Source organism: Actinomadura montaniterrae (genome assembly GCF_008923365.1).
GTDB lineage: Bacteria > Actinomycetota > Actinomycetes > Streptosporangiales > Streptosporangiaceae > Spirillospora > Spirillospora montaniterrae.
Window position 1 is genome coordinate 1 of the sequence record NZ_WBMR01000045.1, and the last position, 53,934, is coordinate 53,934.

Annotated in this window: 44 protein-coding genes and 3 tRNA genes; 21 read left to right on the forward strand and 26 right to left on the reverse strand. The window is 73.7% G+C overall.

The genetic code is table 11. The features are described 5' to 3' along the window. Positions 1-2,064 (reverse strand): sensor histidine kinase (locus F9B16_RS17785; protein WP_151541203.1); only part of this gene is annotated, 2,064 nt, incomplete at its 3' end. Between the two features lie 282 nt (positions 2,065-2,346). Here F9B16_RS17785 and F9B16_RS17790 point away from each other — a divergent pair. Continuing rightward, positions 2,347-3,858: a M20/M25/M40 family metallo-hydrolase gene (locus F9B16_RS17790; RefSeq protein ID WP_151541204.1), complete on the forward strand. Its 1,512-nt coding sequence runs from the start codon at positions 2,347-2,349 to the stop codon at positions 3,856-3,858. Here the strand turns inward: F9B16_RS17790 and F9B16_RS17795 are convergent. The 3 genes from F9B16_RS17795 to F9B16_RS17805 form a co-directional block, all read right to left on the reverse strand. Beyond that, the gene (locus F9B16_RS17795; protein WP_151541205.1) at positions 3,848-4,768 is read right to left on the reverse strand and encodes an SAM-dependent methyltransferase; all 921 of its coding nucleotides are present in this window, start codon (positions 4,766-4,768) and stop codon (positions 3,848-3,850) included. The genes F9B16_RS17790 and F9B16_RS17795 overlap by 11 nt on opposite strands. A gap of 40 nt (positions 4,769-4,808) precedes the next feature. Continuing rightward, entirely contained in the window at positions 4,809-6,095 is a 1,287-nt protein-coding gene (locus F9B16_RS17800) for a PP2C family protein-serine/threonine phosphatase (protein WP_151541206.1), read from the reverse strand. Between the two features lie 125 nt (positions 6,096-6,220). Beyond that, positions 6,221-7,063, reverse strand: a complete 843-nt coding sequence (locus tag F9B16_RS17805; protein WP_151541207.1) for an LLM class F420-dependent oxidoreductase — start codon at positions 7,061-7,063, stop codon at positions 6,221-6,223. 61 nt (positions 7,064-7,124) lie between these two features. On the opposite strand from F9B16_RS17805, the gene polA reads away from it, so the two are divergent. Further along, positions 7,125-9,755, forward strand: a complete 2,631-nt coding sequence (polA, locus tag F9B16_RS17810) for a DNA polymerase I (RefSeq protein ID WP_151541208.1) — start codon at positions 7,125-7,127, stop codon at positions 9,753-9,755. 19 nt (positions 9,756-9,774) lie between these two features. On the opposite strand, the gene F9B16_RS17815 is transcribed toward polA, so the two are convergent. Beyond that, positions 9,775-10,962: an acyl-CoA dehydrogenase family protein gene (locus tag F9B16_RS17815; protein ID WP_151541209.1), complete on the reverse strand. Its 1,188-nt coding sequence runs from the start codon at positions 10,960-10,962 to the stop codon at positions 9,775-9,777. Between the two features lie 66 nt (positions 10,963-11,028). Between F9B16_RS17815 and F9B16_RS17820 the strand changes: the two genes are divergently transcribed. After that, complete coding sequence (locus tag F9B16_RS17820; RefSeq protein WP_151541210.1) at positions 11,029-11,691, forward strand: GntR family transcriptional regulator; 663 nt, start codon at positions 11,029-11,031, stop codon at positions 11,689-11,691. Positions 11,692-11,708: 17 nt separating this feature from the next. Here F9B16_RS17820 and F9B16_RS17825 read toward each other — a convergent pair whose 3' ends face one another. After that, complete coding sequence (locus tag F9B16_RS17825) at positions 11,709-12,830, reverse strand: 5-methyltetrahydropteroyltriglutamate--homocysteine S-methyltransferase (RefSeq protein ID WP_151541211.1); 1,122 nt, start codon at positions 12,828-12,830, stop codon at positions 11,709-11,711. A 160-nt stretch (positions 12,831-12,990) separates the two neighbouring features. Beyond that, complete coding sequence (locus tag F9B16_RS17830; RefSeq protein WP_225991715.1) at positions 12,991-13,668, reverse strand: GntR family transcriptional regulator; 678 nt, start codon at positions 13,666-13,668, stop codon at positions 12,991-12,993. A gap of 99 nt (positions 13,669-13,767) precedes the next feature. On the opposite strand from F9B16_RS17830, the gene F9B16_RS17835 reads away from it, so the two are divergent. Beyond that, positions 13,768-14,547, forward strand: a complete 780-nt coding sequence (locus tag F9B16_RS17835) for an NAD(P)-dependent oxidoreductase (RefSeq protein ID WP_151541212.1) — start codon at positions 13,768-13,770, stop codon at positions 14,545-14,547. 11 nt (positions 14,548-14,558) lie between these two features. On the opposite strand, the gene F9B16_RS17840 is transcribed toward F9B16_RS17835, so the two are convergent. From F9B16_RS17840 to F9B16_RS17870, 7 genes are all read right to left on the reverse strand, one after another. Beyond that, positions 14,559-15,500: a catechol 2,3-dioxygenase gene (locus F9B16_RS17840; RefSeq protein WP_151541213.1), complete on the reverse strand. Its 942-nt coding sequence runs from the start codon at positions 15,498-15,500 to the stop codon at positions 14,559-14,561. Continuing rightward, the gene (locus F9B16_RS17845; RefSeq protein WP_151541214.1) at positions 15,497-16,549 is read right to left on the reverse strand and encodes a 4-oxalomesaconate tautomerase; all 1,053 of its coding nucleotides are present in this window, start codon (positions 16,547-16,549) and stop codon (positions 15,497-15,499) included. Before F9B16_RS17845 ends, F9B16_RS17840 begins: the two co-directional genes overlap by 4 nt. Beyond that, positions 16,546-17,244, reverse strand: coding sequence for a 4-carboxy-4-hydroxy-2-oxoadipate aldolase/oxaloacetate decarboxylase (locus tag F9B16_RS17850; RefSeq protein WP_151541215.1), 699 nt, complete (start codon positions 17,242-17,244; stop codon positions 16,546-16,548). The genes F9B16_RS17845 and F9B16_RS17850 overlap by 4 nt, the downstream gene beginning before the upstream one ends. Further along, positions 17,241-17,978, reverse strand: a complete 738-nt coding sequence (locus tag F9B16_RS17855; RefSeq protein ID WP_151541216.1) for a PIG-L deacetylase family protein — start codon at positions 17,976-17,978, stop codon at positions 17,241-17,243. Before F9B16_RS17855 ends, F9B16_RS17850 begins: the two co-directional genes overlap by 4 nt. 133 nt (positions 17,979-18,111) lie before the next feature. After that, positions 18,112-19,983: an ABC transporter ATP-binding protein gene (locus F9B16_RS17860; protein WP_225991716.1), complete on the reverse strand. Its 1,872-nt coding sequence runs from the start codon at positions 19,981-19,983 to the stop codon at positions 18,112-18,114. 262 nt (positions 19,984-20,245) lie between these two features. Then, a complete protein-coding gene (locus F9B16_RS17865) occupies positions 20,246-21,199 on the reverse strand; it encodes an ornithine cyclodeaminase family protein (RefSeq protein ID WP_151541218.1) in 954 nt (317 codons plus the stop codon). After that, positions 21,192-21,956, reverse strand: coding sequence for an IclR family transcriptional regulator (locus F9B16_RS17870; RefSeq protein ID WP_151541219.1), 765 nt, complete (start codon positions 21,954-21,956; stop codon positions 21,192-21,194). The genes F9B16_RS17865 and F9B16_RS17870 overlap by 8 nt, the downstream gene beginning before the upstream one ends. Positions 21,957-22,109: 153 nt before the next feature. On the opposite strand from F9B16_RS17870, the gene F9B16_RS17875 reads away from it, so the two are divergent. Then, the gene (locus F9B16_RS17875; RefSeq protein ID WP_151541220.1) at positions 22,110-23,468 is read left to right on the forward strand and encodes an amidohydrolase family protein; all 1,359 of its coding nucleotides are present in this window, start codon (positions 22,110-22,112) and stop codon (positions 23,466-23,468) included. Further along, positions 23,458-24,534, forward strand: coding sequence for a dipeptidase (locus tag F9B16_RS17880; RefSeq protein WP_151541221.1), 1,077 nt, complete (start codon positions 23,458-23,460; stop codon positions 24,532-24,534). The genes F9B16_RS17875 and F9B16_RS17880 overlap by 11 nt, the downstream gene beginning before the upstream one ends. Positions 24,535-24,592: 58 nt before the next feature. On the opposite strand, the gene F9B16_RS17885 is transcribed toward F9B16_RS17880, so the two are convergent. Next, a complete protein-coding gene (locus F9B16_RS17885; RefSeq protein ID WP_151541222.1) occupies positions 24,593-25,210 on the reverse strand; it encodes a TetR/AcrR family transcriptional regulator in 618 nt (205 codons plus the stop codon). A gap of 95 nt (positions 25,211-25,305) precedes the next feature. On the opposite strand from F9B16_RS17885, the gene F9B16_RS17890 reads away from it, so the two are divergent. Next, positions 25,306-26,310: an oxygenase MpaB family protein gene (locus F9B16_RS17890; RefSeq protein ID WP_151541223.1), complete on the forward strand. Its 1,005-nt coding sequence runs from the start codon at positions 25,306-25,308 to the stop codon at positions 26,308-26,310. A gap of 30 nt (positions 26,311-26,340) precedes the next feature. On the opposite strand, the gene F9B16_RS17895 is transcribed toward F9B16_RS17890, so the two are convergent. Further along, on the reverse strand, positions 26,341-27,810 hold the full coding sequence (locus F9B16_RS17895) for an MFS transporter (protein ID WP_225991717.1): 1,470 nt from the start codon (positions 27,808-27,810) through the stop codon (positions 26,341-26,343). A gap of 136 nt (positions 27,811-27,946) precedes the next feature. Here F9B16_RS17895 and F9B16_RS17900 point away from each other — a divergent pair, with 136 nt between their 5' ends. The 3 genes from F9B16_RS17900 to F9B16_RS17910 are packed head-to-tail and all read left to right on the forward strand — an operon-like array spanning position 27,947 to position 30,107. After that, entirely contained in the window at positions 27,947-28,588 is a 642-nt protein-coding gene (locus tag F9B16_RS17900) for a TetR/AcrR family transcriptional regulator (RefSeq protein ID WP_151541224.1), read from the forward strand. Next, positions 28,585-28,791 carry a ferredoxin gene (locus F9B16_RS17905; RefSeq protein ID WP_151541225.1) on the forward strand — a complete coding sequence of 69 codons (207 nt, stop codon included), beginning with the start codon at positions 28,585-28,587 and terminating at the stop codon, positions 28,789-28,791. Before F9B16_RS17900 ends, F9B16_RS17905 begins: the two co-directional genes overlap by 4 nt. Continuing rightward, positions 28,788-30,107 carry a cytochrome P450 gene (locus tag F9B16_RS17910; RefSeq protein ID WP_151541226.1) on the forward strand — a complete coding sequence of 440 codons (1,320 nt, stop codon included), beginning with the start codon at positions 28,788-28,790 and terminating at the stop codon, positions 30,105-30,107. Before F9B16_RS17905 ends, F9B16_RS17910 begins: the two co-directional genes overlap by 4 nt. 81 nt (positions 30,108-30,188) lie before the next feature. Here the strand turns inward: F9B16_RS17910 and F9B16_RS17915 are convergent, their stop codons facing one another. The 4 genes from F9B16_RS17915 to F9B16_RS17930 all read right to left on the reverse strand — a co-directional run bounded on the left by F9B16_RS17915 (position 30,189) and on the right by F9B16_RS17930 (position 35,086). After that, complete coding sequence (locus tag F9B16_RS17915) at positions 30,189-30,548, reverse strand: STAS domain-containing protein (protein WP_151541227.1); 360 nt, start codon at positions 30,546-30,548, stop codon at positions 30,189-30,191. A gap of 41 nt (positions 30,549-30,589) precedes the next feature. After that, a complete protein-coding gene (locus tag F9B16_RS17920; protein ID WP_151541228.1) occupies positions 30,590-31,618 on the reverse strand; it encodes an SDR family oxidoreductase in 1,029 nt (342 codons plus the stop codon). A gap of 144 nt (positions 31,619-31,762) precedes the next feature. Continuing rightward, on the reverse strand, positions 31,763-32,968 hold the full coding sequence (locus tag F9B16_RS17925; protein ID WP_151541229.1) for a sensor histidine kinase: 1,206 nt from the start codon (positions 32,966-32,968) through the stop codon (positions 31,763-31,765). 69 nt (positions 32,969-33,037) lie between these two features. Beyond that, positions 33,038-35,086, reverse strand: coding sequence for a bifunctional phosphatase PAP2/O-acyltransferase family protein (locus F9B16_RS17930; RefSeq protein WP_225991718.1), 2,049 nt, complete (start codon positions 35,084-35,086; stop codon positions 33,038-33,040). Positions 35,087-35,227: 141 nt separating this feature from the next. Between F9B16_RS17930 and hpnC the strand changes: the two genes are divergently transcribed. From hpnC to hpnH, 7 genes are all read left to right on the forward strand, one after another. Then, positions 35,228-36,085 (forward strand): squalene synthase HpnC, encoded by an 858-nt coding sequence (hpnC, locus tag F9B16_RS17935; RefSeq protein WP_151541231.1) that lies wholly within the window; start codon positions 35,228-35,230, stop codon positions 36,083-36,085. A 1-nt stretch (position 36,086) separates the two neighbouring features. After that, entirely contained in the window at positions 36,087-36,947 is an 861-nt protein-coding gene (hpnD, locus tag F9B16_RS17940) for a presqualene diphosphate synthase HpnD (protein WP_151541232.1), read from the forward strand. After that, on the forward strand, positions 36,944-38,275 hold the full coding sequence (gene hpnE, locus F9B16_RS17945) for a hydroxysqualene dehydroxylase HpnE (protein WP_192808843.1): 1,332 nt from the start codon (positions 36,944-36,946) through the stop codon (positions 38,273-38,275). The genes hpnD and hpnE overlap by 4 nt, the downstream gene beginning before the upstream one ends. After that, complete coding sequence (locus tag F9B16_RS17950; RefSeq protein WP_151541233.1) at positions 38,272-39,282, forward strand: polyprenyl synthetase family protein; 1,011 nt, start codon at positions 38,272-38,274, stop codon at positions 39,280-39,282. Before hpnE ends, F9B16_RS17950 begins: the two co-directional genes overlap by 4 nt. A gap of 120 nt (positions 39,283-39,402) precedes the next feature. After that, on the forward strand, positions 39,403-41,268 hold the full coding sequence (shc, locus tag F9B16_RS17955; RefSeq protein ID WP_151541234.1) for a squalene--hopene cyclase: 1,866 nt from the start codon (positions 39,403-39,405) through the stop codon (positions 41,266-41,268). After that, on the forward strand, positions 41,265-42,746 hold the full coding sequence (gene ispH, locus F9B16_RS17960) for a 4-hydroxy-3-methylbut-2-enyl diphosphate reductase (protein WP_192808846.1): 1,482 nt from the start codon (positions 41,265-41,267) through the stop codon (positions 42,744-42,746). The genes shc and ispH overlap by 4 nt, the downstream gene beginning before the upstream one ends. 5 nt (positions 42,747-42,751) lie before the next feature. Continuing rightward, a complete protein-coding gene (gene hpnH, locus F9B16_RS17965; RefSeq protein ID WP_225991719.1) occupies positions 42,752-43,750 on the forward strand; it encodes an adenosyl-hopene transferase HpnH in 999 nt (332 codons plus the stop codon). A 121-nt stretch (positions 43,751-43,871) separates the two neighbouring features. Here the strand turns inward: hpnH and F9B16_RS17970 are convergent, their stop codons facing one another. Together F9B16_RS17970 and F9B16_RS17975 are read right to left on the reverse strand one after the other, a co-directional pair. After that, a complete protein-coding gene (locus tag F9B16_RS17970) occupies positions 43,872-44,711 on the reverse strand; it encodes a SigB/SigF/SigG family RNA polymerase sigma factor (protein WP_151541236.1) in 840 nt (279 codons plus the stop codon). 134 nt (positions 44,712-44,845) lie between these two features. Then, positions 44,846-46,249 carry an MFS transporter gene (locus F9B16_RS17975; RefSeq protein WP_192808844.1) on the reverse strand — a complete coding sequence of 468 codons (1,404 nt, stop codon included), beginning with the start codon at positions 46,247-46,249 and terminating at the stop codon, positions 44,846-44,848. 114 nt (positions 46,250-46,363) lie between these two features. Between F9B16_RS17975 and F9B16_RS17980 the strand changes: the two genes are divergently transcribed. After that, positions 46,364-46,993, forward strand: coding sequence for a TetR/AcrR family transcriptional regulator (locus F9B16_RS17980; protein ID WP_225991720.1), 630 nt, complete (start codon positions 46,364-46,366; stop codon positions 46,991-46,993). 56 nt (positions 46,994-47,049) lie between these two features. Here the strand turns inward: F9B16_RS17980 and F9B16_RS17985 are convergent, their stop codons facing one another. From F9B16_RS17985 to F9B16_RS18000, 4 genes are all read right to left on the reverse strand, one after another. After that, complete coding sequence (locus F9B16_RS17985; protein ID WP_151541238.1) at positions 47,050-49,608, reverse strand: glycosyl hydrolase family 18 protein; 2,559 nt, start codon at positions 49,606-49,608, stop codon at positions 47,050-47,052. Positions 49,609-50,164: 556 nt separating this feature from the next. Beyond that, positions 50,165-50,236, reverse strand: a tRNA-Val gene (locus F9B16_RS17990). Between the two features lie 35 nt (positions 50,237-50,271). Continuing rightward, positions 50,272-50,342 (reverse strand) — tRNA-Cys (locus tag F9B16_RS17995). A 40-nt stretch (positions 50,343-50,382) separates the two neighbouring features. Continuing rightward, positions 50,383-50,454, reverse strand: a tRNA-Gly gene (locus F9B16_RS18000). Between the two features lie 146 nt (positions 50,455-50,600). Between F9B16_RS18000 and F9B16_RS18005 the strand changes: the two genes are divergently transcribed. The 3 genes from F9B16_RS18005 to F9B16_RS18015 all read left to right on the forward strand — a co-directional run bounded on the left by F9B16_RS18005 (position 50,601) and on the right by F9B16_RS18015 (position 53,927). Next, positions 50,601-51,302, forward strand: a complete 702-nt coding sequence (locus F9B16_RS18005) for an ArsR/SmtB family transcription factor (RefSeq protein WP_151541239.1) — start codon at positions 50,601-50,603, stop codon at positions 51,300-51,302. Between the two features lie 316 nt (positions 51,303-51,618). Next, positions 51,619-52,419, forward strand: coding sequence for an aminotransferase class IV (locus tag F9B16_RS18010; RefSeq protein WP_151541245.1), 801 nt, complete (start codon positions 51,619-51,621; stop codon positions 52,417-52,419). Between the two features lie 80 nt (positions 52,420-52,499). Next, complete coding sequence (locus F9B16_RS18015; protein WP_225991721.1) at positions 52,500-53,927, forward strand: extracellular solute-binding protein; 1,428 nt, start codon at positions 52,500-52,502, stop codon at positions 53,925-53,927. The last annotated feature ends 7 nt before the right edge of the window (positions 53,928-53,934 follow it).

The window sequence follows — 53,934 nt, forward strand, 5'->3', positions numbered from 1 at the left end:
GGGCGCCGCGTACGCCGGGCCCGCCAGCGCGGGACGCGCCGGGCGGGCCAGCCCGCGCGGCGCCCCCGTGGCGGACCCGACCGGGTGCGCGACCAGCGGCGGCTCGGCGCCGCTCATCAGCTCGCGCGGCTCGTCCAGCACGACCAGCGAGTGCGGGACCAGCACGATCGCGCTCGTCCCGCCGTACGGGGACGGCTGCAGCGACACGCTGATGCCGTGCCGGTCGGCGAGCCGCGCCACGACGAACAGCCCGAGCCGCTCGGTGTCGACGAGGTCGAACTCCACGGTGCTGGACAGCCGCCGGTTCAGCTCGTCGCGCTCGTCCGGGTCGAGCCCGACGCCGCGGTCGACGATCTCGACGGCCAGCCCGTTGGCGACCGTGTCGAGCTTGACGGTGACCTCGGTGGTCGGCGGGGAGAACGACGCGGCGTTCTCGATCAGCTCGGCGAGCAGGTGGATCACGTCGGCGACGACGGTGCCGGTCACCGCGGCCGACGACGCGCCGGTCACCTCGACCCGGGTGTAGTCCTCGACCTCGGCGATCGCCGCGCGGATGACGTCCTCGGCGGACACGGGGTGGTCCCAGGCGCGGACGGTCGGCGACCCGGACAGGATGACCAGGCCCTCGGCGTGCCGGCGCATGCGGGTGGTGAGGTGGTCCAGCCGGAACAGGTCGTCCAGCTCCTCGGGGCTGGCGGCGCGGCGCTCCATCTGGTCCAGCAGCCGCAGCTGCCGGTGCAGCAGCGACTGGCTCCGCCACGACAGGTTCACGAACACCCGGTTGATGCTCGCGCGCAGGTCGGCCTCGCCGACCGCGGTGCTCACCGCGGTCCGCTGGACGGCGCCGAACGCCTCGCCGACGAGCGCGATCTCCCGGGTGCCGCCGATGACCGGCGGCGGCGCCTCCGCCTCGACGTCGACGGTGTCGCCGCGGCGCAGCCGCGCCACGACCCGCGGCAGCCGCTCGTGCGCGAGCTCCTGCGCGGTCCGCTGCAGGTGCCGCAGCTCCTCGGTGATGCGGTGGGCGAACAGCAGCGACAGCACCACCGAGGCGGCGACGGCCAGCAGCCCGAGCCCGCCGATCAGGTAGAAGCCGAGCATGATGCGGCGGCCGGCGGGCTTGACGTCCTTGTTGCTCACCTGGTCGCCGGCCTTCGCCGCGGCCTGCAGCCACACCGGCGACAGCGCCGCGATCGTGGTGCGCCACTCGCGCTGGGACGGGGCGAACCCGTTGTTCACCACCGCGTTCTCCAGCGCCGTGTAGGCGGTGTACTGCGACGAGTTCGCCAGGTCGTCCATGATCGCGGAGATCTTGCCGTTCCCGGCGGCGCGGCCGAGCTCGAAGAACTGGTTGCGGGTGCTGGCCCACCCGGCGAACGTGGTCCGCTCGTCCGAGCCCAGCGTGCCGCTCCGCAGCCCGGACACGAGGTCGGCCTCGCGCAGCATGAACTCGCGCGCCCAGTAGTTGTCCAGCAGCGCGTTGGTCTGCTGGTACACCGGGACGGCGTTGACGCTGACCAGCGTGGTGAGCACCCGGATCGTGCCGTCGATGATCTTGCTGTAGCCGCCGATCGCGCCGAGCGGGGTGGTGCCGTCGATGCGGATCTGCGCGCGCAGCGACTCCAGCCCGTCGAACGCGCCGCTGAGGGTGTGGACGCGCCGCTCGACGGCGTCGTCCATCGCGCCCGTGGCGTCGGAGGAGAAGGCCGACTTGCGGAACGCGGTCACCATCGCGTCCGTCCGTCCGGCCTGCTCCTTGAACCGCGTCTCGTTCGCGGCCTTCGGGTGGGACAGCGACGCGACGGCGGCGGAACGTTCCTGCTGCATCGCCTCGATGACGGTCGTGGCGGGCAGGCCGACCTTGTCGTAGACGGTCGCGAAGTCGTACCGCTCGAGCGCGTTCGACAGCGTGACACCGGTCGGGACGAGCCACAGGACCAGCAGCGAGGCCAGCGGGACCGCCAGCAGCAGCGCGATCCGGCGCCTGATGCTGCGGGTGCGCGCCCGGCCGGTCCGGATGCGCGGACGCCGCGGCGGCGCGGGCGCCTGGTCGGGTCGCGTCACCGGTTCACTCCCTGTGTGTGTGCGTTGCGGAGCCGGCTCCGTCGCCGAGCTGCAAAGGCCCGCAGCATACTGAGTCGGATTTATCGCTGACCAGGGGTATCAACTGCTATTTATCGGACGCGCACGCGCGGTGACCTCGACATCAGGGCGGAAACGGGGACGTCCGGGCGGCGCTGGCCGCATCCGGCTACCGCCGCGGATTGGCAACTCTAGATCTTGTTGGCGGTAAGCCCACATGTCACGCTTCGTGGAATTTGTCCCCCACGCAACGGAGACACGGTCATGCGCAGAGCCGCGCTCGCCTCCCTCCTGGGGCTGTCGCTCGCCGCCACCGCGGTGGCGGCGGCCGACGCCCAGGCCGCCGGACCGGACCGGTCACGGCTCGCCTCGCTCGTCACGCTCAAGGCCGTCCGCGGGCACCAGCTCGACCTGCAGAGGATCGCGGACGCGAACGGCGGGAACCGGGCCGCCGGCCTCGACGGCAACAAGATCACCATCAAGTACGTCGCCGACCAGCTGAAGCGGTACGGCTACAAGCCGACGGTCCAGAACTTCACCTTCGACTTCTGGCAGGAGAACGCCCCCGCGACGTTCGCCGAGACCGCTCCCACGCCGAAGGCCTACACCCCCGAGACCGACTTCGCGACGCTCCAGTACTCCGGGTCCGGCGACGTCACCGCCGCCGCGACGGCCGTCGACCCCGGCGCGACCGGGACCGGCAGCGGCTGCGAGGCCGGCGACTTCACCGGCTTCCCGAAGGGGAACATCGCGCTGATCCAGCGCGGCGGCTGCTTCTTCTCCGTCAAGGCCGGCAACGCCATCGCCGCGGGCGCGAGCGCCGTCGTCATCTACCAGCTGCCCGGTCAGCCGGGCCCGGTCGCGGGCACGCTCACCACGCCGCACTCGGTCCCCGTCGTCGGCCCGACGAACGCGGTCGGCACCGACCTCGTCAAGCAGGCGCAGAACGGCGGCGTGACGCTGCACGTCAAGACCGACACCACGAACCAGAAGCGCGAGGCGGCCAACGTCATCGCCGACACCCCGCGCGGCCGCGCCGACAACGTCGTGGTGGTCGGCGCGCACAACGACAGCGTCGTCGCCGGGCCCGGCATCAACGACGACGGCTCCGGCACCGCGACGCTGCTGGAGATGGCCAAGCAGATCCACAAGCTCGGCAAGAAGGTCCGCAACCAGGTGCGGTTCGCCTTCTGGGGCGCCGAGGAGGAGGGCCTGCTCGGCTCCCAGTACTACGTCGACAACCTGCCGCAGGCGGAGCGCGACAAGATCGCGCTGATGCTCGACTTCGACATGCTCGCCTCGCCGAACTACGTCCGGTTCGTCTACGACGGGGACAACAGCGAGGGCGGCAACAACGTCGACACTCCGCCCGGCACCGGCGCGATCGAGAAGGCGTTCAACGACTACTTCGGCGGACGCCATCTCGCCACCGACCCGACCGCGTTCGACGGCCGCTCGGACTACAACGCCTTCATCACCGCGGGCATCCCGGCCGGCGGCATCTTCACCGGCGCCGAGAAGATCAAGACCGAGGAGCAGGCGAAGGTGTACGGCGGCACCGCCGGCGTCGCCTACGACCCCTGCTACCACTCCGCCTGCGACCGCTACGACAACGTGAACCTGCAGGGCTTCGACCAGATGATCGACGCCACCGCGGCGGTCACCGAGTTGTTCGCGCACAGCACGCTCACGGTCAACGGCAACGCCCTGGCGCGCAAGAACGCGCTCGCGAAGAAGGTCCCGCCCGCCCGCGTCGGCTCCTACCTCACGCGCTGACGCCACGCCGAGCCGCGGCGCGCCGTCCCCATGGACGTCTCATGGGACGGCGCGCCGCGAGCGATCGGACGCCGCGCCGCGACCCCGGCGGCGCGGGCGGCGGGCAGGGCCGGCGGGCGACGCCGGCCAGGAACCAGAAGCCCGACGGGTCGTCGGGCACCTCGTCCGGCGAGCCGGGACGCCACAGCGGCCCGTGTACCAGGCCGGGGTCGACCAGGTCGAAGCCGGTGAAGAAGGCGCCGATCTCCTCGGCGGTGCGCAGCGTCGGCTCGCCCTGCGCGACGGCCCGCCGGTACACCTTCGCGACCGCCTCGCCGGTCTCCCGCCTGTGCGTGCCGTGGCTGACGGCCAGGTGGCTGCCGGACGCCAGCGGCGCGGTCAGCTCGGCCAGGATGCCGGCCGGGTCCTGCTCGTCGGTGACGAAGTGCAGGACGGCGACCAGCAGCAGCCCCACCGGCTCGTCGAAGTCGATCATCTTGCGGACGGTCGGGTGGCCGAGGACGTCCGCCGGGCGCGTCAGGTCCGCCTGGATGACCGCGGCGTTCGGCTCGCCGCCGAGCAGCGCGGTGCTGTGCGCGACCGCCACCGGGTCGCGGTCGACGTAGACGACGCGCGCCGCCGGGTCCACCCGGTGGACGATCTCGTGCACGTTGCCCTGCGTCGGGATGCCGGAGCCGATGTCGAGGAACTGCCGGATCCCCGCCTCCGCGGCGAGGTACCGGACCGCCCGCACGAGGAACGCCCGGTTCGCCGCCGCGATCGCGCGGGCCCGCGGCTCGATCGCCTCCAGCGTCCGGGCGATGTCGCGGTCGGCGGAGAAGTTGTGCGCGCCGCCGAGCAGGTAGTCGTAGACGCGCGCGACGCTCGCCTGGTTCGGGTCGATGCCGCTCGCCCAGTCCGGGTCGTTCAACGGGTCCCCTCTCGTTGTGCGGTCGGCGCGCCCGCGCCGGTCAGGTGCCGGTGCGGACGAGCATCACGGTGACGTCGTCGTCGTTGGGCGGGGCGGCCAGCTTCGCCACGACGTCGGCGCAGGCGTCCTCCAGCCGGGCCGCGCCGCCCGCGAGCGCGGACCGCAGCGCGGCGATCCCGGCCTCCAGGTCGCGGGCGCGGGTCTCGATCAGCCCGTCGGTGTACAGCGCGAGGGTGGAGCCGTCGGGGACGGCCACCCGGATGTTCTCGTAGTCGGCGCCGTCCAGGCCGAGCGGGAGGCCGGGTGGAAGGTCGAGGACGTCGCAGCCGCCGTCCGGGTGCACCAGGATCGGCGGGGGATGCCCGGCGCGGGAGATCTCGGCGGTGCCGGCTGCGGGGTCCAGGACGGCGCACGCGCAGGTCGCGAACTGGACGGGCCCGATGTCCGGGGCGATGCGGTCCAGCCAGGCGAGGATCTGCGCCGGGTCCTTGCCGAGCATCGCCAGTGTGCGCGCGGCGGCGCGCAACTGCACCATGGCAGCGGCGGCGGCCGACCCGTGCCCCATCGCGTCGCCGATGACGAGCGCGATCCGCCCGGCGGGCAGCGGGATGATGTCGCACCAGTCGCCGCCGACGAGGTTGGCGCGCCCGGCGGGCACGGACCGGTGTGCCACCCGCACGCCCGGGACGGCGCCCGGCGGCAGCGGCAGCAGTCCCGCCTGCAGCGCGCGCGCCGCCGCGTGCTCGCGCTGGTAGCGGCGCGCGCCGTCCAGGCATCGGGCGGTGAGGGCGGCCAGCTCGCCGGCCAGCGCGGCCTCGGCGTCGGTGAACGGGCCCGCCGCGGACCCGCGCGCGAACGCCACGAGCCCGAGCACGGCCTCCCCGGTCCGCAGCGGGACGAGCAGGAAGTCCGACAGATCGGCGAGCCGCTCGCGGGCCGGGCGCGGCGGCGGCACCCGCGGCTTGAGGACGAAGTGCCGGTCCAGCTCCCCGAACCGCTGCGGCGTCCCGTCGGCGAGGCAGGCGGCGTAGGCGCTGCCCGCCGCGAACACCACCATCTCCCCGGCCGGGAACAGCGGCTCCAGGTCGGCGCCGGTCGCGCCGACCGCGATCCGGCGCGCCTCCACCGCCCCGGCGCCGGGCGGGCGGGGCGGCTCGTCGCCGACGATCAGCTGCTCGGCGACGTACACCCCGACCGTGTCGGCGAACCCGCCGAGCGCGACCGCGACCAGGTGCCGCGCGACCCGCTCCATGTCCAGCACGCCGGCCATCCGCATGCTCGCGGCGCTCAGCAGCCGGAGCCCGGCGGCCTCGGAGTCGGCGTTCACGTCCTACGCCTCCTGCGGGCGCTCGGGTGAATCGTGACGAGGGGCGCTGAATCGTGCAGACATGATCATTCCGCGCCGTCGCGGACACCGCAAGCGTTTCCGGAAGCCCCCTCCGCTTCGGCCGCTCAGCCCAGGTCCAGGGCCTCCGCGACGGCGCGCAGCGCGGGCAGCGGGTCCTGGCCGGAGCCGGTCAGCACCTGGACCGCGACATGGTCGGCGCCCGCGTCGAGGTGCTCGGTCACCCGCGCGGCCGCCGCCGCGGCGTCCCCGTGCGCGACCAGCGCGTCGATGAGCGCGTCGCTGCCGTCGCCGGCGAAGTCCGCGGCGGTGAACCCGAGCCGCTCCAGGTTCGCGACGTAGTTGCGCATCTTCAGGTACGTCCCGGACAGGTTCGCCCGGGCCAGCGCGCGGGCGCGGCCCGCGTCGGTGTCGACGATGACCTTCTGCTCCGGTGCGAGCAGCGGCCACTCGCCGAGCTCGGCGCGGGCCCGGCGGGTGTGCTCCGGCGTGGTCAGGTACGGGTGGGCCCCGGCCGCCCGCTCGGCCGACAGCCGCAGCACCCGCGGCCCGAGCGCCGCCAGCACCCGCCCCGACACCGGGACCTCCCGGGCGTCCAGCCGGTCGAGATAGTCGACGATCTTCTCGAAGGGCCTGCGGTACTCCTGCGTGGCCTCGCGGTGCCCGATGCCCGCGCCGAGCAGGAACCGGCCGCCGTGCGCGGCGTTCAGCCGGTGGTAGGACGCGGCGGCCTCCTCCGCCGGCGTCGCCCACATGTTCACGATGCCGGTCGCGACCATGATCCGGTCGGTCGCGGCCAGCAGCCGCTCGGCGATGCCGAGGTCGCCGGGCGGCGAACCGCCGAGCCAGATCGTCCCGTAGCCGAGCCGCTCCACCTCGCCGGCCAGTTCCGGACTCAGGTCGCTCCAGAGGCGCCAGATGCCGACGCGCCCCGTGTTGATCTCCGCCATGTCCCCCTCCAACGGCAGGTGCCTTCGCGTGCCCACTACCCGCGGCTGCGAGGATGAGACCATGACCGACCGGCGCCGCCTGCTGCTCCTGGACGGCCACTCGCTGGCCTACCGGGCGTTCTACGCCCTGCCGGTCGAGAACTTCGCCACGACGTCGGGCCAGCCCACCAACGCGGTCTACGGGTTCGCGAACATGCTGGCCAACGCGCTGCGCGACGAGCAGCCGACGCATCTCGCGGTCGCGTTCGACGTCTCGCGCCGCACGTTCCGCACCGAGGCGTTCCCCGACTACAAGGCGACCCGGTCGCGCTCGCCCGGGGAGTTCGGCAGTCAGCTGGAGATCCTCGACGACCTGCTCGGCGCGATGAACGTGCCCGTGCTGCGGGCGCCCGGCTACGAGGCGGACGACGTCATCGCGACCCTCGCGACGAGGGCCGTCGCGGACGGCCTCGACGTCCTCGTGGTCACCGGCGACCGCGACGCGCTGCAGCTCGTCTCCGACCACGTGACCGTCCTGTACTTCTACCGGACGGCGTCGGAGATGATCCGGTACACGCCGGAGGCGGTCGAGGCGAAGTACGGGCTGACGCCCGCGCAGTACCCCGACTTCGCGGCGCTGCGCGGCGACCCGTCCGACAACCTGCCGAGCATCCCCGGCATCGGCGAGAAGACGGCCGCGAAGTGGATCCGCGAGTACGGGTCGCTCGCCGCGCTGCTGGAGCACGCGGACGAGGTGAAGGGCAAGGCGGGGGAGCGGCTGCGCGCCGCGCTCGACACCGTCCGGCTGAACCGGCGGCTGACCGAGCTGGTCCGCGACGTCGACCTTCCCGTGGACGTCGCCGGCCTGCGGCGCCGCCCCTACGACATCGCCGCCTTCACCTCGCTCCTGGACGACCTGGAGTTCCGCAACGCGAGCCTGCGGCAGCGCCTGTTCGCCGCGGACCCCGGCGGCGGCCGCCCGGCGGAGCCCGCCGGGCCCGTGCTGCGCGGGCACGAGCTCGGCCCGGACGAGCTGGCGCCGTGGCTCGCCGCGAAGGCGACGGGGCTGGTCGGGCTCGCCGCCGACTGCACGTGGGCGCGCGGGTCCGGCGACATCGCGCGGATCGCGCTCGCCACGCCCGACGGGTTCGCCGCCGCGTTCGAGCCGTCCGCCCTCACCGCCGACGACGAGGCCGCGTTCGCGGAGTGGCTCGCCGACCCGGACCGTCCCAAGGCGGTGCACGACGTCAAGGCGCTGCTGCGCGTGCTGCCCGAGCGCGGCCTGCGGCTCGCCGGCGTCACGACGGACACGGCCATGGCCGCCTACCTGCTGCTGCCCGGCCTCGCCGCGTACGGGGTCGCGGACGTCGCGGCCCGCTACCTCGGCCGCCGCCCGCCCGAGGACGGCCCGGACGGGCTGATGCTGCAGGCCGGCGCCGTCCTCGACCTGGCCGGGCGGCTCGCCCCCGACCTCGCGTCCACCGGGATGGACGAGCTGCTCAGGGACGTCGAGCTGCCGCTGTCCGGCCTGCTCGCCCGCGCCGAGCGCACCGGCGTCGCCGTGGACGCCGGCCTGCTGCACGAGCTGGAGCGGCACTTCGCCGGCGGGATGGAGCGCGCCGCCGCCGACGCCGCCGAGATCGCCGGGCACCCCTTCAACCCCGGCTCCACCAAGCAGCTCCAGGAGGTGCTGTTCGGCGAGCTGGGGCTGCCGAAGACCAAGAAGATCAAGTCGGGGTACTCCACCGACCTCGACGCGCTGACCTGGCTGGCGACGCAGACCGACAACGGCCTCCCGCAGATCCTGCTGCGCCACCGCGACCTCGCCCGGCTGCGCGCGACGGTCGCCGGGCTCGTCCGGGAGGTCGGCGCGGACGGGCGCGTCCACACCACCTTCCAGCAGACCGTCGCGGCGACCGGGCGGCTCACCTCCACCGAGCCGAACCTGCAGGTCATCCCCGTCCGCACCGAGGAGGGGCTGCGGATCCGCCGCGCGTTCCGGCCCGGCGAGGGGTTCGACGCGCTGCTGACCGCCGACTACGGGCAGCTCGAACTGCGCGTCATGGCGCACCTGTCGCAGGACCCCACGCTGCTCGCCGCGTTCGCGTCCGGCGAGGACCTGCACAGCACGATGGCGGCGCGGGTCTTCCAGGTCGCCCCGGACGCGGTGACCCCGGACATGCGCCGCAAGATCAAGGCGATGTCGTACGGGCTGGCGTACGGGCTGTCGGCGTTCGGGCTCGCCAAGCAGCTCGGCATCCCGATGGCGGAGGCGCGCCCGTTGATGGACGCCTACTTCGAGCGGCTCGGCGGCGTCCGCGACTACCTGGAGGAGGTCGTCGCGGCGGCCCGCGTCACCGGCCACACCAGCACGCTCCTCGGCCGCCGCCGCTACCTGCCGCACCTGACCAGCGACAACAGGCAGCGCCGCGAGACCGCGGAGCGGATGGCGCTGAACGCGCCGGTGCAGGGCTCCGCCGCCGACATCGTCAAGATCGCGATGCTGCGGGTGGACGCGGCGCTCACCGCCGCCGGGGCGCGCAGCCGGCTGCTGCTGCAGGTGCACGACGAGATCGTCCTGGAGGTCGCGCCGGGCGAGCACGAGGCCGTCCGCGACCTCGTGCGCGAGCGGATGACCACCGCGTACCCGCTCACGGTCGGCCTGGACGTGGCGATCGGCGCCGGCCCCGACTGGGCCGCCGCCGCCCACTGACCGGCTCCCGCGACCGCCGCTACTGGAAGGCGGACGCGCCGGTGAGGGCGCGGCCGATGACCAGCGAGTGGACCTCGGAGGTGCCCTCGTAGGTGAGCACCGACTCCAGGTTGGCGGCGTGCCGGATGACGGGGTATTCGAGCGTGATGCCGTTGGCGCCCAGCAGGGTGCGGCAGGTGCGGGCGATGTCGATGGCCTCGCGGACGTTGTTGAGCTTGCCGACGCTGACCTGCTCGGGGGTGATCGTGCCGGCCTCCTTGAGGCGGCCGAGGTGGATCGCCAGCAGCAGGCCCTTGCCCGCCTCCAGCGTCATGTCGGCCAGCTTCTGCTGGGTGAGCTGGTACGAGGCGAGGGGGCGGTCGAACACCCGCCGCTCGCCGACGTAGTCGATGGTGGTCTCCAGGCAGTCCAGGGCGGCGCCGATCGCGCCGAACACGATCCCGAAGCGCGCCTCGTTCAGGCAGCTCAGCGGCCCGGACAGGCCGCGCGCCTCCGGCAGCATCGCGCCGGCGGGCAGCCGCACCTCGTCCAGCACCAGCTCGCTGGTCACGCTGGCGCGCAGCGACAGCTTGCGCTCGATGTCGCGGGCCTGGAAGCCGGGGGTGCCCGCGGGGACGAGGAAGCCGCGGATCCCGTCGTCGGTGCGGGCCCACACGACCGCGACGTCCGCGACCGACCCGTTGGTGATCCACATCTTGGTGCCGGACAGGACCCAGTCGGCGCCGTCGCGGCGGGCGCGGGTCCGCATCCCGGCCGGGTCGGAGCCGAAGTCGGGCTCGGTGAGGCCGAAGCAGCCGATCGCCTCGCCGCGCGCCATCGCCGGCAGCCACTGCTGCTTCTGCTCCTCGCTGCCGTGCTTCCAGATCGCGAACATGGCGAGAGAGCCCTGCACCGACACCAGGCTGCGCAGCCCGGAGTCGGCGGCCTCCAGTTCCAGGCAGGCCAGGCCGTAGGAGACCGCGCCCATCCCGGCGCAGCCGTACCCCTCCAGGTGCATGCCCAGCACGCCGATGGACCCGAACTGCCTGGCCAGCTCCCGTGCCGGGATGCCGCCCTTGTCGAACCACTCGGGCAGGTGGGGGCGCAGTTCCTTGTCGCAGAGCCTGCGGACGGTGGCGCGGATCTCGCGCTCCTCGTCGCTGAGGAGCCCGTCGATGCCGAACAGGGCGGTGGGGTGGACGGTCCGGTCGCGCGGTGAGGTCGTCATGCGCGGAAGTCTAGTATTGGATCCAATATCCGTGATCCAGTGCCCTCCGCGTGAGATGGTGACCCGATGACCGTGCAGCACCGGCGGCCGCCGACGGCCCAGCAGTTCGTCCTCGACGAGCTGCGCCGCGCCATCACCAGCGGCCGGCTCCGCCCGGGCGCGCCGATCCGGCAGGACGTGGTGGCCGAGGAGTTCGGCGTCAGCCGCGTCCCGCTGCGCGAGGCGCTCAAGACCCTGCAGGGCGAGGGCCTGGTCACCTACCGCGCGCACCGCGGCTACTACGTCGAGGAGCTGTCCCTGGACGACCTGCGCGAGGTGTACCGGATCCGCACCCTCCTGGAAGAGGAGGCCGTCCGCCGCGCCGCCGCCCGGGTCACCGCCGCCGACCTCGCCGCACTCGACCGCGCCGAGGACGAGGTGGAACGCGCCGCGCAGGCCGGTGACGTCCTCGCGATGGCGGCGGCGAACCGGGCGTTCCACATGGCGCTCTACGAATGCGCCGGCATGCCGCGCCTCGTCCGGCTCATCCGCACGCTGTGGGACGCCACCGACGCCTACCGCTCCATCTACTACGGCGAGAACGTCAACCGCGAACGCGTCATCGGCGAGCACCGCGCCGCCCTCGCCGCGCTGCGCGCCGGGGACGCCGACGAGGCCGTCCGCGTCCTCGACGTACACCGCGCGCACGCGGTCACGGCCCTCGAACGCCTCATGCCCGAGCCCGCCTAGCCCCCGGGCCCGAGGGCTCAGCCCCAGACCTCCTCGGCGGTCTCCGCGATCAGCCGCAGCTTGGCGAACTGCTGGTCCGCCGTGAGCACGTTCCCCTCGACGGTCGAGGAGAACCCGCACTGCGGCGACAGGCAGATCTGCTCCAGCGGGACGAACCGGGCCGCCTCGTCGATCCGGCGCTTCAGCTCGTCCTTCGACTCCAGCTCGCCGCGCTTGGTCGTGACCAGCCCCAGCACGACCGTCTTGCCGGGCGGGACGAACCGCAGCGGCTCGAAGCCGCCGGAGCGCGGGTCGTCGTACTCCAGGAAGAACCCGTCCACGTCCAGCTCGGAGAACAGCGCCTCGGCGACGAAGTCGTAGCCGCCCTCGGCCGTCCACGACGAGCGGAAGTTGCCCCGGCACATGTGCGTGGTGACGGCGAGGTCCGCGGGACGGCCCGCCAGCGCCGCGTTGATCTGCCGGATGTAGCGCAGGTGGAGGTGGTCGGGGTCGTCGCCGCGCTCGGCGATCATCGCGCGCTGCTTCGGGTCGTTGAGGTAGGCGAGGCTCGTGTCGTCGAGCTGCAGGTACCGGCAGCCGAGAGCGGCGATCCGCCGCACCTGCTCGGCGTACGCGGCGGCCAGGTCGGACCAGAACTCCTCGATGTCCGGGTACACCTCCGGGTCGATCGCCGCGGGCCCGCCGCGGTAGTGGACCATGTTCGGCGACGGGATCGTCAGCTTCGGCGTGGCGCCGTCGCCCGCCGCGTCGCGCAGGAAGCGGAAGTGGTCGGCGAAGATCGTCTCGTCGAGGCGGACCCGGTCGTGCACGCGCAGCGCGGCGGTGCTGAACTCCAGGTCGCCGGACTCGTTGCGGAACCTGACCTTGATCTGCTCGTCCGCGGGGCTGATCCCGCCGAGCCGGTAGATGAAGTCCATGTGCCAGGACGTGCGGCGGAACTCGCCGTCGGTGGCGGTCCGCAGGCCGGCCTGGCGCTGCATCGCGACCGCGTCGCGGATCGCGGCGTCCTCCACCTCGGCGAGGCGCCGGCCGTCGATGCGGCCCTTGGCGTGGTCGTCGCGCGCGGCCAGCAGGTCGGCCGGGCGGAGCAGGCTCCCGACGTGGTCGGCGCGGAAGGGCGGGCGGGTTCGCGGGGACATGGCGGCTCCCTGACCGAGACGGTGCTGCCGGAACGGGCTCCACCGCCAAATCTAGGCACTCCCGCGACGGCGATCAATCGGGCGCCCAGGATCGGTTCTGACCGGCCGCGATCACCGGCCGCCCGGCGGTCGGGCGGGGCAGGGGTCGGCCGGTCAGGGGTCAGGGGGCGAGGCCGTTGCCGTGCGGCCGGCTGCGGTCCGCCTCGGGGAGGGTGCGGATGACGCTGCGCAGGTGCTCGCGGGCGGCCCGCTCGGCGGCCTCGGGGTCGCGGGCGCGGATCGCGTCGATGATCGCCAGGTGCTCGGGCAGCGACACCGCCGGGCGGCCGGGGTGCATCGCCAGCTTGAACTGGTGCCGGACGCTCTGCGCGCGCAGCCGCTCCAGCACCTCGGCGGCGGTGCGCTGGCCGCTGATCTCGCGGATCTCGCGGTGCAGCCGCTCGTTCAGCCGGGAGTAGCCGAACACGTCGCCGGACGCGACGGCGGCGCGCATGTCGTCGGCGATCTCGGTCAGCAGGCGGGCGCCGTCCTCGGTGACCCGCTCGGCGGCCTTGGCCGCGCACAGCCCCTCGATCACCATCCGCAGCTCGCTGATCTCGATGGCCTCCTGCAGGGAGATCGCGCGGACCCGGGCGCCGCGGTTCTGCACCCGCTCGATCAGCCCCTCGTTGGCCAGCTCCAGCAGCGCGGCGCGGACCGCGGCGCGGCTCGCGCCGAACCGCTCGGCGAGGTCCGCCTCGACCAGCCGCTGGTTGGGCACGAACTCGCCGGAGAGGATCGCCTCCCGGATGCCGGTCGCCACCGGGCGGCCGGTGTCCTGGTCGTCGGCTGTCGGCACTGTTCCTCCCGTGGAACCCGTGCGAAGATATTGTCGCCAATTTTGGTGCGACCCTCAGTCTAGCGGCGGGGCCGCGCCACCGCGGTCGAGGAGGCGGGAATGTCGCAGGGTACCGGGCGGACACCGGTCGTCGCCGTGCTCGGGCTGGGCGAGGCCGGCGGGGCGATCGCGCGCGACCTGGTCGCCGCGGGCGCCGCCGTCCGCGCCTACGACCCGGCCGTCGCCGCCCCGGACGGGACGGCCGCCGCCACCGGCGAGGCGGACGCGGCCACCGGCGCCGACCTGGTGCTCAGCGTGAACAGCGCGCACGACGCCGCGGCCGCGCTGCGCGCCGGGATCCCGGGCGCGGGCACCGCCGTCTGGGCCGATATGAACACCGCCTCGCCCGGCCTCAAGCGGGAGCTGGCGGCGACCGCGGCGGCGGCCGGCGTGCGGTTCGCGGACATCGCGATCATGGCGCCGGTGCCCGGCCGCGGGCTGTACACCCCGATGCTGGCCAGCGGCGACGCGGCGGCGGACGCCGCGTCGCTCCTCACCGGGCTCGGCGCGTCCGTCGAGGTGATGGACGCCGAGGCGGGCGCCGCCGCGACCCGCAAGCTGCTGCGCAGCGTCTTCTTCAAGGGCCTCGCCGCGTCGGTCGTGGAGGCGCTGGAGGCGGCGCGCGCGGCCGGCTGCGAGGACTGGCTGCGCGGCAACATCGTCGAGGAGCTGGTCGCGGCGGGCGAGCCGACCGTGGACCGCCTCGTCGCCGGGACGCACCGGCACGCCGTCCGCCGCGCCGCGGAGATGGCCGCGGCGGCCGACATGCTGACCGAACTGGACGTCCCGCCCACGATGGCCGCCGCGTCCCGCGACCTGCTCCGCCGCCTCTCTCCCTGACCGGCCCGCGCTCAGAGGGGCGGGGTGCCGTGGGTGTGGAAGGACTCGATGGTCTTCAGGCCCCACGCCTGGCCCTTGGCGCGCTCCGCCTCCGTCCAGGTGATGGGTTTCCAGTCGGGTGCCAGGACGAGCCGCGCGCAGGGGTTGCACAGCTCGATGCGGTTGCCGCCCGGTTCGTAGACGTAGAGGAAGAACGTCTGCTGGATGGCGTGCTTGTGCGGGCCGGTCTCGATGAACACGCCGTTGTCGAGGAAGATGTCGGCGGCGCGCAGGATGTCCTCGCGGGTGTCGGTGGCGAAGGCGATGTGGTGCAGCCGGCCGTTGGCGCCCGTCCGGTCGCGGGTGTAGACGATGTCGTAGGACTTGTTGGTGAAGTGCAGCCAGCGTCCGGCGATGTCGCCGCTGTCGAGCCGGATCTGCTCGGTGGTGCGCCCGCCCAGGGCGTCGATCAGGAACTCGGTGCTCGGCTCGACCTCGGCGGACAGGAAGTTCACGTGGTCCAGGCGGCGTACGCACACGCCGCGCGCCGGGTACGCCTGCGCCTGGTTCTTCAGCGCCGGCCTCAGCTCCGCCGGCGCGTCGAACCACTCGCTCTCCCAGTACAGCTCCAGCTCGTGGCCGTCGGGGTCGCGGAACACGTAGGTCGGGCCGATGCCGGGGTCGCCGTCGCGCCAGCCGACGCCGAGGCCCGCCTCCTCGATCGCCTTCACGCGCCGGTCGAGGGCCTCCTGCGACCACGTCCGCAGCGCGGTGCGGCGGATGCCGGACGTGCCGTGCGCGGTGAGCTTCAGCGTGTGGTGCTCGTAGTCGTCCCACGTCCGCAGGTACACCGAGTCGCCCTCGGCGCCCACCTCGGTCAGGCCCATGACGCGGGTGAAGAACCGCAGGCTCTCGTCCGGGACGGGCGTCAGCAGCTCGACGCTCCCGACGTGCGCGATCTCGTGCGTGATCAAAGGGACCTCCGGGGGAAGACGGTTCCGTCGAAGAGCTTGCGGGCGGTGCGGACGACGCCGGCCCGCCGCACGGACGCGCCGCCGAGCTCGACCTCCACGTCCAGCCGGCCGGTGGGGTGCTCGATGCCCATCGGCGCGCCGGGCGCCGGGAGGCGGGCGAGGTCGTGGCCGACCGCGCCGTCCATGAGCAGCGCGGTCGCGACCGTGACGGCGCCGAGCACGCCGATCGAGGCGTGCACGCGCAGCGGGATGAAGGTGCGGGTGCAGATGGCGCCGCCGTCGCGCGGGGGCGCCACCAGCGTGGTCTTCGGGACGGACGCGTCCGACACGTCGCCGAGGCCCATCAGCTTCCCGGCGGCGAGCCGCAGCGACTGGATCCGGTCGCCGAGGCGGGCCAGGTCGGCGGGGTCCTCGTAGCCGGTGACGCCGAGGTCGGACGCGGCGGCGACCACGACCGGCATCCCGTTGTCGACGCACGTCACCTCGACACCGTCGACGACGTCCCGGACGTTCCCGGTCGGCAGCAGCGCGCCGCAGGCCGACCCCTCGGTGTCCTCGAAGCTCAGGACGATCGGGGCGGCGGTCCCGGGCACCCCCGAGATCGCGGTGCCGCCGTCGTAGCCCACGGCGCCGCCCGGCGTGGCGAACTCGGCGGTCGCGATGCTGTCGGAGTTGACCATCCGGATCCGCACGGCGGTGCGCCGCGGCCCGGCCGCGACGAGGCCGCGCTCGACCGCGAACGGGCCGATCCCGGCGAGCAGGTTCCCGCAGTTCTGCTTGTCGGAGACGGTCGGCTCCTCGACGCCGAGCTGCAGGAACAGGTACTCGACGTCGACCCCCGGCCGCTCCGAGGGCGACACGATCGCGACCTTGCTGGTCAGCGGGTGCGCGCCGCCGATCCCGTCGATCTGCCGGGGGTCCGGCGTGCCCATGACCCGCAGCAGCAGGTCGTCCCGCTCGGCGGGGTCGGCGGGCAGGTCTTCGGCGAGGAAGTAGGCGCCCTTGGACGTCCCGCCCCGCATCATCATGCAGCGGATCCCGGTGCTCATGATTCGCCGTACTCGCCGTAGGGGACGTACTCGACGCCCATGCCGGGCAGCCGCTCGCGCAGCCCGTAGCGGTCGAGCCCGAGTTCGCCCTTCTGGAACGCCGCACGGGTCGCGCGCTCCTTCTCCTCTCGCGCGCGCGCCGCTTCCACCGCGTCCGCGACCTTCTCGCGCGCCACGCGGACCACGCCGTCGTCGTCGGCGAGGATCGCGTCGCCCGCCCTGACGACCTGCCCGCCGATGGTCACCGGTACGTTGACCGCGCCCGGCGTCGCCTTCACCGTTCCTTGCGCGCTGACGGCCGCCGACCACACCGGGAAGCCCATCGCGTGCAGGTCGGCGACGTCGCGGACCCCGGCGTCGATCACCAGCCCGCGCACGCCCCGGTACTGCAGCGCGGTCGCGAACAGCTCCCCGAACATCCCGTCGGTCGACGGCGACGTCGTCGCGACCACCAGCACGTCGCCCGGACGGCACTGCTCGACCGCGACATGGATCATCAGGTTGTCGCCCGGCCACGACAGCACCGTCACCGCCGTCCCCGCGATCCGCGCGCCCAGGTGGACGGGCCGGATGCCCGGGCCGAGGTAGCCGATCCGTCCCATCGCCTCGTGGACGGTCGCGACCCCGAAGTCGCCCAGCTCGTCGACCAGCGCGGCGTCCGCGCGCGGCGGGTCGGTCACCACGACCGTCCTCACGCCAGCACCCCCGTCGTCTGCGGGTACACGCGGACGTACGCCTCGGCCATCGTCTCGTGGGGGAGGCCCAGGTTCGGGCCCGCGTTCCGCTTGAGCTGGACGCCCCGCCGCTTCGCCAGGTCGGTGTAGTACTCCCACATGTGCACCTGTGCGGGCAGGCACTCCATCGCCTTGCGCTTGCGCTCGAAGACCGGCGTGATGTCCAGCAGCACGTCCGGCTTGAACTCGCACTGCTCCGGCTGGTGGGGCTCGAAGAAGAACACCGGGGGCGCGCCCAGCGGCTCGCCCGGCGCGTCGTACCCGATGGCCTGCGCCAGCACCCGCGCCTGCATCGCCATGCGCGCCGCCGCCGGGTGGTCGCCGTTGTACGGGTCGGCGAGCGTGTGCGTCAGCACCACCGACGGCTCGAACTCCCGGTAGATGCGGACGAGGCGGTCCACCAGCTCGGGCGTCTCCAGCAGCGGGTAGTCGCCGGCGTCCAGGAACTCGATCTCGGCGCCCAGCTCGGCCGCCGCGGCCTCGGCCTCGGCGCGGCGCAGCGCCTTGATCTCTTCCAGGCCCTTGCCCTCGCGCCAGGCCCGCGCGGACTCCCCGCGCTCGCCGTAGCTCAGGCACACCACCTTCGCCCGGTCCCCGCGCTCGGCGGCCAGCGCGATCGCCCCCGCCGCCCGCCACACGAAATCACCGGCGTGCGCGCTCACCACGAGCAGCGGACCGACGGCATCGGTGCTCATCCAGATTCCTCCATCGACACGCGGAACACCCCCGAAGCAGGGTCGACCACCACGATCCTGAAACCTGTCGCCCAAATTGTCAACAATTCTGGCGCTTATCGTGCCGGGGTGAGGGCGCCGCGCGCCGCCTCCCTCACGCCGGACGGCGGTCCAGGGTGTCGTCGCCGGGCTCGCGATCGGTCCCGGGAACGGCCTCGTCCTCGTCCTCGGTGAGGAAGCCGCCGGACTGGTGGTGCCACAGCCGCGCGTACGCGCCGTCCGCCTGGAGCAGCTCCCGGTGCGAGCCCTGCTCGACGATCCGCCCGCGGTCGAGGACGACCAGCCGGTCCATCCGCACGACCGTGCTCAGGCGGTGCGCGACGACCAGCGCGGTGCGGTCGCGCATCAGCCGCCACAGCGCCTCCTGGACGAGGATCTCGCTCTCGGAGTCGAGGGCGCTGGTCGCCTCGTCCAGCAGCAGGATCGGCGCGTCCCGCAGGATGGCGCGGGCGAGCGCGACGCGCTGCCGCTGGCCGCCGGAGAGCTTGACGCCGCGCTCGCCGACCAGCGTGCCGAGCCCGTCCGGGAGGCCGTCGGTGAACTCGGTGACGTGCGCCGCCCGCGCGGCCCGCAGGACCTCCTCCTCGGTGGCGCCCGGCCGGGCGAAGGCGATGTTGTCGCGCACCGACCGATGGAACATCGCGGGCTCCTGCGGCACGTACGCGATCAGGCCGCGCAGGTCGGTCTGGCGCAGCCGCGCGATGTCCTGGCCGCCGACCAGGATGCGTCCCCCGTCGACGTCCATGAGCCGCAGCAGCAGCCGGGTGAGGGTGGTCTTGCCGCCGCCGGACCGGCCCACCAGCCCGATCTTGGCGCCGCCGGGGATCTCCAGGTCCAGCCCGTCGAACAGCGGCGGGCCGCCGCCGTGCCCGAAGCGCACCCGCTCGAAGCGGACCGACGCGCCGTCCGGGCGCAGCGGCTCCGGGTCGGGCGGGTCCACGACGGCCGGCGGCGCGAGGAGCAGCTCGGTGAACTGCGCGGCCTCGGTGAGCGTGCTCTCGATCCGCCGGTAGACCTGGTTGAACTCGAACATGATCCGGGTGGCGTTGGTGTAGTAGGTGAACGTCACCACGACGGCCTCCACCCCGAGGCCGCCGCGCAGCGCCACCGCGGCCAGCAGGCCGAGGACGCTCGTCAGGACCGACATCGGCGCGACGATCATGTCGACCCGCAGGTTGGCGTAGTCCCAGGAGCGCAGCGACAGCCGCCGCTGCTCCACCACCCGGGCCCGATACTCGGCGGCCTCCCGCTCCTCGGCGGCGAACGCCCGGACCGTCTCCATGTTGCTCACCACGTCGGCGACGTGCCCCGACACCCGCACCTTCGCGGCCTCGCGCGCGTCCACCAGCGCCTGCCGGCGGCGGATGAGCGGGACGACCAGAAGGCCGGTCAGGACGATCATCCCGACGAGCACCAGCACCAGCACCGGGTGGAACCGCCAGAGCACCACCGAGGCGAACGACAGCGGGATCACGTTGGCCATGATCGAGAACGCGAGGGTGTCGGTGAAGTCCTCGAACCCGCTGGAGAAGTTCAGGATCCGCTTGGTGAGCGCGCCGGCGAAGTTGTCGTGGAAGAACGCGGTCTCCTTGGCGAGCAGCTCGTCCATGCCGACGATGCCGAGCCATTCGATCCCCCGGCCCTCCGTCCGGTTGATGCAGTGCAGGCCCACCCGCCAGAACCCCTCGCCCGCCAGCATCAGGCCGGCGAAGCCGAGCAGGAAGGGCAGGAGCACGCCGAGGCCGCCGTCCCCGCTCCCGGCCAGGCGCCCGATGAGGGCGGCCACCACCAGCGGTGTCAGGTAGTAGAGGCACGTGTTGCCGAGGGCCGGGAAGGTCACCGCCGGAACCGAGACCCGCCAGTGCCGGCGCAGGGCGGCGCCGTAGTACCGCAACGCCAGCAGGACCGCTCGCCTGCGAGGCGCCGGGCCGTCCTGCGAACCGTTCCGTGCTCCTGGCAGAACCACGCGCCCCTCCCACGCCGCCGCGGACCTCATGCTGCCCCGAACCCTCCGGGACGGGCGAACGCTTTTCCGCGGACGGCGCCGGCCGTGTTCCGAAACCGAGGAGGAGCGCCGCCGGGCGCGCGCCGAAAGCGGGGGAGAGGGGCGCGCGCCGTCCTTCCGCGCGGTACCGGCCGCGGAGGAGGACACCCCGAAACGGGACGACTCTTATCCGCCGGCCGCCCATCCGAATGTGGCGGGGCGGGGAGCGGCGCCGACGTCCCGGCTAGAGGTCGACGGCGATCCCGAGCCCGCGCTCGCGGGCGGTGCAGTAGACGACCGAGGCCGCCGCGACGTCGAGTGCGGCGTGGCCGGTGGACTTGAAGAGCGTCAGCTCCGCGTCCGAGCGGCGGCCCGGTCGCCTCCCGGCGAGCACGTCGCCGATGAGGCGGGCCGCGGCCGGGTCGGTCCCCTGCAGCTCCCACGCGCCGGCCGGGGGCGGCTCGGTCACGGCACCGGGCCATTCGACGAACAGCGACGCGGCCCCGAGGGTCCCGGCGTCGAACTCCGGGCCGTCGGACCCGCCGACCGAGCTGAGATGGGCGCCGTCGCGCAGCCACGAGCGCCGCAGGACCGGCTCCCGGCTGGACGTGCAGCAGAAGACGGCGTCCGCCGACCTGACCGCCGCCTCGATCCCGGCCGCCGACGCGCCGGGCAGGCCCGCGACCAGCCGCTCCGCCTTGCCGAGGTCGCGCGCGCCGACCACGAGGTCCACCCCGTCCAGCGGCGCGAGGAGCTCGATCTGCGCGCGCGCCTGCGTCCCGGTGCCGATCACGGCGATCCGGGACGCGCCGGGCCGCGCGAGCGCACGCATGGCGACCGTCGCGGCGGCCGCCGTCCGCACCGCGGTGACCGCCTCGGCGTCCATGATCGCCAGCGGCCGCCCGGTGCCGGGGTCGAAGTGGGCGACGATGCCGCGGTGCGAGCCGTGGCCGCCCGGCGCGGCGCCGGGGAAGACCGCGACGAGCTTCGCCGACAGCCCCAGCCCGGGCACGTGGCCCGGCATCGCGCCCAGCAGGCCGCGCCCCGAGCGGGCCGCGACGCGCGGCGGCGCGGAGACCTCGCCTGCGGCGACGGCGACGAGGGCGGCGCGCACCGCCTCCAGCACCGCCTCCGGCCGCGCGGCCGCTCTGGTCTGCGCCCGGTCGAGGACGAGGACGCCGCCCGCCGGGTCAGTCATGGCCGGCTCCCGCGCCCGGACCGGCCAGCGCGCGCTCCAGCTCCGCCGCGGCGGCGGCAAGGTGCTCCTGGAGTTCGGCCTGCGCGGGATCGTCGAACTCGCTGTCCAGCCCCACGACGGTGATGGCGCACAGCGGACGGCCGCCGCCGGCGACGACGGCGCGGCTCAGCGACGCGATCACCTCGTCGTTCCGCCCGCGCTGCAGCGCGAAGCCGGTGCGCCGGGTCCGCTCGATGTCCGCCAGCAGCCCCGCCCGGCCGGACGGCGGATGCCCCTGCCGCTCTGCGGCGCGCAGGTACGGGACGCGGGCGGGCTCGTCGAGCGCGGAGACGAGGGCGAGGGGACCGGCGAACGTGTGGACCGGCAGCAGCTCGCCGAGCAGGTCGGTGAACATCGCCAGCCGCGGCGGGCGGACGGCGTCGATCACCCGGCCGCCCTCCGGTTCGAGCACCTGCAGGTTCACCATCATCCCCGTCCGGTCGGCGAGCGACTGGAGCACGGGCCGGCCGAGCACGGCCAGCGAGCCCGCGGCTGCGGCCTGGGAGAAGCGCAGGACGACCGGACCCGGCAGGTAGCGGTCCTCGCTGCGCATGATCCAGCCGCGCCGCACCAGGTCGACCAGGATGCGGTACGCGGTGGCGCGGTGCATGCCGGTCTCGTTCGCCAGCTCGGTCAGGCGGAGCGGGCGGTCGGCCCGGGCGGTGGACTCGATGAGGTCCAGGGCCTTGTCGACGGCGGACCCGGCCGGTCTGGGCAACGTCCCTCCACGGTCGCTGGACGGATGACCGATCTTGGGGCACCCTAACAGACGTTGTCATCAACACAACAGTTGTTTCATTGTAGGTAACATTCCTGGTAGCGGCCCTGTATCCGGTCGCCCAGGATCGAGAACGGAGACCCCGCGATCGCCATGACGGACGAGGACGCGCCCCCGGTCGCGGAGAACGACCCGGCCCCTGCCCCCTTCGCCGCCCCCGAGCCGGGCCGTGTCACCGCCTACCGCGGCGTGTCGCTGATCGACGGGACCGGCGGCCCCGTCCGGCACGGCATGGCGGTGGTGACGGACGGGCCGGTGATCAAGGCGGTGGTCCCCGACGCCGACCTCGGCCCGTCGGGGCCGCCCGGCGCCGAGACCGTCGACGTGCGGGGCGCGTTCCTGCTCCCCGGCCTGATCGACGCCCACCAGCACCTGTCGACCCCGCCGAACCGCGCGCAGGCCGAGGCGATGATGCGGCGGCAGGTCTACGGCGGCGTCACCGCGATCCGCGAGATGGCGGGCGACCTGCGGCAGATGGCCGACCTGGCGCGGGCGTCGCTGGTCGGCGAGATCCCCGGCCCGGCCGTCCACTGCGCGGCGCTGATGGCGGGCCCGGGGTTCTTCGACGACCCCCGCACCCACCAGGTGACGCAGGGGGCGGAGCCCGGCGCCGTGCCCTGGATGCAGGCGGTCGGCGAGGACACCGACCTGCCGCTGGCCGTGGCGGCGGCGCGCGGCACGGGCGCCGTCGCGATCAAGATCTACGCCGACCTCGACGCCGCGCTCGTCGCCCGCATCACCGCGGAGGCGCACCGCCAGGGGATGCTCGTGTGGGCGCACGCGGCGGTGTTCCCCGCCATGCCGGGCGAGGTCGTCGCGGCGGGCGTCGACGTGGTGTCCCACGTCCACATGCTCGTCCACGAGCTGTCCGGCGACCGGCCCCCGTCGTACCGGCGGCAGCGCGAGCACCTCGCGGACGCCTACCGGCGGTTCCTCGACGCACCGGCCGACGCCCTCGACCCCCTCCTCGACGACATGCGCCGGCGCGGGACGATCCTCGACGCGACCACCAGCCTCGTCGCGCGGATGCCGTCGAGCGCGCCGGGCGCGGCCGAGCTCGCTCCGCGCGTGCTGCGACGGCTCATCGACCGGGCGCGGCACGCCGGCGTCACGATCTGCGCCGGCACCGACTACGAGACGGCGCCCGGCGATGCGTACCCGTCGCTCCACGACGAGCTCCGCCACCTCGTCCGCTCGATGGGGATGCCGCCGCACGAGGCGATCCGCGCGGCCACCGCCGCCGGTGCGGCCGCCGTCGGGCTGCGGGACGCGGCCGGCACCGTCGAGCCGGGCGGGCAGGCCGACTTCGTGATCGTAGAGGCGGACCCGTACGAGGACATCGACCACCTGCGCCGCGTCGTCACCACCGTCAAGCGCGGCCGGCGCCACGACCGGGCCGACTACGACCGGCCGGCGGCCGGCGACCGGAAGGGAGCGCCCGATGGGCGTTGACATCGAGGACTTCATCGTCATCAACGCGCTCGGCGAGCTGGACGACCCCAACGCGCCCGCGTCGGCCGCCGCCTCCGGCGCGCTCGCACCCACCAGCGCCCAGCTGTCGATCAACGAGCGCGCGCTGGCGGACGCGCACGCGTCCGGCGTGACCGCCATCAACGTGACGCTCGGCTACACGCTCGGCGACTTCCCGCCCTACCGGCACACCCTGGACGAGATCCGGACCTGGGACGCGATCATCGCCGCCCACCCGCGCGACCTGATGCGGATCGACTCCGCCGCCGGCATCGCCGAGGCCAAGCGGCAGGGGAGGATCGGCATCATCTACGGCTTCCAGAACGCCGCCGCCGTGGAGGACCGCCCCGAGCGGGTCGCCGAGTTCGCCAGCCTCGGCGTGCGGATCGTCCAGCTCACCTACAACCAGGCGAACCGGATCGGCGACGGCTCGATGGCGCCCGGCAACCGGGGCCTGACGCCGCTCGGACGCGAGGTGGTGGAGGCCCTCAACGAGCAGCGCGTCATGGTGGACCTCTCGCACAGCGGCGAGCGCACGTGCCTGGAGGCCGCGCGCGTGTCCGCGCAGCCCGTCTCGATCAACCACACCGGCTGCCGCGCGCTGGTCGACCTGCCCCGCAACAAGACCGACGAGGAACTCCGCCTGGTCGCCTCCAAGGGCGGGTTCGTCGGCATCTACTTCATGCCGTTCGTCAACGCCACCGGCCACGCGACGGCCGCGGACGTGGTCGAGCACATCGCGCATGCGGTCGACGTCTGCGGCGAGGACCACGTCGGCATCGGCACCGACGGCGCGATCACCGCGATCGACGACCTGGACGCCTACCGGGACCGGCTCGCCGAGCAGGTGGCCCGGCGGCAGGCGGCGGGCGCGTCCGCCGCGGGCGAGCGCGCCGACACCTTCCCGTTCGTCGTCGACCTGCGCGGCGTCGACCAGTTCCGGGAGCTGGCGCGGCTGCTGGACGAGCGCGGCTTCTCCTCGACCCGGATCGAGAAGATCCTCGGCCTGAACTTCCTGAACTACGCGAAGGCGGTCTGGGGAGCCTGACGCCCGCCGGGCCGCGCCCGGCGCGGCCAGACCGCGGCCCGGCTGGACCGTGGCCCGTCTAGACGGCGCGGTGCAGGGCGAGGGAGAGGTTCACGGCGCCGTCGACGACGGCGTCGAGGTCGGTGCCGAGACGGCCGTCGGCCCACTGCTGGGCGAGCTCGGTCATGGCGCCGGTGAACATGGTGGCGGCGATGACGACGGGGAGCGGCGGGTCCTGGTCGCGGGTCATCGCGAGGACGCCCTCCAGCAGCGCGGTCTGCGCGGCGCGGCGGCGGGCGGCGAGGATCTCGTTCCCGCGCGCCTCGGCGAACAGCACGCGCCCGCGGCCCGGGTCGTCGCTGATGAACCGCAGGACGGCGCGGATGCCCGCGCGGGTGCGCGCGCCGGGGCGCGGGCCGGCGTCCTCGACCGCGCGGGCGAGGACCACGCCGAGCGCGGTGGCCTGCTGGTCGTACACGGCCGCGAGCAGCTCGGCGGTGTCGGCGAAGTTCTCGTAGAAGTAGCGCGTGTGCAGCTCGGCCTCGCGGCACACCGCGCGGACGGCCAGCGCCGCCTCGCCGCCCGCGGCGAACAGCCGGTACGCGGCCCGGACGAGCATGTCGCGCCGCTCGTCCCGGCGCCGGGCGGCGGGGACCCCGGCCCAGCGGGTGTTCGCGGCCGTCCGGGCGTTCGCCATGGCGGCCACGATACCAAGTCTGGACACGCATGTACCCAAACACTTACGCTGATGTCTGGACACAGTCGTATCCAGAATCTGACGGGAGCGCCGGGATGGCACCCAGGACGAACATCCTCGCGGCACGCTTCGAGCGGGCCTTCGACGCCGAGATCCGGTCCCGGTTCTTCCGGGGCCTGGACTTCGCCGGACCCGAGGGCGACCCGGGCTGGTTCGGCCCGGACAGCGCGGTCTGGTACGTCCACTCGCACCTGCCGACCCTGGTCCTCGGCCTGGTCGGCGCCGCCTACATCGAGGGCCTCGACCCCAGCATCAGCTGGATGGCCTACGACCACTCCCGCATCCCCGAGCGGGTGGACGGCGTCCCGACCGGCGGCATCGACCCGGAGGGCGCCGCCGTCCGGCTCGGCCACTCGCTGTCGTTCTTCATCGGCACCGCCTACGGCTCCACGGCGACCGCCGAGCGGCTCGCCCGCACCGTCCGCGCGATGCACCACACCGTGAAGGGCACCCGCCCGGACGGCCTGCCCTACGACGCCGACGACCCCGACTGGCTGCGCTGGAACTACGCCACCGTCGTGTGGGGGCTCGCCACGGCCCATGAGCGCTACCACCGCAAGCCGCTGCGCGGCGCCGACCTGGAGCGCTACTACGGCGAGTTCGTCCGGGTGGGGGAGGCGCTCGGCGGCACCGACCTGCCCGCGACGAAGGCGGAGGTCGCCGAGTGCCTGGAGTCCTACCTGCCGCGCCTGGCCGTCACGCCGATCAAGGCGTTCGGCACCGGCCCGAACCTGCGCGGCAACGGCACCAAGCCGTGGGAGCCCGGCAGCCAGTTCATGGACTGGGCGGCCCGCGACATGCTGCCCGAATGGGCGCAGAAGCTGGCGCTCTACCAGCGGCCGAACCCGCTGGTGCTGCGCATGCGCCGCAGCGCCCTGTGGCTCGCGCTCAACGGGCTGTACGACGCGACCGGCCCGCTGCCGGAGTTCCGGCAGGCGAAGGCCCGGGTGGCAGGCGGCACGTCGGCCCCCGTCGCGGTGACCGCGCCGTCCGCGCCCGACCCGGCGCTGACCCGCGAGGAAGTGGAGGCCATCGCGTAGCGGCCGGCGCCTCGCCGGAGCGCCCGCGGTCTAGCGGGAGCGTTCCGCGCGGCGGGTACCGAGGCAGGCTAGTACGGCGAGCGCGGACAGCGCCGCCATGCAGGCCAGCGCGTACCGGTAGCCGACGACGAGCTGCTGGACGCCCTGCCCCGGCACCCGCGACAGGTCCCCGGCGAAGACGTGCGCGCGCAGCGCCGTCGGCACCGGGCCCGCGATGATCGAGAAGGCCAGGGCGGTGCTCACCACGATGCCGGTGTTCTGCACCATCAGCCGCATCGCGTTGACGACGCCGAGCCGGTGCGACGGCAGGCCGCTCAGCAGCGCCGTCGCGTTGGAGGGCAGGAACGTCCCCGACCCGGCGCCCAGCAGCATCAGGCCCGCCGCCACCGGCGCGTACGGGACGCCGCGTCCGAGCACCGCCAGCAGTTCGAGCAGCCCGAGCGTCGTGAGCGCGGTGGCGAGGACCGTCATGGTCCGCGCGCCGACGCGGTTCTCCAGGAAGCCGGCTCCGGTGGACGCCAGCACCGCGACCGCCGACATCGGCAGCACCTTGAGCCCGGCCGTGACGGGGTCGTCGCCCTGCACGGACTGGAAGAACAGCGCGAGCAGCACGACGGCGCCCATCCGCGCGGTCGCGTTGAGGAACGTGGCGAGCAGCCCGAGCGCGAACGGGCCGTCCCGGAACAGGGCGATGTCGACGACGGGACGCGCGGAGCGGCGCTCGACGGCGAGGAAGACCGGCAGCAGCACCGCGAACACGGCGATGCCGCCGAGCACGACCGGGCTGCCCCATCCCCGCTCGTTGACCTGCGAGAGTCCGAACAGCAGCCCGCCGAGGCCGGCGAGGACGAGCAGGTTGCCCGGCAGGTCGACGCCGCGCTCGCGGGACGCCGCCTCCACGGGACGCAGCGCGACGGCGCCCCAGACCAGGCACAGCACGCCGAACGGGACGTTGTACCAGAACACCCAGCGCCAGCCGAAGGCGTCGGTGAGGTAGCCGCCGAGGGTGGGCCCGGCGAGCTGGGCGATGGAGAACGAGGCGGTGTAGACGCCCATGGCGCGGCCGAGCCGCTCGCGCGGGAACGCGTCGGTGACGATGGCGGCGCTGTTGGCCAGCAGCATCGCGCCGCCCGCGGCCTGTAGGACGCGCAGGCCCACGACCGTCCAGGCGGTCGGCGCGAAGCCGAGCAGCAGGCTCGCCAGGGTGTACGCGCCGAGGCCGGACAGGTACATCGCGCGGCGGCCGAACATGTCGGCGAACCGCCCGAACACCACGATGAGGACGGTGCTGGCCAGCATGAACGCCAGCAGCATCCAGTTCGCGGCGAGCGGCCCGGCGTGGAAGTGCCGCACCACCGACGGCAGGGCGACGTTGAGGGTGTTGCCACCGAGGCCGGTCAGCACGCTCGCCATGCTCACCGCGGACAGCGTCCACCACGGGTCGCCGGGCCGTCCGGCGGCGGGCTCCGGGCGGCGGACGGCGGGCGTCGTCCCGGTCACGCGGGTGCGCCGGCAACGCCCATGCGGGCCTCCCGACCGACGAGCGAACGAACCTCTTTCTAGATCTTGATACTAGAACTCGATTCGAGAATCTAGCCCTTGACGGTACTGAATGAACGGTCTTTTAATTCCGTCCATGGGCCGGATCGCGGGCGTCACGGCGGCCGAGACGCGGGAGCGGCTGCTGCGCGCGGCGGCCGACGTCTTCGCCGAGCGCGGATACGACGGCACGCGCGTCGCCGACATCGCCAGTGCCGCCGGAGTCAGCAACGGCGCGCTCTACGCGCACTTCGGCTCGAAGGGCGAGCTGCTCGTGGCGGCGCTGCGCACGCACGGCCGGCGGATGCTCGCCGAGCTCGTCGCCGCCGACCCGGAACGCTCGATCACCGAGTCGCTGCTGATCATCGGTCGGTGGCTGCCGAAGCGCCGGGACGCGCGCGGCCACCTCGTCGTGGAGGCGCTCGTCGCGGCCCGCCGGGACGCCGACGTGGCCCGGCCGATGCACGGCTACATGGACGAGCGCGCCGCCGTGCTCGAAGAGCTGGTGCGCGCGGCCCAGGCCGGCGGGGAGATGGACGGGGCGCTGTCGCCGAACGCGATCGCGCACTTCTGCCTGCTGCTGGCGATGGGCAGCGTGCTGGTCCCCCCGGAGATGCACGGGGTCGGCGACGAGGAGTGGTCCGCGCTGCTGACCCGCGTCGTCGCGGCCTTCGCACCGGCCCGCCCCGCGCCGGGGGAGCCGGCGGGTCCCGAAGCGCAGACAGGAGGAACGCGATGAAGGTGCGGATCGATCCCGGGCGCTGCCAGGGGCACGGCCGCTGCTACGACCTGGCCCCCGGCCTGTTCGGCGAGGACGACGAGGGCTACGGCACCGTCCTCGGCGACGGGACCGTCCCGGCGGGCGGGGAGCAGGACGCGCGCCGCGCGGCGGCCAACTGCCCCGAGCGCGCGATCACCGTCGTGAAGGAGGCGGAGGCATGACCACCGACGGCGAGACCCCCACCAGGACCGCCGAGGAGGCGGGCACCGGCGACGACCGGTTCACCCAGGGCTTCGAGGAGATGCGCGAGAGCCGCCCGCTCGGCACCCGCAACGAGGTCGTCACCGGCCCCGTCGCGGACTGGGCGACCGACTTCTCCCACATGGAACCGGAATGGGCCGCCGACCCCTACCCGATCCAGGACGACCTGCGGCGGCGCTGCCCGATCGCGCACACCGGCCGGTTCGGCGGCGGCTGGCTGCCGACCCGCTACGAGGACGTCAGCGCGATCGCCTACGACACCGAGCGGTTCTCGTCCCGGTCGATCGTCATGAGCAACTTCCGCCCGCCGCTGGAGGCGGCGCCGGTCGGCGGGGTGCCGCCGATCTCGTCCGACCCGCCGTTCCACCACGACGCGCGCAAGCTGCTGCTGCCGGCGTTCACCAAGACGGCCGTCTCGCGGCTGGAGCCGGCGACCCGCGCGTTCTGCCACGCCCTCATCGACGGCCTGGAGCGGGACGGAGGCGTCGTCGACGCGGCCCGCGACTACGCCCAGCACATCCCGATGCGGGTCATCGCCGACATGCTCGGGTTCCCGCCGGAGGACGGCCCGAGGTTCCGCGAGTTCGTCGAGAACGCGCTGGAAGGCGTCAACCGGCCGCCGGACGAGCGCATCGCGCGGATGGAGAAGCTGTTCGACTACCTCCTCGACCAGATCCGCGACCACGTCGCCCACCCGCGCGACGACCTCACGACCTACCTGATCAACGCCGAGCTGTACGGCCGCAAGCTCGACCCGTCGCACGTGTCCGGGACGATGGCGCTGCTGCTGATCGCGGGCATCGACACGACGTGGAGCGCGATCGGCGCGTCGCTGTGGCACCTGGCGAAGACGCCGGCGGACCTGGAGCGGCTGGTCGCCGAGCCGGAGCTGCTGCCGACGGCGATGGAGGAGTTCCTGCGCGCCTACGCGCCGGTGACGATGGCGCGGCTGGTGAAGCAGGACATGCACTGGCGCGGCGCCGACATGAAGGCCGAGGACTGGATCCTGCTGTCGTTCCCGGCCGCCAACCGCGACCCCGAGCAGTTCGACCGCGCGGACGAGGTCGTCATCGACCGGGAGGTGAACCGGCACGCCGCGTTCGGGCTCGGCATCCACCGCTGCGTCGGCTCGCACCTGGCGCGTATGGAGCTGCGCGTCGCGCTGGAGGTCTGGCTCGAACGGTTCCCGCGCTTCACCCTCGACGACCCGTCGGCGGTGACGTGGGCCGCCGGGCAGGTCCGCGGCCCCCGCACGCTGCCCCTCCGCATCGGCTGACCCGCCCTGTCCGGGCGCGGCCGCCCGCCGCGCCCGGACCCACCCGCCCGAGCCCGGGCGGCTCGCCGCGCCGGGACCCGTTCAGCCGGCCTCGGGCAGCTCGTCGCGGATGTCGAAGACGCGTTCCAGCCCGGTGACCCGCAGCACGTTGCGGACGCGCTCGGTCGGCCGCACCAGCACGAACCGGCCGCGCATCGCGGCGATCCGCTTGCTCGCCCGGATCAGGACGTTCAGCCCCGACGAGTCGCAGAACGTCATGCGGGTGACGTCGACGACAACCCGCGGCCGCCCCTCCGCGCCGATCGCCTTCGACAGATGCTCGTCCAGCGTCCCGGCCGTGGCGAGGTCCAGCTCTCCCGCGACCGTCACCACCGTCCAGCCCGCGTGCTCGGCGACGCCGAAACTCGCGCCGTCGCCCGGCGCCCCATCAGCGGCCCCCATGCGCTCACCCTCCGATCGTTCCCCTCGGGCACCCTAGGGGATCACCGGCGCAGCAGCCTGGCGGCACCCACCGCCGCCCCAGTGGCGGCCGCTCCCGCGGTCGCCGCGCCGACCAGGTACTTGTGCTTCGCCGCCCACAGCTGCGGGCTGTGCGGGTGGGCCTCCTCGTCGAACCGGCCGTGCGCGCCGTAGTCGCGGCCGCCGGCGTCGTCGGCGGGCTCCCACAGGTTCGCGGGCTGGTCCGGCGGGCGCTTCTGCCCGGTCTGCTGCGACGAGAACGCGGTCCGCGCCAGGTAGCGGTCGAGGAGCCCCGCGGCGAACTTGTTCGCGATGAGCGTGCCGACCGTGCTCCCGCCGACCCAGTACTCGCGGCGCCGCGGATGCTCCGCCGCGTACAGCAGCGCGTCGGCCGCGATCTCCGGCTGGTAGATGGGCGGGACCGGCTGCGCGCGGCGCGGCAGCCGCGACAGCACCCAGCTGAACTGCGGGGTGTTGACGCCCGGCATCTCCACCATCGTCACCTTGACGCCGGGGCACGCGTGCAGCAGCTCGGCCCGCAGCGAGTCGTGCAGGCCCTGGACGGCGTGCTTGGCGCCGCAGTACCCGCTCTGCAGCGGGATCCCCCGGTAGGCCAGCGCCGACCCGCACTGGACGATCACGCCGCGCCCGCGCGGCATCATCCGCTTCAGCGCCGCCCGGGTGCCGTTGACATAGCCGAGGTAGGTGACCTCGGTGATGCGCTTGAACTCGTCCGGCTCGATCTCCCAGAACGGCGCGAACACCGACGAGAACGCGACGTTCACCCACACGTCGATGGAGCCGAACCCGTCCTCGACGCGCTGCGCGGCCTCCTCGACCCCGGCGTGGTCCGCGACGTCCACGCTGATCGGCAGCGCGCGCCCGCCCGCCTTCTCGACGTCCGCGGCGGCGCCGTCCAGGCCCTCCTCGCCGCGCGCCAGCAGCGCGACCCGGGCGCCGCGCCCGCCGAACACGCGCGCGGTGGCGCGGCCGATGCCGCCGCTGGCACCGGTGATCACCACGACGCTGTCCCTGTCGATCCCGTACTTCATCGCGGCCCTCCAACCGGATCCGTCGGCACACGGCAGCACTGCCCGCACAGACGCGTCCGTAACGCGGCGCGGCGCCGCGTCCGCCCGGATCCGTGGTGCTTCGGGCGCGTTCGCCCGCCGGGGAGCGGTCACCCGGGGCGGCGGCTACCCGGGGCTGAGGGGGAGCCGCACGACCATGCAGGTGCCGGACGTCCGGTCGGCGATGTGCAGGGTGCCGTCGTGGGCGCCGGCGATCTGCCGGGCGATCGCGAGCCCGAGGCCGGTGCCCTCCGGCTCGCGGCTTCGCGCGTCGGGACGGCGGTAGAACCGGCGGAAGACGGCCTCCCGCTCGCCCGGCGGGATGCCCGGCCCGTCGTCGAGGACCTCCAGGACGGCGTGCCCGTCGGTGCAGCTGAGCCGCACCTCCACCCGGCTGCCCGCGTGCCGCTCGGCGTTGGACACGAGGTTGTCCAGCAGCCGCGCCAGCCGGATCGCCGAGCCCCGCACCAGCAGCCCGCGCTCCAGCCGGGTCGCGACCGCCACGTCGGGCTCGCGGCCGGCCAGCTCGTCCTCCACGAGCCGCGCCAGGTCCACGGTCTCGGTCTGGACGGGCGCGCCGGCCTCCAGCCGGGCCAGCTCCAGCAGGTCCGTGACGATCTCGCCGAGCCGGTCGGCGTCGTGCAGCGCCGCGTGCAGGACTTCCTGGGAGTCGGCCTCGGGATCGGTCAGGGCGAGCTGCAGGCGGGTCTGCAGGCCGGTGAGGGGCCCGCGCAGGTCGTGTGAGGTGTCGGCGACGGCCTGCTGCTGCCGCCGCAGCGCGTCGCGCATCGCGGCGTTCGCCCGCCGCTCGTCCTCCTGCGCCTGGTGGAGCCGCTGGTTGACGTCCTGCAGTTCGCGCGCGCGGGCGAACAGCTCGGCCTCGACCGCCTCCACCCGGGCCGCGGCCGGCTCCCCGGAAGGGTGGCCCTGATGCAGCTGCTTGATGTACGCGGTCACCTCCTCCGCCCGGTGGATGAGGGCGATGACCCTGCCCGCGGAGTCGAAGAGCGGAGCGTTGCGGACGCTCCAGTACCGCTCCTCGTAGTCCCCGGGCCGGTCGGCCCTCTCCACGTCGTAACGCAGCAGCGGCATGACCTCGGTCTCGCCCTCCGCCGCCACCCGCTCCAGCGACGCCCGGACGTCGGAGATGCCGTGCCCGCCGGGGCCGCCGGGGAACATCTCGTAGAAGTGGCGGCCGAGGAGCCGCTCCCGCGGCTGCCCCGCGAGGCGCTCGTAGGCGCGGTTGACCGTCACGTACCGCAGGTCGTTCGTCAGCACCGCGCAACCGACGGGCATCGCGTCGAAGACCGCAGACAGGTCGATCTCGGCCACCCTCCATATCTATCCGGTCAGGGCAAAAGGCCGGGAAGCCCCGGGCATCCCGGCCGCAAAACCCCGGCCTCAGCCGGGCACGGACGGCCCGCGGCCGCGCCGCGCCGCCCGCGCGGCGGCCGTCCCCGGCGGCTCCGGCGCCTCCGCGGCGCCGAGCTCCTCGATCACGTCGCGCATGGCGCCGCACAGCGCGTCCATGTCGGCCACCAGCGTCGCCTCCGCGCTGATCCCCATGTTCAGCATCCCGGTCCAGCCGAGGGCGCCGACCGCGAGCGGCGCGCCCGGCCCGGTCGGGACGATCGGGTGCGCCACGATCAGCGGGGCGCCGGCGAGCCGCGTCGGGGTGTTCGAGCCGGGGAGGTTCGTGGCGATCGCCTGGAACGTCCGGCCGCCGTACACGGCCCGCGCGAACGCGTCGTGCAGCACCGGCGGCAGCGCCCGCGACGCCCGCTGCATCACGAACGCCGAGGCCAGCGCCCGGGTGCCGGACCGCAGCCGGCGCGTCGCCGCGGCCAGCGCGCGCAGCCGCTCGATCTCCGGCATCGGCCCGTACGGCAGGTCCACCATGACCGCCGACGTGTGGTTGCCCTCGGGCGGCACCACCGGCCCGCCCGTCATCAGCGGCACCGCGACCCGGAGAGTGGACCCGGCCTCCGGCCCGCCCGCGGGCGGGCCGACCCGCCGCAGCCCCCCGGCCAGCGCGCACAGCACCACGTCCGTCACCCGCACCCGGTGCCTGCGGGCGAGGTCGCGGACCACCGGCATCGGCAGCCGGAACGTGCCGAACGCCCGCTCCGCGGTGCCGCTCGACGGCAGCCGCGTCCTCTGCCGCGACTCCGTCGCGAGCTGCGCGATCCCGGCGACCGTGCCGAGCGCGCGGCGCGTCGCCGACGGCCCGGCGCCCGCGGCGGGCAGCGCGTCCGGGGGCGTCAGCATCCGCAGCACGTGCGTGATCACGCCCATGCCGTCCGCGACGACATGGTGCATCAGGAAGATCACCGCCGACCGGTCGGGGGCGTACCCCCGCACGAGGATCATCCGCCACATCGGCCGGTCGCGCGGCAGCGGCTCGCTCTGCAGCGCGCCGACGAGCGCGTTGAGCCCGGCGTCGCCGCCCTCCGCCAGGACCGCCTCGTGCACGTGCCAGCCCCAGTCGATCACCGGGTGCTCGACCCAGCGCCGCCGCCGCAGCCGCGACGCGGGGGTCATCCGCTGGCCCAGCCGGGGCAGCTCGTCCAGCTTCCCGCGCAGCGTCGCGATCATGTCCGCGCGGCTCGGGGACCCGTCCGGCGCGTCGAGGAAGATCAGCCCGCCGACGTGCTGCGGCGTCCGGTCCGACTCGACGGCCAGGAAGAACGCGTCCTCGGGCGGGACGATCGGGGCGCGCGGGCGGCCGGGGTCCCGGTCGGTCACGAGGTAGGCGAACACGACCACGGCGAGCGCGCCCCCCGCGTCCAGCAGGTAGTGGTTCGCGGTCGCCATGATGACGTAGAGCGTCACGAAGACGTGCAGCAGGCTCGCCGCCTGCAGCCACCGCCGAACCGACAGGCGGGCCAGCTCGACGCTCACCCACAGCGCCCACGCGACGTGCAGCGACGGCATGGCCGCGAGCCGGTCGGCGTGGTCGACGACCGGGCTGCCCCACGACCCCCACGTGCCGTGCTTCATGACGGTGTCCACGAACCCGAGGTCGGGCACCAGGCGCGGCGGCGCCACCGGCCATAACGCGAAGCAGACCGCGCCGATCACGTTGATCAGAGCGAAGGAGTTGCGGGCGACCCGGTAGCGCTCGGGGCGCCTGCGGTACAGCCAGGCCAGCAGGAGCAGCGTGCTGGCGAGGTAGACGGTGGCGTACTCGTAGTTCGCGGCGACGGCGACGGACCGGTGCGCGGCGAGCCAGTCGTTGAGCGGTTTCTCGGCGGCGATGTGCAGCGTCCGCTCGAGGTCGTAGATCCGCCGGCCGTGGTCGGCGGCGGCCGCGTGCCGGTCGCCGACGGGGACGGCGGCGGCGACGGCGTAGAGGGCGAAGAGCGACAGCCCGAACGCGAGTTCGCGCGCGAGCGGGGGCCGGCGGCCCGGCGCGGAGGGGAGCGCGGAGGGGTCGGTTTCTGGGGTCACCAACCACTAGTAACCCAAAAACTTGGCCTATACACATATATATGATCGGTTTCGCGTTTACCCAGCGATCAACGGGGTTATGGGGACCACTGCGACCGGCAGAGCGCCGCCCCGCCCCGCGCGCCGCCCCCGAAGGAAACGATGTCCATCAGCGAGCGCTTATGGAACGAGACCTACGAACGCCAGATCAGGAACCGCCTGCAGGCCCGGGAGAACTTCCCGGTGGCCGCCCGGTTCCTTCCCGCCCGGCACCGGGCGAACCTGCTCGACGTCTACGGCTACGCCCGGCTCGTGGACGACATCGGCGACGAGGCGCCGCCGGATGAGCGCCCCGCCCTGCTCGACCTCGTGGACCGCGACCTCGACCGGATCTACGCGGGCGCCGTCCCGGAGATCCCCGTCATGCGCGCGCTGGCCCGCACCGTACACGAACGCCGGATCCCCGAGGAGCCCTTCCGCCGCCTAGTCCGGGCGAACCGCCGGGACCAGGTCGTCACCCGCTACGGGACGTTCGACGAGCTGCTGGACTACTGCACGCTGTCGGCCGACCCCGTCGGGCACATCGTGCTGCACGTGTTCGGCGCCGCCACCCCGGCGCGGCTCCGGCTCTCCGACCGGATCTGCTCCGCGCTGCAGGTCATCGAGCACTGCCAGGACGTCGGCGAGGACCACCGCAACGGCCGGGTCTACCTGCCGGCGGACGACCTGCGCCGGTTCGGCTGCACCGAGGACGACTTCCGGGCCGCGGCGACCCCGACGCGGCTGCGCGGTGTCATCGCCCTCCAGGCGGGAAGGGCAGGACGACTGCTCGCCGAAGGGGCGCCTCTCGTCCGGAGCCTGCCGGGCTTCGCGCGCGTCGCCGTCGCCGGCTACGCGGCGGGCGGGTTCGCCGCCCTCGCCGCGCTGGACCGCCGCGCCTACGACGTCCTGTCCGGCCCGTCACGCCCGGGGAAGACGCGGCTGCTCGCCGAGTGGTCGCGGATGTTGGGAAGGAGATGAGATGGACGCAGCCGGGGCTTACCGGCACTGCGAAAAGGTCGTCCGGTCGCAGGCACGCAACTTCTCGTACGGGATCCGCCTCCTGCCCCCGCCGAAGCGCCGGGCGCTGAGCGCCGTCTACGCCTTCGCGCGGCGGATCGACGACATCGGCGACGACGTCGACGCGCCTCCTGATGCGCGGCTGGCCGCGCTGGCCGCCGAGCGCGGCCGGCTCGCCGACCCCGGCGCCCACCCGGACGACCCGGTGATGGTCGCCCTGGCGGACGCGGCGCGGCGGATGCCGATCCCGCTGGACGCGTTCGGCGAGCTGATCGACGGCTGCGAGGCCGACGTGCGCGGCGCGGCCTACGACACCTTCGACGACCTGCTCTGGTACTGCCGGTGCGTCGCCGGGTCGGTCGGCCGGCTGTCGCTCGGCGTGTTCGGCGCCGCCGACCTGCGGGTCGCGCGGACGCGCGCCGACGCGCTCGGCGTCGCGCTGCAGCTGACGAACATCCTGCGCGACGTCCGCGAGGACCGGCTCGGCGGCCGCGTCTACCTGCCGGCCAAGGACCTCGCGAGGTTCGGCTGCACCCTCGACCAGGACGCGTCCGGCCGGTTCACCGACCCGCCGGAGCAGCTCGCGGCCCTGGTCCGCTTCCAGGCGGCGCGGGCGGGGGAGTGGTACGGGACGGGGTTGCGGCTGCTGCCGATGCTCGACCGGCGCAGCGCCGCGTGCACGGGGACGATGGCCGGCATCTACCGGCGCCTGCTGCGGCGCATCACCGCCGACCCGGCGGGCGCGCTGGAACGCCGCATGTCGCTGCCCGGGTGGGAGAAGGCGGCCGTCGCCGCGACGGCGCTCACCGGGATCCGGCGGTGAGCCCCCGGGGGAACGTCGCCGTGGTCGGCGGCGGGCTCGCCGGGATCAGCGCCGCGCTCGCGCTCCTGGAGGCGGGCGTGCGGACCACCCTGTACGAGGCGCGTCCCCGGCTCGGGGGCGCGACCCATTCGTTCGACCGGGACGGCCTGACCGTCGACAACGGCCAGCACGTCTTCCTGAAGTGCTGCACCGCCTACCGGGGGCTGCTCGACCGGCTGGACGCGCGGGACCTCGTCCGCGTCCAGGACCGCCTCGACATCCGCGTCCTCACCCCGGACGGCCCGGCCGGGAGGCTGCGCCGGGCGAACGCGCCGGGCCCGCTGCACCTGCTGCCCGCGCTCGCGGGATACCGGCTGCTGTCGCCGGGCGACCGGCTGCGGGCCGTCCGCGCGTCGCTCGCACTGCAGGGCCTCGACCCTCAGGACCCGGACCTGGACGCGCAGGCGATGGGCGGCTGGCTCGCCGCCCACGGCCAGCGCGAGCGGGCCCGCACCGCACTGTGGGAGCTGTTCCTGATCTCGGCGCTGAACATCGGCGTCGACGACGCCGCGATGGGCCCCGCGACGATGGTGTGCAAGCAGGGCCTGCTCGGGCGTTCCGACGCCGCCGACATCGGCGTCCCGACCGTCCCGCTCGGCGAGCTGCACGGCACGCTCGCGGCGAAGCGGATCGAGCGGCTCGGCGGCCGGATCCACCTGAAGGCGAAGGTGTCGGCGGTCGACGCCGGGCCGAAGCTCGTGGTGGACGGCGAACCGGTCGCCGCGGACGCCGTCGTCGTCGCGGTGCCGCACCGCGCGGCGGCCCCGCTCGTCCCGGCGCAGGCGTGCCCGGACCGGGACCGCTGGCCCGGTCTCGGCTCCAGCCCGATCATCAACGTGCACGTCGTCTACGACCGGCCGGTCATGGACGTGCCCTTCGCCGCCGCGGTCGGCTCGCCCGTGCAGTGGGCGTTCGACCGCACGGAGATCAGCGGCCTCGCCCGCGGCCAGTACCTCGCGGTGTCGGTGTCGGCCGCCGACGGCTGGATCGACACGCCCGCCGCCGACGTCCGCGCCGCGTTCCGGCCCGAACTGGAACGGCTGTTCCCGGCCGCCCGGCGGGCCCGCGTCACCGATTTCTTCGTCACCCGCGAACGTCACGCGACGTTCCGCCAGAGCCCCGGCAGCGGCGCGCTGCGTCCCGCGTCCGCGACCCGCCTGCCCGGGCTGTTCCTCGCCGGCGCGTGGACGGACACGGGCTGGCCCGACACCATGGAGGGGGCAGTGCGCAGTGGACTGACCGCCGCCCGGCTGGTCCGGCGGCACCTGGACGGGGTGAGCGGCCGATGACCGCCGTCCCCGGCTCGATCACCGACGGGCGCGCGCTCGTCGACGAGGCGATGCGCGCCTGCGTGGACCGCCTCGACCCGGCCAACCGCCGCGTCATCGCCTACCACCTCGGCTGGACCGACGCCGACGGCCGTCCCGCCGACGCGGGCGGCAAGGCGCTGCGCCCCGCGCTGGCGATGCTGTCGGGGCGGGCCGCCGGCGCGCCGCCCGAGAACGCGCTGCCCGGCGCGGTCGCGGTGGAGTTCGTGCACGCGTTCTCGCTGCTGCACGACGACATCATGGACGGCGACCGGACCCGCCGGCACCGCCCGGCCGCGTGGACGGTGTTCGGTGCGGCGGCCGCGATCCTCGCCGGCGACGCGCTGCTCGCGCTGTCGGAGGAGCTGCTGCTGGAGCAGCACACCCGCGGCGCGCACTGGGCCGCGGAGGCGCTGACCGCCGCGACCCAGCGGCTCATCTCCGGCCAGGCCCTCGACATGGGGTTCGAGACCCGCGCCGACGTCACGCTCGACGAGTGCCTGACGATGGCGTCCGACAAGACGGGCGCGCTGCTGGCCTGCGCCAGCTCCATCGGCGCGATGCTCGGCGAGGCGCCCGCGGAGCTGGTCACCGCCCTCACCGGGTACGGGACGGAGATGGGCCTGGCGTTCCAGCTCGTCGACGACCTGCTCGGCATCTGGGGGAGCCCGGAGACGACCGGCAAGCCGGTGCTGTCGGACCTGCGGGCCCGCAAGAAGTCTCTGCCGGTGGTGGCCGCGCTGACGGCCGGGACCGCCGAGTCCGCGCGGCTCGCCGAGCTGTACGCCGCGCCCGGAGACCCCGCCGAGGCCGACCTGCGGGAGATGGCGGAGCTCGTCGAGGCCGCGGGCGGGCGCGCCTGGGCCGAGGCCGAGGCCGACCGCCGCGTCGCGCTGGCCGCCAAGCACGTGGGCGACGTGGAGATGGACGACGCGGTCCGCGCGGAGTTCCGCGACATCGCGCTCTTCGTCACCGCCCGGGACCACTGAACGACAGGGAGCACCGAACGACAGGGAGCACCGAACGACAGGGAGCACCGAGCGCCCGGGACCACTGAGCGACGGGGCCCGTGCCGGGAAGCGGAGACCCGTCAGAAAGCAGGATGCCGAATGACCACGACGGAAGCCCCCGGACTCACCGAAGCGGCCGCGGCCGCCGTCGAGGCGGCCCGCGACCACCTGCTCGGCCTGCAGTCGGCCGAGGGCTGGTGGAAGGCCGAGCTGGAGACCAACGTCACCATGGACGCCGAGGACCTGCTGCTGCGCCAGTTCCTCGGCATCCGCACCGACGCCGAGACCGCCGCGGCGGCGCGCTGGATCCGCTCGCAGCAGCGCGCCGACGGGACGTGGGCGAACTTCTACGGGGGTCCGCCGGACCCGTCCACCACCATCGAGGCGTACGTCGCGCTGCGGCTGGCCGGCGACGCCCCCGACGCCGAGCACATGCGCAAGGCCGCCGCCTACGCGCGCGAGGCCGGCGGCATCGAGGGCAGCCGCGTGTTCACCCGCATCTGGCTCGCGCTGTTCGGCCAGTGGTCCTGGGACGACCTGCCGGTGATGCCGCCGGAGCTGATGTTCCTGCCGAGCCGCGTCCCGCTCAACGTCTACAGCTGGGCGTGCTGGGCACGGCAGACGATCGTGCCGCTGACCGTCCTCGGGTCGCTGCGGCCCGTCCGGTCGCTGCCGTTCGACCTGGCCGAGCTGCGCGCGGGCCGCCGTCCCGCCCGCAAGGCGAGCGGCTGGGGGAAGGCGTTCAACGCTCTCGACCGGGTGCTGCACGTCTACGAGAAGCGGCCGGTGGCGCCGCTGCGGAAGGCCGCGCTGCGCCGTGCGGCCGAGTGGATCGTCGCGCGGCAGGAGGCGGACGGCTGCTGGGGCGGCATCCAGCCGCCGTGGGTGTACTCGCTGATGGCGCTGAGCCTGCTCGGCTACGACCTCGACCATCCGGTGATGAAGCGCGGGCTCGCCGGCCTCGACCGGTTCACGATCGAGGACGAGAAGGGCCGCCGCCTGGAGGCGTGCCAGTCGCCGGTCTGGGACACCGTCCTCGCGATGAACGCGCTGTCGGACGCGGGCGCGCCCGCCGGGGACCCCGCGCTGCTGCGCGCGGCCCGCTGGGTCGTGAACGAGGAGATCCGCGGGCCGGGGGACTGGTCGGTGCGGCGGCCGGACCTGCCGCCGGGCGGGTGGGCGTTCGAGTTCGACAACGACCTGTACCCCGACACCGACGACACCGCCGAGGCGATCCTCGCGCTGCGCCGCTCCGGGCTGCCCGAGGCGCGCGAGCCGATCGACCGGGCCGTCCGCTGGATGTCGGGGATGGCGTCGAAGGACGGCGGGTTCGCCGCGTTCGACGCCGACAACACCCAGGAGCTCTGCACCAAGCTGCCGTTCTGCGATTTCGGCGCCGTCATCGACCCGCCGTCGGCGGACGTCACCGCGCACGTGGTCGAGGCCCTCGCCAAGGAGGGCCACGCGGAGGCGCCCGTCACCAAGCGCGCGGTGGTGTGGCTGCTGAAGGCACAGGAAGCGGACGGATCCTGGTTCGGCCGGTGGGGCGCCAACCACGTCTACGGCACGGGCGGCGTGGTGCCCGCGCTGATCGCCGCGGGCGTCCGCCCGGACAAGCCGCCGATCCGCCGCGCCGTCGCCTGGCTGGAGCACCACCAGAACCCCGACGGCGGCTGGGGCGAGGACCTGCGCTCCTACGACGACCCGGCCTGGATCGGGCGCGGCACGTCAACCCCGTCGCAGACGGCCTGGGCGCTGCTGGCGCTGCTCGCCGCCGGCGAGCGCTCACCGGCCGTCGAGGCCGGCGTCCGGTGGCTCGTGGAGAACCAGCGCCCGGACGGCACCTGGGACGAGGACCAGTTCACCGGCACCGGCTTCCCCGGCGACTTCTACATCAACTACCACCTGTACCGGCTGGTGTTCCCGATCAGCGCCCTCGGCCGCTACCTGGGACGGGACCGGTGACGGAGTTCGCGGTGCGCGCGGCGCTCGGGATCGAGGCCCGGGCGCTCGCGCGCGGCGGCCTCCCGGTCGTCCGGACCGGCGTCGGCCCCGCGCGGGCGCGGAAGGCCGCCGCGCGGCTGGGCGACGTCGACGCGCTGGCCGTCGCCGGGTTCGGCGGCGCGCTCGACGACCGGCTGCGGCCCGGCGACCTGTTCGTCGCGACCGAGGTCCGGGGCACCGGCCCGCCGATCCCGTGCCCCACGGCCGAGCCCCTCGCCGGGCTCCTGGAGCGGACGACCGGCGCGACCGTGCACCGCGGCCCGCTCGTCACCGCCGACCACATCGTCACCGGCCGCGAACGCGCCGAGCTGGCCGCGACCGGGGCGATGGCCGTCGACATGGAGTCGGCGCCGCTCGCCGCCGCGGCCGGCGACCGCCCGGTGGCGGTGGTCCGCGCGATCGTCGACACCCCGGACCGCCCGCTGCTCAGCCCCGCCACCCTCACTGGCGGGACCGCCGCCCTGCGCCGGCTGCGGGCCATCGCGCCCGCCCTGCGCACCTGGGCGGAGGCCGTCGGCCCGCGCCGGATCCTCCTGGCGTCGCCGCGCTCCTTCTGCGCCGGCGTCGAGCGCGCCATCGAGATCGTCGAACGCGCCCTGGAGATGCACGGCCCGCCCGTGTACGTGCGCAAGCAGATCGTCCACAACACCCACGTCGTGAACGACCTCGCCCGGCGCGGCGCCGTGTTCGTCGACGAGCTGGACGAGGTGCCGCCCGGCGCGGTGACGGTGTTCTCCGCGCACGGCGTCGCGCCCGCCGTCCGCGCCGAGGCCGGACGGCTCGGGCTGCGCGTCATCGACGCGACGTGCCCGCTGGTCGCCAAGGTGCACGCCGAGGCCCGCCGGTACGCCGCGCGCGGCGACCTCGTCGCGCTGATCGGGCACGCCGGGCACGAGGAGGTCGAGGGCACGCTCGGCGAGGCGCCGCAGTCCACGGTGCTCGTGCAGACCCCCGCCGACGTCGCCGCGCTGCCGGCGGACCGTCCCGTCGCCTACCTGACCCAGACCACCCTGTCCGCCGACGAGGCGGGCGAGGTGGCGGCCGCCATCACCCGGCGGTTCTCGGACGCCCGGGGCCCGCACACCGACGACATCTGCTACGCCACCACCAACCGGCAGCGCGCCGTGACCCGCGTCGCCCGTGACGCCGACCTGGTGCTCGTCGTCGGGTCGGCCAACTCGTCCAACTCGCGCCGGCTCGTCGAGGTCGCCGAGCAGGCGGGCGCGCCCGCCGTTCTGATCGACGGCCCGGCCGACGTCCCGCTCGACCGGCTCCGCGGCGCCCGCGCCGTCGGCGTCACCGCCGGCGCGTCCGCGCCGCCCGCCGTGCTCGACGCGGTCGTCGCCGCGCTGCGCGGCCTCGGCCCCGCCGACCTCGTGGAACGCGAGGTCACGGTGGAGACCACCGAGTTCACCTTGCCGAAGGAGGTCCGACCATAATGCCGATGCCCTTGCGCCAGAGCGTCCGCGTCGCATCGCACATCATGACCAACAAGGTGCGCGGCAACGACAAGTTCCCGCTCATCATGGAGCTCGAACCGCTGTTCGCCTGCAACCTCAAGTGCGCGGGCTGCGGCAAGATCCAGCACCCCGCCGACGTGCTGAAGCGGCGCATGCCGGTCGAGCAGGCCATCGCCGCCGTGAAGGAGTGCGGCGCCCCGATGGTGTCGATCGCGGGCGGCGAGCCCCTCATGCACCCGCAGATCGGCGAGATGGTCGACGAGCTGGTGAAGATGAAGAAGTTCGTGTTCCTGTGCACGAACGCGCTGCTGGTCCCGAAGAAGCTCGACAAGTTCAAGCCGTCGCCCTACTTCGCCTTCACCGTGCACATCGACGGCCTGCAGGAGCGGCACGACGAGTCGGTCTGCAAGGAGGGCGTGTTCGAGGAGGCCGTCGCCGCGGTCAAGCTCATCAAGGAGCGCGGTTTCCGGGTCACCACCAACACCACGTTCTTCAACACCGACACCCCGCAGACCGTCATCGACGTCCTGAACTACCTCAACGACGACCTGCAGGTGGACGAGATGATGCTCTCGCCCGGGTACGCCTACGACAAGGCGCCCGACCAGGAGCACTTCCTCGGCGTCCAGGAGACCCGCGAGCTGTTCCGCAAGGCGTTCGGGGACGGCAACCGCAAGCGGTGGCGGCTCAACCATTCGCCGCTGTTCCTGGACTTCCTCGAAGGCAAGGCCGACTTCGGCTGCACCGCCTGGGCGATCCCGTCCTACTCCCTGTTCGGCTGGCAGCGCCCGTGCTACCTGATGTCGGACGGCTACGCGCAGACCTACCGGGAGCTGCTGGACGAGACCGACTGGGAGTCCTACGGCAGGGGCCGCGACCCGCGCTGCGCGAACTGCATGGCGCACTGCGGCTACGAGCCGACCGCGGTCTTCAAGACCCTCGGATCCCTCAAGCAGTCGTTGCGCGCCCTGCGCGAGAACTGAACTGAGGGCTCCGGGGCGACCCTGCCACGACGGGCAGGTTGTTCGGCCGCTCTGCTAGCGCCGTGCGGCGGAACAGCCTGGCCGTCGTCGGGGCGGGCCCGCTCCGCGCGGGACCGCGTCGTCAGGGGCCGTACATCTGCTCGCGCAGGTGCGTCAGCGTCTTGCTGAGCAAGCGCGAGACGTGCATCTGGGAGATGCCGAGCTCCTGCGCGATCTGCGACTGGGTCCTGTTGCCGAAGAAGCGCAGCAGCACGATCGTGCGCTCCCGCTCCGGCAACCGGGCCAGCAGGCCGTGCAGCGTCTCGCCGTCGACGACGTGCTGCAGCGCGGCGTCCTCGGCCCCGAGCCGCTCGGCGAGCGGGCTTCCCTCGGGGTCGCCGTCGCCGGCGCCGTCCAGGGACAGCGGCCGGTAGGACTCCCACGCCAGGAGGGTGTCGGTGACCTCCTCCAGGCTGACGCCCAGGATCGCGGCCAGCTCACCAGGCGTGGGGGAGCGGCCGTGCGCCTGGAGGAACCGCTGGGTGGCGCGCTGCAGCCGCGGGCGCAGTTCCTGGATGCGGCGGGACACGCGGATGCCCCAGGTCCGGTCCCGGAAGTAGCGGCGGACCTCCCCGAGGACCATGGGATAGGCGTAGACGAAGAACTGGTCGCCCCGTTCGGGATCGAACCGGTTGATCGCGTTGACGAGGCCGAGGTAGGCGACCTGCGCCAGGTCCTCCACCGGTTCGCCCCGGTGGGCGTAGCGGTGCGCGATCCGCCGCACCATCGGCGCGTGCATCCGGACGAGCGCCGCGCGCAACTCCTCCCTGCGCGCGCCGCTCACCCCGGGCAGGTTCATCTCGCTCAGCAGCGCCTCGGCGGACTGGCCCGCCGGATCGGCGCCCGCGCGGGGCGGGGCCGCGGCCGATGTGGCTGGGGAGCTCAGGCCGATCACCTCCTGTCGAAGCCGGAGCCGGCGCATCGGAGACCCGATACATCGCCTCACGATATAAATGCCCGCATTCGGGCCTCCGATACCGGCCGGGCCGTGGCCATTCGGACGTCAGGGTCGTTCGGACGTCCCGTGCCGTGACGGGATCTCGCCGCGGGGGGAGGTCATCGCGTTCGGGCGGAGGCGGTGTCGTGGCGGAGCGCGATCGTGACGGGCACGGTGGCGGCGACCGCGGCGACGGCGAGGCCGAGGGCGATCCGGAAGCCCGTCGCGAACGCGGCGCCCGCCAGGAGCGGGCCGAACACCGCGACGCCCGCCGACGAGCCGACCTGGCGGCCGGTGTTGTACGCGGCCGTCGCGGCGCCGGTGAGCGCGGCCGGGACCGACTCGACCAGCCGCGTCGTCATCGCGGCGACGACCATGCCCCCGCCGAGGCCCGCCGGGGTCATGGCCAGCAGCAGCGGCCACTCCTGCGGCAGCGGCCCCGTGACCAGGATCGCGGCGATGGCGCCGCCGAACAGCAGCTCTCCGGCCAGGAGCGCGGCGGTGGAGCCGAAGCGTGCGAGCAGCGACGGCGTCACCAGGTTGCCCAGCGCTATCAGCCCGGTGAACGGCAGGAACGAGAGCCCGGCGACCAGCGGCGGTTCCCCCTTGACCTCCTGGAGGAGCAGGCTCAGCGCGAACATCACGCCGTAGAAGGTGAAGTTGAACAGCACGCCGAGCGCCGACATGCCGGAGAAGCCCGCCCGCCGGAAGAGCCCGAGCGGCAGCAGCGGGTCGGCCGCCCGGCGCTCCACGAGCGCGAACGCGGCGACCCCCGCCGCGAACACACCGCCCGCGGCGAGCACCGCCGGGTGCGTCCAGCCCAGGTGCGGGCCCTCGATCATGCCGAAGACCAGGCCCGCGATCGCCGCGCCCGCGGTGAGCTGCCCGCCGAGGTCCAACCGGCGCGGGCGGGCCGGGACAGCGCCGACCCGGGCCAGGGTCACCACGGCCGCCGCCGCCCCGAGCACCACGTTCACGAGGAACACCGCCCGCCACCCCGCCGCGGCGATCAGCACCCCGCCGACCAGCGGCCCGGCCGCCAGGCCGACACCGCCGGTCGCGCCCCACACCGCCACCGCCCGGGCCCGCCCGGAGGCGTCCCGCGCTCCGGACGTCGCCAGCGCCAGCGAGCTGGGCAGCAGCAGCGCCGCGCCCGCGCCCATCGCGAGCTGCGCGGCGATCAGCACCGGGACGGCGCCGGCGGCGGCCGCGACGGCGGACGCGGGCGCGACGACGGCCAGGCCGGTGAGGAACACCCGGCGGGCGCCGAGGACGTCCGCCAGCGCTCCCGCGCTGATCAGGCCGGCGGCCAGCGTCAGCGTGTAGGCGTTGACGATCCATTCGCCGGCCGCCGCCCCGCCGTGCAGTGCCCGCAGCATCGTCGGCAGCGCGAGCGTCACGATCGTGGTGCCGAGGAACACCATGAACGCCGCCGCCGCGCCCGCCGCCAGCGCGGCCCGGTCGCCTCTCCCCGCCTCCCGATCCGCGACGCGCCGCGGCTTCACCAGCGTCTTCGTGTCCATGAGCACCCCTCCGTCAACCGGACTCGGACCGTCCGCTTGCGACGCTAACACAAGCGGACGACGCTCGTCCATTTAACTGGAGGGTGCTCGTCCGCTTGCTGGTAGATTGGTGCCATGGACGTGACCTGGCCAGCGGTGGACCGGCTGCTGGACGACGGGACCGGGCACCGGCCCCGCGCCGATGCCCGCCGCAACGTGGAACGCCTGGTGGCCGCGGCCCACGAGGCCGCCCGCGAGGCCGGATCGGAGATCACCGCGCACGACATCGCGCGCCGCGCCGGCGTCGGCATCGGCACCTTCTACCGCCGCGTCGGCTCGCTGGAGGAGCTGCTGAAGGCCGTCGTGGACGAGCTGATCGGCGAGATCATCGCGTCCGCCGACGCCTGCCTGGCCGCCGACGACCCGTGGGAGGGCTTCCGGACGTTCGCCGCGTCCTACATCCGCCGCCGCAACGAGCTGTGCGACATCAACGAGGCGCTCGGCGACGTCCTCGGCCACTCCCGCGCCGACCTGCGCGACCGCATCCGGAGGCTGGTCGAGCGGGCGCAGGACGCGGGCGCCGTGCGCGCCGACGTGACGTGGACCGACGTGGCGTTCCTGCTGGTCTCCGCGGCGACCGGCCCGCACACGCTCGGCCTGCGGGCCGGCGAGGAGCAGTGGGACCGCAACCTGCACGTCATCCTGGACGGCCTGCGCGCCCCGGCCTCCGGCGACCTGCCGGGCGAGGCCCCGCGGCTGCCGTGACGGGGGGCAGGGCCGGCACCGCGCGGGGGAGACGGCGCCGGCCCTGAGTCAGGCGGTCAGCCCAGCCCGTCGTCGAGCGCCTTGGTCAGCACGCCCGGGTCGCCGGACATCTCCCAGATCATGGCGCCCAGCAGGTGCTTGCTCTTCAGCCATGCCACCTTCTTCCCGATCGACCAGGCGTCGTCGAACGACCACCACTGGCCGCCGTCACCGGTGAAGCAGGACGTCGCGACGGCCTGCTCGTCGTGCGCGACCGTGCAGTTCGGCAGGCTGGAGACCAGGTTGGCGTAGCCGCGCGTCCCCGCCTCCTCCTGGAACTGCCCGGGCGCCGCGCCGTTCGCGGCCTGCCACTGGCCGCCCTTGCCGCCGTCGGCGACGCCCTGCCAGCCGCGGCCGTAGTAGGCGAGCCCGATCGTCAGCTTGCGCGGGTTCACGCCGGCGTCGAGGTAGGCGTTCACCGCGTTCTCGACGCTGAAGTGGAACGGGTACGGGTCGTCGGTGTCGGTGTACAGGTTGGCCTGGTGCCCGGTCCGGTTCGGCTCCCACGAGTTGTCGCTGCCGGAGCCGTGGAAGTCGTAGCCCTGGACGTTGAAGATGTCCAGCGACTTGGCGACCTGGGGCAGGTCCCATCCGGCAGCGATCTTCGCCGGATCCGCCGGGGTGAACGCGGTCAGCTCGTAACGCTCGCCGGTCTGCGCGGTCAGCGCGTCCAGCTGGCGGCGGAACTCGGCGATCAGCAGCGTGTTGTTCTGCTTGTCGGCCGCGCCGACGTGGTTGCCCGGGTGCCCGTCCGAGCCCGGCCACTCCCAGTCGAGGTCGATGCCGTCGAAGATCCCGGCGGCCGCGCCGGGCCCGCCCGCGCTCTCGTACTCGGGCAGGTCGCCCTTGATGTAGGTGTCGATGCAGGAGCTCACGAACTTCTTCCGCGACGCGTCCGTCGCGGCGACGTCGGAGAAGTACTTGGAGTACGTCCAGCCGCCGATCGAGATGAGGACCTTCAGCTTCGGGTACTTCGCCTTCAGCTTCCTCAGCTGGTTGAAGTTGCCGCGCAGCTTCTCCCAGCCGGTGTCGGCGACGCCGTCCACCGACTGCGCCGCGCTGAACGGGCGGCCGTAGTCCGCCTCGGCGTCGCCCGCGCCGTCGCCCTGGCTCGGGTCCTCGGGGTCGGACGTGGTGCCCTTCGTGACGCCCTGCAGGCACGTCAGGTTCTTCGGGTCGATGTTGGCGAACGCGTAGTTGAGGTGCGTCAACCGCGCCGCGTTGCCCGTCGTGTCCAGGTTCTTCACGAAGTACTGCCGCCCGTAGATGCCCCACTGGACGAAGTAGCCGACCCGCGCGTAGCCGCTCACCACGTCGTCCGTGGTGACCGTCACCGCGGCGCTCTCCGCCGACACGTTGTCGTACAGGTCGCGCGCCCGGACGGTGAACGAGTACTCGGTGGACGGCGACAGGCCCGCGACCGTCGCGGACGTCCCGGTCACCGTCGTCGCGACCTTCCCGTCCACCAGCACGTCGTAGTTCGCGATACCGGTGTTGTCCGACGCGGCGTTCCACGCGAGCCCGACGCTCGCCGCGTCCTTACCCGTGCCGTGCAGCCCCGCCGGAACGGACGGCGCCTGCGTGTCGTCGCCCGGATCGTTGGTCTTCACGGTGACGGGCGCGCTCGCCGCGGACAGGTTCCCCTTCCGGTCGCGGGCCTTCACCGTGAACGTGTACTCGGTGTTCGGCGTGAGCCCGGTGACCGTCGCGCTGGTGCCGGGCACCGTCGTCGCGAGAGCCGACCCGCTGTACACCTCGTACGCGGTGACCGGGAGGCTTCCCGCCTTCGCCGCGTCCCAGCTCAGCGACACGGTCTTCGTCGTCTTCACCGTCGTCTTCAGCCCGCCCGGCGCGCTCGGCGGGACGTCCGCTGACCCGTCGCAGTTGGCGTCGTTGATCCGGCAGCTCGCCGGTTCCGCACCGGACCCGCTGACGGTGAACGTCGGGCTGTACGGCTCCGTCGTCTTCCCGGCCCCGACCGAGGAGTTGTAGTAGACCGACGACAGGGTGACGGTCCTGCCGTTCTGGCTGATCGTCCCGTTCTGCGCGCCGCTCGCGGTCACGCCGTCCGGCAGGTCGAACACGATCGTCCAGCCGTGCAGGGCCGTGGCGGTGCCGTTCGCGACGACGAACTTCGCCTGCGTCCCGTTCACCGAGTACTCGGCGGTGACCGCCGCCACGACGGGCGGCGGCTCGCCCGACCCGTCGCAGTTGGCCCCGTTGAGCAGGCAGTTCGCCGGCTGCGCGGCGGAGCTCAGTGTGAACGTCGGGCTATACGGCTCGGTGCTCCCGCCCGCTTTCACGGTGTTGATGTAGAACGCGGGCGTCAGCGTCACCTTCGTCCCATTCTGGGACACCGTGGCGTTCTGCGGGTTGCTCACCGTGACGCCGGCCGGCAGCTCAAACGTCAGCTTCCAGCCGCTCACGTCGGACGTCCCGGGATTGGCGACCACGTACTTCCCGGTCGTCCCGGACAGGCCGAACGTCGCCGTGAGCCGCGACGCCGCCCGCGCGGGAGCCGCCGCCAGCGCCGCGACGACCACGAACGACACCAGGAGCGCGAGAAGTCTTCGCATGCCGAACACCTGCTTTCGGGGTGGTGGTGCCACACGACCGGCCGCCCCCCGAAACCGGTAATTGATAGGAAGGTTTCCTATCAATTACCGAGCAAGGTAACCGCCCCGCACCCCGCCGACAACCCCCGCCCGCCCCGCCGCCGAGCAACCACCCCAGCTAGCGCACCGAACCACCCGAACGCCCGAAGAATCTCAGCACAAACCGCCCAACGACGCCCCCACCCCCGTCAACTCCCGCCAACCGGAGCCGCAGCAGACCACCCTGCAGGGGTCAAGGGCGGAGGCTCATTGGGGGCAAGGGGCGAAGCCCCAACCGAGCGACGGCCCACCAACCGAAACGTGATCACCAACCCCGACCACAAGGGGGCAAGGGGCGAAGCCCCAAAAAAACAGGAGGTGGCACGAAGCCGAACGGCCCCCACCAACCGCAACCACAAGGGGGGCGTGGGGGGCGGAGCCCCCCACATCGGGGGTCCGGGGGTCGCCCCCCGGGTCAACACAAAGAGGGAGTGGCAGGCCCGCGCTTTCCGCGGGCACACCACTCCCCACTCCATCGTGGGCGATACTGGGATTGAACCAGTGACCTCTACCGTGTCAAGGTAGCGCTCTCCCACTGAGCTAATCGCCCGTGCACGTGGTCTCCGGGGGGAGTCACGGCGGTTGAGGTGGAGACGGGATTTGAACCCGTGTACACGGCTTTGCAGGCCGTTGCCTCGCCTCTCGGCCACTCCACCAGAAGAGACCTTCTGGGTCACAGCCTGAAAGGCCCCTCAGAGCGGAAGACGGGATTTGAACCCGCGACCCTCACCTTGGCAAGGTGATGCTCTACCCCTGAGCCACTTCCGCCTGTGCTGCTCGGTGCCTTGCGGCCCCTTGCGGCGACGGGGAAAACATTAGCGCGTCCGTGGCCGTTCCCCAAACCGGGTTTCCCGGCGGGGCGTGCCGCGGATGCTTCGGTGCCGGTCGAAGGGTGCGGCGCCTAGGGTCGAGGTATGGCGGAACTTGCTGTTACTTCGGACATCGCCCCGGTGGCGGCGCTGCTGGCGGATCGGGCGCGGGCGGCGATGCTGACGGCTCTGCTGGACGGGCGTCCGCTGGCGGCGGGGGAGCTGGCGCGGACGGCGGGGGTGAGCGCGCAGACGGCGAGCGCGCATCTGGCGAGGTTGCTGGAGGCGGGGTTCGTCACGGCGGTGAAGCAGGGGCGGCACCGCTATTACCGGTTGCAGAACGCTGAGGTGGCGCAGGTGATCGAGGCGTTGTCGCGGATCAGCCCGCCGGTGGAGGTGCGGAGTCTGCGGCAGTCGCGGGACGCGCGGCGGTTGCATGAGGCGCGGACGTGTTACGACCATCTGGCGGGTGAGGCGGGGGTGGCGTTGTTCGCGGCGCTGGTGGACGGCGGGCTGATCGAGCGGGACGGCGAGGAGTCGTACGAGGTCACGGAGAAGGGCGAGGATCGGCTGGGGGCGCTGGGTCTGGACGTGCCGGCGTTGCGGCGGGCGCGCCGCAGGTTCGCGTGGCATTGCCTGGACTGGACGGAGCGGCGGCCGCATCTGAACGGGGCGCTGGGTGCGGCGCTGACGGACCGGATGATCGAGCTGGGCTGGTTCGAGCGGGGGTCGACGCGGCGGGCGCTGCGGGTGACGGACGATGGTCTGAGGGGGCTGGCGGATTCGTTCGGCTGCGTGCTCGTCTGAGAACGAGCCGCTGAGCACGGACCGCTGAGCACGGGCGGCTCAGAACGGGCCGCGCGAAGCGCAGGCTCGCGGCCGCGCCTGGAAGGTTTCGCCATGCCGGTTCGCCCCGCTTCGGCAAGATCTGCGATGAGGCCCGGGGCGCCGGTCCGGGCGGATGAACTCGAAACCCGTGCCCTGGGGGTCGTACTGTGGGGCCATCGGCTTGGTGGACGCGGAACGGCGCGAGGCCGGGCTGGAGGCGCCCGGCCATGGGAGGTGGCTTCGGGTGACGGGGCAGGCCCACGACGGGCGGGCCAGGATCTGGCTGAACGGCGAGATGGTCGATCCGGAGCGGGCCGTGGTGTCGGTGTTCGACCACGGCGTGCTGGTGGGCGACGGGGTCTTCGAGACGGTGAAGGCCGCGTATGGGGAGCCGTTCGCGCTGACCCGGCATCTGCGGCGGCTGGCGGCGTCGGCGGCGGGCCTCGGGCTGCCGGAGCCGGATCACGACGCGCTCGCGCAGGGGGTGCTGGAGGTGCTGGCGGCGGCGCCGAGGTGGCCGCTGGCGCGGATCCGGATCACGTTCACGAGCGGTCCGGGGCCGCTGGGCTCGGCCCGCGGCGACGCGGGCCCGACGGTGTCGATCATCGTGGACGAGCAGGCGCCGTTCCCGGCGGCGGGCGACGTCACGGTGGTGCCGTGGCCGCGCAACGAGCGGGGCGCGCTGTCCGGCCTGAAGACGACGTCGTACGCGGAGAACGCGCTGGCGCTGGCGTACGCGAAGGAGCGCGGCGGCGGTGAGGCGATCTTCGGGAACCTCGCGGGGAACCTGTGCGAGGGGACGGGCAGCAACGTGTTCCTCGTTCTCGGCGGGCGGCTGGTGACGCCGCCGCTGTCGTCGGGGTGCCTGGCGGGGGTGACGCGCGCGCTGGTGCTGGAGTGGTGCGGCGGCGAGGAGGAGGACGTCCCGCTGGAGGACTTCTACCGGGCGGAGGAGGCGTTCCTGACGTCGACGACCCGGGACGTCCAGCCGATCCGGGCGGTGGACGGAACGGTCCTGCCGGAGGCCCCGGGGCCGATCACCGCGAAGGCGATGGAGGCGTTCGCGGCGCGGTCCGCCGAGCTGATGGACCCCTGACGAAGAAAACGATCTCCTGGGTCTTTACGTGATCGCCTTCTTCGGTGACGTTAAGTGGTGACGCTTGTAGGAGGTCACCCGTGGTCAGCTCCCGTAGGGACTTCTCCAGAAGGCGGATCGGCGCGGCGGCCGCGCTCGTGCTGGCGGGCGCGGCGCTCGCCGGCTGCGGCGGCGGCGGATCGTCGACCGATCCGAATCGCGGCAAGGACGCCAAGAGCTTCACCCTCACCATCACCCGGAACGCCATCGCGGGCGGCAAGAACGCCGGCGAGGCCGAGTGGCTCACCCAGACCGTCATCCCGAGGTTCGTGGCCGCCGAGAAGGCGAAGGGGATCACCGCGAAGGTGACCTTCCGCGGCCAGGGCGTGGACGACGAGGCCTACAAGACCAAGCTCGCGCTGGACCTGAAGTCGCGGTCCGGGGCCGACATCATGGACATCGACGGCATCTGGGTGGGGGAGTTCGCCCAGGCCGGGTACATCAGGCCGCTGAGCGAGGCGGTGGGCGCCCCGGCGGACGCCTGGGACGGCTGGGCGCAGATCCCTGGATCGGTCCAACAGCTGGCGCTGTTCGACGGGAAGAAGTACGGCATCCCGTCCGGCACCGACGGGCGCCTCCTGTACTTCAACAAGAAGCTGTTCGCGCAGGCGGGCCTGCCCGCCGGCTGGCAGCCGAAGAGCTGGCAGGACATCATCGCGGCGGGCCGCGCGCTCAAGAAGCTGCCGGGCGTGACGCCGATCCAGCTGGACGCGGGCACCGCGATGGGCGAGGCGACGAGCATGCAGGGCGTGCTGCCGCTGCTGGCGGGCGCGGGCGCGCAGATCTACCAGGACGGCAAGTGGACCGGCGGCGGGCAGGCGCTCAAGAGCGTCCTCGGCCTGTACGCGCAGATCTACGGATCCGAGAAGCTCGGCGACCCGAAGCTCCAGGAGGAGGCGAAGGGCCGCGACAAGTCCTTCGAGGAGTTCGCCGCTGGCAAGATCGGGATCCTGGCGGAGGGCGACTACCTCTGGCGCGACGTGCTGAACCCCAAGGACGGCGTCGCGAAGATGAGGACCCGCGACACCGACGTCGGGTTCGCGCTGATCCCGGCGGTCTCGCCGGGCAAGGGCGTGCGGGGCCAGTCCTTCGTGAGCATGTCGGGCGGCCCGCTGACCGTGATGAACCCGAACACCAAGTACCCGCAGCAGGCGTTCGAGTTCATGGAGTTCATGAACTCCGCGGACATGGTCAAGGCGCGCACCGCGGGCACCCCCGAGATCACGTCCCGGACGGACGTGAACAAGCAGATCCTCGCGGGCGACCCGCTGCTGACGTTCGTCTCGGAGAAGGTCCTGCCGGTGACGTCCTACCGTCCGGGCCTGTCGGTGTATCCGCAGGTGTCGACGGCGTTGCAGGAGGCCACGGCGGCGATCGTGTCGGGCAAGAGCCCCGACGAGGCCGCCGCGCAGTACACCAAGAAGTTGGAAGGGATCGTCGGTGGCCCCTCTCACGTCTCCGCCCAGTGAGGCGGCG

Excerpts from the sequence above, each read along its gene's own strand:
- polA (WP_151541208.1), top strand. The coding sequence starts at position 7,125 with ATGACCGACCGGCGCCGCCTGCTGCTCCTGGACGGCCACTCGCTGGCC.
- F9B16_RS17790 (WP_151541204.1), top strand. The coding sequence starts at position 2,347 with ATGCGCAGAGCCGCGCTCGCCTCCCTCCTGGGGCTGTCGCTCGCCGCC.
- F9B16_RS17970 (WP_151541236.1), bottom strand. The coding sequence starts at position 44,711 with ATGCGCCGGCTCCGGCTTCGACAGGAGGTGATCGGCCTGAGCTCCCCA.
- F9B16_RS17915 (WP_151541227.1), bottom strand. The coding sequence starts at position 30,548 with ATGGGGGCCGCTGATGGGGCGCCGGGCGACGGCGCGAGTTTCGGCGTC.
- F9B16_RS17815 (WP_151541209.1), bottom strand. The coding sequence starts at position 10,962 with ATGACGACCTCACCGCGCGACCGGACCGTCCACCCCACCGCCCTGTTC.
- F9B16_RS17975 (WP_192808844.1), bottom strand. The coding sequence starts at position 46,249 with ATGGACACGAAGACGCTGGTGAAGCCGCGGCGCGTCGCGGATCGGGAG.
- F9B16_RS17910 (WP_151541226.1), top strand. The coding sequence starts at position 28,788 with ATGACCACCGACGGCGAGACCCCCACCAGGACCGCCGAGGAGGCGGGC.
- F9B16_RS17900 (WP_151541224.1), top strand. The coding sequence starts at position 27,947 with ATGGGCCGGATCGCGGGCGTCACGGCGGCCGAGACGCGGGAGCGGCTG.
- F9B16_RS17890 (WP_151541223.1), top strand. The coding sequence starts at position 25,306 with ATGGCACCCAGGACGAACATCCTCGCGGCACGCTTCGAGCGGGCCTTC.
- F9B16_RS17820 (WP_151541210.1), top strand. The coding sequence starts at position 11,029 with ATGACCGTGCAGCACCGGCGGCCGCCGACGGCCCAGCAGTTCGTCCTC.
- F9B16_RS17980 (WP_225991720.1), top strand. The coding sequence starts at position 46,364 with ATGGACGTGACCTGGCCAGCGGTGGACCGGCTGCTGGACGACGGGACC.
- shc (WP_151541234.1), top strand. The coding sequence starts at position 39,403 with ATGACCACGACGGAAGCCCCCGGACTCACCGAAGCGGCCGCGGCCGCC.
- F9B16_RS17875 (WP_151541220.1), top strand. The coding sequence starts at position 22,110 with ATGACGGACGAGGACGCGCCCCCGGTCGCGGAGAACGACCCGGCCCCT.
- F9B16_RS17880 (WP_151541221.1), top strand. The coding sequence starts at position 23,458 with ATGGGCGTTGACATCGAGGACTTCATCGTCATCAACGCGCTCGGCGAG.
- F9B16_RS17905 (WP_151541225.1), top strand. The coding sequence starts at position 28,585 with ATGAAGGTGCGGATCGATCCCGGGCGCTGCCAGGGGCACGGCCGCTGC.
- F9B16_RS17825 (WP_151541211.1), bottom strand. The coding sequence starts at position 12,830 with ATGTCCCCGCGAACCCGCCCGCCCTTCCGCGCCGACCACGTCGGGAGC.
- hpnH (WP_225991719.1), top strand. The coding sequence starts at position 42,752 with ATGCCCTTGCGCCAGAGCGTCCGCGTCGCATCGCACATCATGACCAAC.
- F9B16_RS17855 (WP_151541216.1), bottom strand. The coding sequence starts at position 17,978 with ATGAGCACCGATGCCGTCGGTCCGCTGCTCGTGGTGAGCGCGCACGCC.
- hpnD (WP_151541232.1), top strand. The coding sequence starts at position 36,087 with ATGGACGCAGCCGGGGCTTACCGGCACTGCGAAAAGGTCGTCCGGTCG.
- F9B16_RS17985 (WP_151541238.1), bottom strand. The coding sequence starts at position 49,608 with ATGCGAAGACTTCTCGCGCTCCTGGTGTCGTTCGTGGTCGTCGCGGCG.
- hpnC (WP_151541231.1), top strand. The coding sequence starts at position 35,228 with ATGTCCATCAGCGAGCGCTTATGGAACGAGACCTACGAACGCCAGATC.
- F9B16_RS17805 (WP_151541207.1), bottom strand. The coding sequence starts at position 7,063 with ATGGCGGAGATCAACACGGGGCGCGTCGGCATCTGGCGCCTCTGGAGC.
- F9B16_RS17950 (WP_151541233.1), top strand. The coding sequence starts at position 38,272 with ATGACCGCCGTCCCCGGCTCGATCACCGACGGGCGCGCGCTCGTCGAC.
- F9B16_RS18005 (WP_151541239.1), top strand. The coding sequence starts at position 50,601 with ATGGCGGAACTTGCTGTTACTTCGGACATCGCCCCGGTGGCGGCGCTG.
- F9B16_RS17920 (WP_151541228.1), bottom strand. The coding sequence starts at position 31,618 with ATGAAGTACGGGATCGACAGGGACAGCGTCGTGGTGATCACCGGTGCC.
- F9B16_RS17865 (WP_151541218.1), bottom strand. The coding sequence starts at position 21,199 with ATGACTGACCCGGCGGGCGGCGTCCTCGTCCTCGACCGGGCGCAGACC.
- F9B16_RS18010 (WP_151541245.1), top strand. The coding sequence starts at position 51,619 with ATGGTCGATCCGGAGCGGGCCGTGGTGTCGGTGTTCGACCACGGCGTG.
- F9B16_RS17885 (WP_151541222.1), bottom strand. The coding sequence starts at position 25,210 with ATGGCGAACGCCCGGACGGCCGCGAACACCCGCTGGGCCGGGGTCCCC.
- F9B16_RS17845 (WP_151541214.1), bottom strand. The coding sequence starts at position 16,549 with ATGAGCACCGGGATCCGCTGCATGATGATGCGGGGCGGGACGTCCAAG.
- F9B16_RS17835 (WP_151541212.1), top strand. The coding sequence starts at position 13,768 with ATGTCGCAGGGTACCGGGCGGACACCGGTCGTCGCCGTGCTCGGGCTG.